This is a genomic window from Enterobacter mori LMG 25706 (assembly GCF_000211415.1).
Lineage (GTDB): Bacteria > Pseudomonadota > Gammaproteobacteria > Enterobacterales > Enterobacteriaceae > Enterobacter > Enterobacter mori.
In genome coordinates this window covers 170,186-216,119 of record NZ_GL890780.1, presented here as the reverse complement: position 1 = coordinate 216,119, position 45,934 = coordinate 170,186, and the positions used below count along the sequence as shown (strand labels likewise).

The following is a 45,934-nucleotide window of genomic DNA, read 5'->3' as shown; positions in this document are numbered from 1 at the left end:
GGCTTTCCCGGCTTTCGCCAGCTCCTTCACCAGCGGCAGCATCACCTTCACCACATCACGGCTGCGGTGCTCAATTCGTTGAGGCAGCGCGCGGTCAATGTGCTGCTGATTGTCCAGCATCACGTTATGCCAGCTTGTCCCCTCCGGGAACGCTTTCGTTTTCGCCCGCTGTTGATACCCATCTTTCTTGCCCAGACCCCAGTTCGTCGCCTCAACGTACAACACCGGAATGCCCGCTTTATCAAACACTTCGCCGTCGTTACAACAGCCCGTTCCTTTCGGATAATCCGGGTTGCCGCCGGGATTGGTGGTGGCATACACACCGTGGCTACGAGCGATGGCTAATGCCCGGTCGCGCGTTAATTTACGCACGCTGCTGGGGGTGCTCTGCCCACTATTAAAATAGAGCTTATCGCCGACGATCAAATTATCGAGATTGATCACCAGCAGCGTATTTTTTTTCTCCTCATTGCTCATGCGTTTAAGGAGATTCTCAGCGCCAAGCTTTCCTTCTTCTTCTCCGCTGGTGGCAATAAAGCGAATCCCGTATTTCGTTGGGATATTTTTCATTCGCTCGGCCAGTTCAAGCATGACGCCCAGACCCGCCGCGTTGTCGTCCAACCCCTGCAACGTCAAACCGCCGAGGTTATTGTCGGTGTCGGCGTCGCTCATCGGGGCGAAGGTATCGAGATGCGCCATGATAATGATCTGCTCAGCCGCTTTCCCTTCGTGTGCGGCAATGACCGTACTGCCCGTCACGTTGTGCCAGTTTTTTGTTTTATTACGTGAGGTATAGATGTAGCGGCTGTGGAACGAGCGGATATCGCTCTGGTAGCCCATATCGGCAAACTGCTGACGAATATAGTCTGCGGAGAGCATCTCGGCCGGTGTGCCGGTCATGCGTCCAGGGAAGACCGTGGCAATATGCCGCGCCTGCATATTGGCGATTTCACCATAAGGTTGGTTTTTTGCCTGAACCGGAAGGATGAAGCAAACGCCGAGCGCCAGGGCAGCAATACGGTGGCGCGTTGCGGAAAACATAGTGAGTCCTTAAAAACAGAGCAAATTTTTAACCCGCTTAGTATGAAACTGTGATCGTGCATACACAATTTGAATTGCTCTTAAATGCCCGAAATTTCGCGTGTTAAGCACTTTTTGATATTTGCTTTTCCAGGGCGTTATTCCATTGAGTAACTACTCATTCCAATTCGTAATTTCATTCGGTCTAAGTCGCCCCCTATAGTCCCACTATTCCTGTTGTTAGTGAGTTGTTGCCTGTGGACTATCTGCCCTTATTTGCCGCAATTAAAGAGAGACCGGTGCTGGTTGTTGGTACGGGTGACATTGCCGATCGCAAAATCGCGTTCCTGCAACGGGCAGGCGCGCAGGTACGGGTAGTCGAAGAGGCGGATTTCGAGGAGTCGCAAATCGACAGCGTGGTGCTGGTGATTGCGGCCACCGAAAATCGTGAACTCAATCGTCGAATTTCTGACGCGGCGCAAGCCCGTTACCGCCTGGTGAACGTGGTGGACGACCAGCCTTTGTGCTCGTTTATCTTCCCGTCGATTGTTGACCGCTCGCCGCTGCTGGTGGCGATCTCCTCCGGCGGCACCGCTCCGGTGCTGGCGCGCGTGCTGCGGGAAAAAATCGAAGCGCTGCTGCCGACCAGTCTCGGGCGCATGGCGGAAAAAGCCAGCTTCTGGCGTAACCACCTGAAAACCCGCCTGACCAGCGTGGCGGAACGTCGTCGCTTCTGGGAGCGCGTGTTTCGCGGCCGCTTTGCCAGCCTGATGCATACCGGTAATGAGACGGCGGCGCAGAAAATCCTCGAGGACGAACTGGATAACCCTGGCAGCACGAGCGGGGAGATCATTCTTGTGGGGGCTGGGCCGGGTGATGCCGGTCTGCTGACGCTGCGTGGCCTGCAGGTGCTGCAGGACGCGGACGTGGTGTTCTACGACCATCTGGTCACCGACGGCGTGCGCGAGCTGATCCGTCGCGACGCGGAGCAAATCTGCGTCGGCAAACGGGCTGGCGAGCATTCGGTGCCGCAGCACGACACTAACCAGATGCTGGTTGACGCCGCCAAAGCGGGTAAAACCGTGGTGCGCCTGAAAGGGGGCGATCCGTTTATTTTCGGTCGCGGCGGCGAAGAGCTGCAGGCGGCAGCCGAAGCGGGCGTACCGTTCCAGGTGGTGCCCGGCATCACGGCGGCCTCTGCGGTGACGGCCTACGCCGGTATCCCGCTAACCCATCGCGATTACGCCCAGAGCGTGACCTTTGTGACCGGACACTACAAGGCCGACAGCACGCCGTTTGACTGGTCTCATCTCGCCCAGAGCCGCCAGACGCTGGCGATCTACATGGGCACGATGAAAGCGGCAGACATCAGCGAACAACTTATTCAGCACGGTCGCGAGGCGACGACGCCCGTTGCCGTGATTTCTCGCGGCACGCGCGTCGATCAGCACGTTGCGACGGGCACCCTGGAACATCTTGCAACCCTGGCGAAAGACGCCCCGATGCCCGCCCTGATCGTGGTGGGGGAAGTGGTGCAGTTGCACAGCACGCTCGCCTGGTTTCAGAACACAACCGATACAGAAGGCTTTGGTTCTTCTGTCGTAAATTTGGCTTAAGGAACGGTTATGGACCAAAAACGTCTTACACACCTGCGGCAGCTTGAAGCGGAGAGTATCCATATTATCCGCGAAGTGGCCGCCGAGTTTTCTAACCCGGTGATGATGTACTCCATCGGTAAAGATTCCAGCGTCATGCTGCATCTGGCGCGTAAAGCGTTTTATCCGGGTACGCTGCCGTTCCCGCTGCTGCACGTTGATACCGGCTGGAAATTCCGCGAAATGTACGAGTTCCGCGACCGTACCGCGAAAGCCTACGGCTGCGAGCTACTGGTGCATAAAAACCCGGAAGGGGTGGCGATGGGCATTAACCCGTTCGTGCACGGTAGCGCCAAACATACCGACATTATGAAAACCGAAGGGCTGAAGCAGGCGCTGAACAAATACGGTTTTGACGCGGCCTTCGGCGGCGCGCGCCGCGACGAGGAGAAATCCCGCGCCAAAGAGCGTATCTACTCCTTCCGCGACCGCTTCCACCGCTGGGACCCAAAAAACCAGCGCCCGGAGCTGTGGCACAACTATAACGGTCAGATCAACAAAGGCGAAAGTATTCGCGTCTTCCCGCTCTCCAACTGGACCGAGCTGGATATCTGGCAGTACATCTACCTGGAAAACATCGAAATCGTTCCGCTGTATCTGGCCGCTGAGCGCCCGGTGCTGGAGCGCGACGGCATGCTGATGATGATCGACGACGATCGCATAGACCTGCAGCCGGGCGAGGTAATCAAACAACAGATGGTGCGTTTCCGTACCCTCGGCTGCTGGCCGCTGACCGGCGCGGTGGAATCCAGCGCGCAGACGCTGCCGGAGATCATCGAAGAGATGCTGGTGTCCACCACCAGCGAGCGACAGGGGCGCGTGATTGACCGCGACCAGGCAGGCTCCATGGAGCTGAAGAAACGTCAGGGTTATTTCTAAGGAGCCGCCATGAATACCACTATTGCTCAACAAATTGCCAACGAAGGCGGCGTGGAAGCGTATCTGCACGCGCAACAACACAAAAGCCTGCTGCGTTTTCTGACCTGCGGCAGCGTGGATGACGGGAAAAGTACCCTGATTGGTCGCCTGCTGCACGATACGCGCCAGATTTACGAAGATCAGCTCTCTTCCCTGCATAACGACAGTAAGCGTCACGGCACCCAGGGCGAAAAACTCGACCTGGCCCTGCTGGTGGACGGCCTGCAGGCGGAGCGCGAGCAGGGCATCACCATTGACGTGGCCTACCGCTACTTCTCCACCGAGAAGCGCAAATTTATTATTGCCGACACCCCGGGGCACGAGCAGTACACCCGTAACATGGCGACCGGAGCGTCTACCTGCAACCTGGCAATCCTGCTGATGGACGCCCGTAAAGGCGTGCTGGATCAGACCCGTCGTCACAGCTTTATCTCGACGCTGCTGGGGATCAAACACCTGGTGGTGGCGGTCAACAAGATGGATCTGGTGAACTTCAGCGAAGAGAAGTTCGAGGAGATCCGCCAGAGCTACCTGACCTTTGCCGAACAGCTGCCGGGCAACCTGGATATTCGCTTTGTACCGCTTTCGGCGCTGGAAGGGGATAACGTCGCCTCCCAAAGCGCGAACATGCCATGGTACAGCGGCCCGACGCTGCTGGAAGTGCTGGAAACCGTTGAAATTCAGCGCGTGGTCGACACCCAGCCGATGCGCTTCCCGGTACAGTACGTGAACCGTCCTAACCTCGATTTCCGCGGCTTCTCCGGCACCCTCGCGTCAGGCTTCGTGAAGGTTGGCCAGCGCGTTAAGGTGCTGCCATCCGGCGTGGAATCCACCATCGCCCGCATTGTCACCTTCGACGGTGACCTGCAGGAAGCGGGCGCCGGTGAAGCAGTAACGCTGGTGCTGAAAGACGAAATTGATATCAGCCGGGGCGATCTGCTGGTGGATGCCCACGAAACGCTGGCGGCAGTGCAGGGCGCGTCCGTGGATGTGGTGTGGATGGCCGAACAGCCGCTGACCGCAGGCCAAAGCTATGACATCAAAATTGCCGGTAAGAAAACCCGCGCCCGCGTGGACGGTATTCAGTTCCAGGTGGATATCAACAACCTGACCCATCGTGACGTCACCGAACTGCCGCTGAACGGCATTGGTCTGGTCGATTTGACCTTTGACGAACCGCTGGTGCTGGATCCGTATCAGCAGAATCCGGTTACGGGCGGGCTGATCTTTATCGACAGGCTGACCAACGTGACCGTCGGAGCCGGTATGGTGCGCGAGCCTAAAGAACAGGCTGCCGTGGCGTCTGAATTCAGCGCCTTCGAGCTGGAATTGAACGCGCTGGTGCGTAAGCACTTCCCGCACTGGGGCGCACGCGATCTGCTGGGAGGCAAGTAATGGCCGCCCATGATGAGAACGTCGTCTGGCATCCTCATCCGGTCACCGTCGCCCAGCGCGAACAGCTCCACGGCCACCGTGGCGTTGTACTGTGGTTTACCGGGCTGTCCGGCTCGGGTAAATCCACGGTGGCGGGCGCGCTGGAAGAGGCGTTGCATCAGCAGGGCGTAAGCACGTACCTGTTGGACGGCGACAACGTGCGCCACGGGCTGTGCAGCGATTTGGGGTTTAGCGACGATGACCGCAAAGAGAACATCCGCCGGGTGGGCGAAGTCGCCAGCCTGATGGCGGATGCCGGGCTGGTGGTGCTGACCGCGTTTATCTCACCGCACCGCGCCGAGCGCCAGATGGTGCGCGAACGCGTGGGTCAGGATCGCTTTATTGAGGTGTTTGTCGATACGCCGCTGGAGATTTGCGAAGCGCGCGACCCGAAAGGGCTGTACAAAAAAGCCCGTGCCGGAGAACTGCGTAACTTCACCGGCATTGACGCGGTCTACGAAGCGCCTGAATCGCCAGAGATTCACCTGGAAGGTCAACAATTGGTAACAAATTTAGTAAGCCAATTATTAGACCTGCTCAGACGGGACGATATTATCAGATCCTGAGACGGTATCGTTCGGGAGCTGTCTTCCCGAACGATGAGTCATGGTCACAGGATCAGCTATGCGCAACAGTGAAAACTACATTATCACCACCGGGTCGGAGCCGTTAACGACCGACGACGAGACGACCTGGTCCTTCCCTGGGGCCATTGTCGGCTTTATCTCGTGGTTACTGGCGCTGGGCATCCCGTTTCTCATTTACGGCGGTAACACGCTGTTCTTCTTCCTCTATACCTGGCCTTTCTTCCTGGCGCTGATGCCCGTGGCGGTCGTGGTGGGTATTGCGCTGCACTCCCTCTTCAATGGCCGACTCCTGTATAGTGCGGTTATCACGATTGTGACCGTTGTGGTGATGTTTGGCCTGCTGTTTTTATGGCTGATGGGCTAACTTGCGACATAATTAAAACCCCGGAGTAGAGTCGAACGGAAAGTTATGGGATGATGATGCCGTTTTTTCAGGGGGCAGGATGGGTAAACTAACGCTGCTGTTGCTGGCTTTGCTGGTCTGGCTGCAATATTCGTTGTGGTTCGGTAAGAACGGACTGCACGACTATAGCCGGGTAAGTGATGACGTCGCGGCTCAGCAGGCAACAAACGCCAAACTCAAGGCGCGAAACGATCAACTCTTTGCTGAAATTGATGACCTCAATGGCGGGCAAGAGGCGATTGAGGAACGCGCACGCAATGAACTCAGTATGACTAAGCCGGGCGAAACTTTTTATCGTCTGGTTCCGGATGCGTCTAAACGCAATCAGGGCTCAGCACAAAACAATCGATAATCAAGCCCAGGATTACGACATGGCAGCAACTTTTTCGGACGTCTGGGCCGTGGTGCCGGCCGCAGGGTTTGGCCGGCGCATGCAGACAGAATGTCCCAAGCAGTACCTTTCAATTGGCGATAAAACGATCCTTGAGCACGCCGTGGCGGCGTTGCTGGCGCACCCGAGGGTGACGCACGTGGTCATCGCCATCAGCCCAGGCGATGCGCGCTTCGCGCAGCTCCCGCTGGCAAACCACCCACAGATTACCGTCGTTGACGGTGGCGCCGAGCGCGCCGATTCCGTGCTGGCGGGCATTCAGGCTGCCGGAAACGCCTCGTGGGTGCTGGTACATGACGCGGCGCGTCCGTGTCTGCATCAGGACGATCTTGCGCGTCTGCTGGCCCTGAGCGAAACAAGCAAGGTCGGCGGGATTCTGGCTGCCCCCGTGCGTGACACCATGAAACGCGCCGAGCCGGGCAAACAGGCTATCGCCCATACCGTTGAGCGCGTTGATTTATGGCATGCGCTGACGCCACAATTTTTCCCCCGCGAACTGCTCCACGACTGCCTGACGCGTGCGCTTGAAGACGGTGCGACCATCACGGACGAAGCCTCAGCGCTGGAGTATTGCGGTTTTCACCCTGAGCTTGTTGAAGGGCGCGCTGATAATATAAAAGTGACGCGCCCGGAAGATTTGCAGCTCGCGGAATTTTATCTTACCCGTTCGACCCATCAGGAGAAGGCATAATGCGAATTGGACACGGTTTTGATGTACACGCCTTTGGCGGAGAAGGCCCAATTATCATTGGCGGCGTGCGTATTCCTTACGAAAAAGGACTGCTGGCGCATTCTGATGGCGACGTGGCGCTGCATGCGCTAACCGACGCACTGCTGGGCGCTGCCGCGCTGGGGGATATCGGCAAGCTGTTCCCGGACACCGACCCGGCATTTAAAGGGGCAGACAGCCGCGAACTGCTGCGCGAAGCGTGGCGCCGCATTCAGGCGAAAGGCTACACCCTGGGTAACGTCGATGTGACCATCATCGCTCAGGCACCTAAAATGCTGCCGCACATTCCGCAGATGCGTGTGTTTATCGCGGAAGATCTGGGCTGCCATATGGACGATGTTAACGTCAAAGCGACCACCACCGAGAAGCTGGGCTTCACGGGCCGTGGTGAAGGCATTGCCTGTGAAGCCGTGGCGCTGCTGGTGAAGGCGAGCAAATGACAGACTTTGACAACCTGACATACCTGCACGGTAAACCGCAGGGGAACGGGGTGCTGAAAGCCAGCCCGGAAGATTTCCTCGTGGTGGAAGATCTGGGCTTTGAGCCGGATGGCGAAGGCGAGCACATTCTGGTGCGCATTCTGAAAAACGGCTGCAACACACGGTTTGTGGCCGACGCGCTGGCAAAATTCCTGAAAATTCATGCCCGCGAAGTGAGCTTTGCCGGACAGAAAGATAAACATGCGGTCACTGAACAGTGGATCTGCGCGCGCGTGCCGGGCAATACGATGCCGGATTTAAGCCAGTTTGAGCTTGAAGGCTGTAAGGTGCTGGAGTACGCCCGTCACAAGCGCAAACTGCGCTTGGGCGCGTTGAAGGGCAACGCCTTTACGCTGGTGCTGCGTGAAGTGACTGACCGCGAAGACGTTGAAAAACGCCTACAGGCGATAAACGAACGCGGCGTACCGAACTACTTTGGCGCACAGCGTTTTGGTATCGGTGGCAGCAACCTGCAGGGCGCACTGCGCTGGGCGCAAAGCGATGCACCGGTACGCGACAGGAATAAACGCAGTTTTTGGTTGTCTGCGGCCCGCAGTGCGTTGTTTAATCAGATTGTGAGCGAACGTCTGAAAAAATCGGACGCTAATCAAGTTGTTGTCGGCGATGCGCTACAATTAGCGGGACGCGGAAGCTGGTTTGTGGCAACGGTCGATGAAATGGCCGATGTCCAGTCTCGTGTGGACGCCAAAGCGCTGATGATTACGGCCGCGCTGCCCGGAACGGGCGACTGGGGCACGCAGGGCGACGCGCTCGCTGCCGAGCAGTCAGCCGTCGCGGACGCGCCAGAATTACAATCACTGCTGGTGCGGGAAAAAGTCGAAGCAGCACGCCGCGCGATGTTGCTCTACCCGCAGCAGTTAAGCTGGAAGTGGTGGGATGACGTGACCGTTGAGTTACGCTTCTGGCTACCTGCAGGTAGCTTTGCCACCAGTGTTGTCAGGGAACTTATCAACACCTCGGGTGATTATGCGAATATTGCTGAGTAACGATGACGGGATCCACGCGCCAGGTATACAGACCCTGGCGAAACACCTTCGCGAATTTGCGGATGTGCAGGTTGTGGCTCCCGATCGTAACCGCAGTGGAGCGTCTAACTCACTGACGCTGGAGTCGTCGCTTCGCACCTTTACCTTTGAAAATGGCGATATCGCCGTACAGATGGGCACGCCGACCGACTGCGTTTTCCTCGGCGTGAATGCGCTGATGCGCCCGCGCCCGGACATTGTGGTGTCAGGTATCAATGCCGGACCCAATCTCGGCGATGACGTGATCTACTCCGGTACCGTGGCGGCAGCGATGGAAGGCCGTCATCTGGGCTTCCCGGCGCTGGCGGTTTCGCTTAACGGCCATACGCATTACGACACGGCGGCGTCGGTCACCTGTTCGATTCTTCGCGCGCTGGGGCGTGAACCCCTGCGTACGGGCCGTATCCTGAATATCAACGTACCCGACCTCCCGCTCAATGAGATCAAGGGGATCCGCGTGACGCGCTGTGGCAGCCGTCATCCTGCTGACCAGGTTATTCCGCAGCAGGATCCGCGCGGCAATACCCTCTACTGGATTGGGCCTCCGGGCGAAAAATGCGATGCCGGTCCAGATACGGACTTCGCTGCTGTAGATGAAGGGTATGTTTCCGTTACGCCACTGCACGTAGATTTAACCGCGTATAGCGCGCATGATGTGGTGTCGGACTGGTTAGATCGGGTCGGGGTGAACGTGCAATGGTAAGCAAACGTGTACAAACTCTTCTGGAACAACTTCGCGCTCAGGGGATCACCAACGAGCATGTGCTGGATGCGCTTGCCCAGGTTCCGCGCGAGAAGTTTGTAGACGAGGCGTTTGAGCACAAAGCGTGGGAAAACGTGGCGCTGCCTATTGGGCAAGGCCAGACCATTTCTCAGCCCTACATGGTGGCGCGCATGACGGAACTGCTGGAGTTAACACCGGAGTCCCGCGTGCTGGAGATTGGCACCGGGTCGGGGTATCAAACCGCGATCCTCGCGCATCTTGTTCGCCATGTTTGTTCCGTCGAACGCATCAAAGGTTTACAGTGGCAGGCGCGTCGTCGCCTGAAACAACTTGATTTACATAATGTTTCAACACGTCACGGTGATGGATGGCAGGGTTGGCAGGCTCGCGCCCCGTTTGATGCCATTATCGTCACGGCCGCACCGCTGGAGATCCCGGCAGCACTCTTGTCGCAGCTGGATGAAGGCGGCATTCTCGTCTTGCCCGTGGGCGATGAACACCAGCTTCTGAAGCGTGTTCGTCGGCGTGGCGGCGAGTTTATTATCGATACCGTAGAAGCCGTACGCTTTGTGCCTCTGGTTAAGGGAGAGCTGGCCTGAGACTCGGATTTATCCAGGGTTATTAAGGCAAATTCAGCGTATTGTGTGGCGCAAAAGGTTCGTGCCATCACGGTTATTTTTAAGTCACTGGTAGTTAACACATTCCTGGGGGATAAATGAGCGCGGGAAGCCCAAAATTCACCATCAGCCGTGTTGCGGCATTATCACTGGTTTCGCTCTGGCTGGCAGGCTGTACAAGTTCGAATAACGCACCTGCGCCTGTAAGCTCCGTCGGCGGGAACAGCGGCTCGGGTAACACGTCCAGCGGAATGTTGATCACTCCTCCGCCGAAAATGGGCACCTCTACGGCGCAGCAAACTCCGCAGATCCAGCCGGTTCAGCGTCCAACCACGCAGCCAACACAGATTCAGCCAGTTGAACAACCTGTTCAGACGGAAAATGGCCGCATAGTATACAACCGCAAGTATGGGAACATTCCGAAAGGGAGCTATACCGGCGGCAGCACCTACACCGTGAAGCGCGGCGACACGCTGTTCTATATCGCCTGGATCACCGGGAACGATTTCCGTGACCTGGCACAACGCAATAACGTGCAGGCCCCGTATGGACTGGAAGTCGGCCAAACGCTTCAGGTGGGCAACGCGACGGGTACGCCACTCACGCCGGGGAACACAGTTTCTGCGGCGGATGTGACCGCGCAAAATAACAGCGTTATGCCTGCACAAAAATCCACCACGGTGGTTGCTTCACAACCTGTAATTACGTATTCTGAGGATTCAGGTGATCAGAGTGCTAACAAAATGTTGCCGAATAATAAAGGGACTGCGACTGCTGTCACAGCACCGGTTACGGCACCTGTGGTTAGCTCTACTGAACCGACTGCCAGCAGTACCTCCACCAGTTCGCCTATCTCTGCATGGCGCTGGCCGACTGATGGCAAGGTTATCGAAAACTTCTCTTCCTCCGAGGGAGGAAATAAAGGGATCGATATCGCAGGGAGTAAGGGACAGGCTATCATCGCGACCTCAGACGGACGCGTTGTCTATGCCGGTAACGCTCTGCGCGGTTACGGTAATCTTATTATCATCAAACATAACGATGATTACCTGAGTGCCTACGCCCATAACGACACAATGCTGGTCCGGGAACAACAAGAAGTTAAGGCGGGGCAAAAAATCGCTACCATGGGTAGCACCGGAACCAGTTCTACACGCTTGCATTTTGAAATTCGTTACAAGGGGAAATCCGTAAACCCGCTGCAGTATCTGCCGCAGCGATAATTTGACGGGGCATGCCAGCCAGGGTGTCTCGTTCAGGGATCACGGGTAGGAGCCACCTTATGAGTCAGAATACGCTGAAAGTTCATGATTTAAATGAAGATGCGGAATTTGATGAGAACGGAGCAGAGGCTTTTGACGAAAAAGCCTTAGTAGAAGAGGAACCCAGTGATAACGATTTGGCTGAAGAAGAGCTGTTATCGCAGGGCGCCACACAGCGTGTACTGGACGCGACTCAGCTTTACCTTGGGGAGATTGGTTACTCCCCACTGTTAACGGCCGAAGAAGAAGTCTATTTCGCACGTCGTGCTTTGCGTGGTGATGTTGCCTCGCGCCGTCGCATGATTGAAAGTAACCTGCGACTGGTCGTGAAAATTGCTCGCCGTTACGGCAATCGTGGTCTGGCTCTGCTGGACCTGATTGAAGAGGGCAACTTAGGGCTCATCCGCGCAGTTGAGAAATTTGACCCGGAACGCGGGTTCCGCTTCTCAACCTACGCGACCTGGTGGATTCGTCAGACCATCGAACGGGCAATTATGAACCAAACCCGTACGATTCGACTGCCGATCCACATCGTCAAAGAGCTGAACGTCTATCTGCGTACCGCGCGTGAGTTGTCCCATAAACTGGACCACGAACCGAGCGCGGAAGAGATTGCCGAACAGCTTGATAAACCGGTTGATGACGTAAGCCGTATGCTGCGTCTCAACGAGCGCATTACCTCGGTTGACACCCCGCTGGGTGGCGACTCCGAAAAAGCGCTGCTGGACATCCTGGCCGACGAAAAAGACAACGGCCCGGAAGACACCACGCAGGACGATGACATGAAACAGAGCATCGTCAAATGGCTGTTCGAACTGAACGCCAAACAGCGTGAAGTGCTGGCACGTCGTTTCGGTTTACTGGGGTATGAAGCTGCGACACTGGAAGACGTCGGCGGCGCAAATTGGCCTGACCCGCGAGCGTGTTCGTCAGATTCAGGTTGAAGGTCTGCGTCGCCTGCGTGAAATCCTGCAGGGGCAAGGTCTGAATATCGAAGCGCTGTTCCGCGAATAAGCAACCTTTCGTCAAAAAATGGCTCGTCGTAAGACGGGCCATTTTTCTTTGGTGCTACGGCTGTGCCGTTTCGTGCAGCAGACGCCACGTCATTCTGTCGCCTTCCTGATTCAGCACCGCCGTCGACCAGCGCACGTTTACCGGCATATCGGGGCGGGTTTGTGTCTCGCGATAGTGAAGTACTGCGCCGTTATCCCAGGCTTCTATCGTGGCGAGTTCATCAATGACGATTTTCAGGCCGGGTCGGCTTCCGCGCTGGGTGTCGAGAAAATGGGCAAGGGCGCGATAGTCAAGATGGGCGCCGCCCGGTGGTATCATCAGAAAATCCGGTCGAAAGCGGGTGAGCAAGGTTTCAGCCTCACCTTCACCTTTGCCTAACCAGTTTTCAAGCGCAATGTGGAGGTCGATAATGTCGTGTTCAAAAAGCGTCATGAATTCTCCTGTCGCAGCTGGCTGAGCACCTGCATTGTGTTAAGACGAGAAACGTACAATACAGGCACTAAAGTGATGCCTGCGGCAAAAATAAACATCCCGTGCCAGGCGACGAGCGGCGCAAGATAAACCTGCGCAATGCTCAGCGCCTGCGCCAGTAGCAGGGTTCCCGCAAAAAAGCTTAGCTGACGATTAAGATTCCACAGGGCGCTGGCGTCAGGCATATCGTCCCGGGCTGTCGTCAGAAACGCGCTACTCTGCGCCGTACTGCTGCAAAGACTGCCTCCGGCCCCCATCAATACAAAGGCCGCGACAGATAACAGCGCTGGCGATGCCGAACTGACGTTCAGTAAAAGTAGAATGCCCGTCGCCTGCAAAAGGCACCCGATCACCACCAGAGGCCGGGGTCCGACGCGGTTAAAATAGCGTCCTGTTACCATAATGGCCATAAACGATGCCGCGGACCATGGCAGCATAAGCATGCCCGTTGCGGCGGGTGTCATGCTGGCTTCGCTCTGAAGATAATACATGCCCGTTACGTTTACCCCGATAAAGATGCCGGGCACGCACACGTAGACAAGCATGGAAAAACGCAAAAGTGGATCGGTCAGCAAGGAGAGATTTAACAGCCTGGCTGTTTTCTTCGGCGGCATTTCAGCGTTAAGCCATACGCAGGCTAAAACAAAGGTGACGATGGCGACGGGTAACGTAGCAAAAAAGATCCAGCGCCAGCTTAGCGTCTGCACCAGCAGTCCCCCGATAGCAGGGGAGCAGGCAGGGGCAAGCAGCGCGACCAGCATCACCGCCGAGGAGAGCCTGGCGCGTTCGTGAGGCTTAAACTGTTGCCAGGTCAGCGCCTGTCCCACCGGGATCAGCAAGCCACCGCCAATCCCTTGCAGTGCACGCCAGGCAATCAGGCTTTCCAGCGAGGAAGACAGTCCCGCAGCAGCGGAGGTCGCGCTAAAGAGAGCCAGAGAGAGGAGGATGACGCGCTTTGGCCCGATGCGGCTCGTCAGCGCGCTGCCGAAAGGGATCGCTAGCGTCAGACCGGCAATGTACCCGTTACTGACCCAGGCAAGTGCTGAGGGTGTAGTGTTGAACGCGCGCGCCATGGCCGGAAAGGCGACGCTGGCAATAAACATATTTATCAAATCAAGGAAAAAGCCGAGCAGATAGACAACGGCGACTTTGCTGCGATACGTCATGGTGGATCCTCCGGTGAGGTGGCGTATCGTATCGGCCCGCAAGCTACGGATAAACGCGACAAACAGCGATATACTGTCAAAATATTTTTGACAGTGATAAAGGTTAACGATGTTTACTCTACAGCGTACGGCAATGTTTATCGCAGTCGCGGAGGCGGGCAGCTTCACCGCCGCGGCAGAGGCAATGGGGCTGACAAAAGCCGTGGTGAGTTTCAACATTCGCCAGCTTGAAGACGAGCTGGGCGTTACGCTGCTGCTGCGGTCAACCCGCCGTCTGACGTTAACCGAGGCGGGCGCTCTTTTTCATCAGCGAAGCGTCGCGCTTCTGAAGGAGGCAGAACAGCTGCAGGACGATGTCCGCGCGAGTCATGCGGGACTCGCCGGAGAATTGCGGATAACCACCACGCCTGAGTACGGCTCGCAGGTTGTGGTGCCTTTGCTGGCGGAATTTAGTCAGCAGCACCCGGAACTTCGCGTGCGCCACGTTTCGTCCTCTTTGCATGCCGACCTTATCTCTGAGCGCTTTGACGTCGCCATCCGGCTGGGAACGCTCGCCGATTCACGCTACCACGCCGCGATGATTACCTCTTTCGCCATATTGCCGGTGGCAGCGCCGGACTGGCTGGCTAACCATCCGGTAGAGACCCTTGAACAGCTGGCGAAAGCCGACTGGATCATTCACGAGCGTTTGCCCTCTCCACTGCGCTGGCAGGTGAAAGCGAGCAGCGGAGAGCTTGTCTCGTTTGAAATCACGAAAGCCCCGCGTCTGTATGCTGACAGTGCTCAGGCGCTGATGGCTTTCGCACGTGCCGGAAGCGGCGTGGCGTTACTGCCTGAATGGCTGGTGCGAAATGCGCTGGATGCCGGGCAACTGGCGTCGGTATTACCGGGCTACACCTTTGCACAGCAGGGCATCTATGCGGTTTATCCCGATGCCCAACACGTGCCCGCGAAAGTCCGAAAGTTTATCGATTTTATGCGTGCGAGGGTGAATTAGTCGTGCATCATCTTTTTGATGAGCGCAGAAAATTGCTCGCGTTCGGCCTTGCTCAGGCGTCCTAAAAACGCCTCATCCACGTCATTGCCGACCGGTCTACAGCCTGCAAGCAGGGCTTCACCTTCTGGCGTCAGGAAGACAAACCGGCGGCGCTTATCTGCGGGATCGTGCTCGCGTTTTACCAACCCACGCGCCTCCATGCGGCTGAGCATCTCTGCCAGCGTCGCTTTCGTGCTGACTGCCACTTCGGTCAATGCCACCTGTTCGATACCCGGATGTTCGGCAATTGAGCGCAGAACTGCATATTGCGGCTTGGTCAGCTCCGGCGAAGCATGCTGCCATTGCGCAGTATGTTGTTGAAAAAGCTGGCGCAACAGGTGGAACGCTTCTTGTCTTAGTTCCATGAACACTCCGACGAAAAAAATCACTCTCTATGATAGCCGCTAACGCCCTGGATTATAACGCGGGAGTTTTTAGCATTTAGTGTGATCGTATGCGAACGATCTTGTCATGAACAGGTTCCAGAAGTAGGTTATTCAATATGTTCGTATGCGAACAAAATGATTGAGGTACTGCATGAGATTGATAGTAGGAATGACGGGAGCAACGGGCGCGCCGCTGGGTGTGGCTTTATTGCAGGCACTGCGAGACATGCCGGAGGTGGAAACCCATCTGGTGATGTCGAAGTGGGCAAAAACCACCATTGAGCTGGAAACGCCTTACACCGCGCAGGACGTTGCCGCACTGGCTGACGTTGTCCACAGCCCGGCTGACCAGGCTGCCACCATCTCCTCCGGCTCCTTTCGCACCGACGGCATGATCGTCATTCCCTGCAGCATGAAAACGCTGGCGGGCATCCGCGCGGGCTACGCCGAGGGGCTGGTGGGGCGTGCGGCGGATGTGGTGCTGAAAGAGGGGCGGAAGCTGGTGCTGGTCCCCCGTGAAACGCCGCTCAGCACTATTCATCTGGAGAACATGCTTGCACTTTCCCGCATGGGCGTGGCGATGGTGCCGCCCATGCCTGCCTATTACAACCACCCGCAAACCGCTGATGACATCACCCAGCATATTGTGACCCGCGTGCTCGACCAGTTCGGTCTGGAGCATAAAAAGGCGCGCCGCTGGAACGGATTGCGCGAGGCGAAACATTTTTCACAGGAGACTAAAGATGGCATTTGATGATTTGAGAAGCTTCCTGCAGGCGCTCGATGAGCAAGGGCAACTGCTGAAAATTGAGGAAGAGGTGAACGCCGAGCCGGACCTGGCGGCGGCCGCTAACGCGACCGGCCGCATTGGCGACGGCGCGCCCGCGCTGTGGTTCGACAACATTCGCGGCTTTACCGATGCCCGCGTGGTGATGAACACCATCGGCTCCTGGCAGAACCACGCCATTTCGATGGGGTTGCCTGCGAACACCCCGGTAAAAAAACAGATCGACGAGTTTATTCGCCGCTGGGATAAATTCCCCGTTACGCCAGAGCGCCGCGCTAACCCCGCCTGGGCGCAGAATACGGTGGATGGTGAAGAGATCAACCTGTTCGACATTCTGCCGCTATTTCGCCTGAACGACGGTGACGGCGGTTTTTATCTCGATAAAGCGTGCGTTGTCTCGCGCGATCCGCTCGACCCGGACCACTTCGGCAAGCAGAACGTCGGCATCTACCGCATGGAAGTGAAGGGCAAGCGCAAGCTCGGCCTGCAGCCGGTTCCGATGCACGATATCGCTCTGCATCTGCATAAAGCGGAAGAGCGCGGTGAAGATCTGCCGATTGCGATTACCCTCGGCAACGATCCGATCATCACGCTGATGGGCGCAACGCCGCTGAAATACGATCAGTCCGAGTATGAAATGGCGGGCGCACTGCGTGAAAGCCCGTACCCGATTGCCACTGCGCCGCTGACCGGCTTCGACGTGCCCTGGGGTTCTGAAGTGATCCTTGAAGGGGTCATCGAAGGCCGCAAGCGTGAAATCGAAGGGCCGTTCGGCGAGTTTACCGGACACTATTCCGGTGGACGTAACATGACGGTTGTACGTATCGACAAAGTCTCTTACCGCACCAAACCGATTTTTGAGTCGCTCTACCTCGGCATGCCGTGGACCGAAATTGATTATCTGATGGGCCCGGCCACCTGCGTGCCGCTTTACCAGCAGCTAAAAGCAGAATTCCCGGAAGTGCAGGCGGTGAACGCGATGTACACCCACGGCCTGCTGGCGATTATCTCCACTAAAAAACGTTACGGTGGTTTTGCCCGCGCGGTCGGTTTACGTGCCATGACCACGCCGCACGGTCTGGGCTACGTGAAGATGGTAATCATGGTGGATGAAGATGTCGATCCGTTCAACCTTCCGCAGGTGATGTGGGCGCTGTCGTCGAAAGTGAACCCGGCAGGGGATCTGGTACAGCTGCCGAACATGTCGGTCCTTGAACTTGACCCAGGTTCCAGCCCGGCGGGCATTACCGACAAGCTGATTATTGATGCCACCACGCCAGTTGCACCGGACACCCGTGGCCACTACAGCCAGCCGGTACAGGATCTGCCTGAAACCAAAGCCTGGGCTGAAAAATTGACCGCGATGCTGGCAGCACGCCAATAAGGAGGAAAAGATGATTTGTCCACGTTGTGCCGATGAGCATATTGAAGTGATGGCGACGTCACCGGTGAAAGGGGTCTGGACCGTTTACCAGTGCCAGCATTGTTTGTATACCTGGCGCGATACCGAACCGCTGCGCCGTACCAGCCGCGAGCACTACCCTGAAGCGTTTCGCATGACGCAGAAGGATATTGACGAGGCACCGCAGGTGCCGACGATCCCACCGTTGCTGTAAAAAAAAGCCCGGTGGCGCTGCGCTTACCGGGCCTACGGGTTTTGTAGGTCGGGTAAGGCGAAGCCGCCACCCGACAAAACAGACCGCAGAGAACTAAACCAGACTCTTCAGCCGATAAATCCACTCCAGCGCCTGACGCGGCGTCAGTGAATCCGGGTCGAGATTCTCCAGCGCTTCCACGGCTGGCGACGTCTCTTCCGCAGGCACCAGCAGCGACATCTGCGTACCATCTATCTGCGTCGCCGCCGCGTTCGGCGACAGGCTTTCCAGTTCGCGCAGTTTCTGACGCGCGCGCTTGATCACCTCTTTCGGTACACCTGCCAGCGCCGCTACGGCCAGCCCATAGCTCTTGCTTGCCGCGCCATCCTGCACCGTGTGCATAAAGGCGATGGTGTCGCCGTGCTCCAGTGCATCAAGATGCACGTTCGCCACTCCTTCCATTTTCTCCGGCAACTGCGTCAGTTCGAAGTAATGGGTCGCAAACAGTGTCATAGCCTTGATTTTATTCGCGAGGCTTTCCGCGCATGCCCACGCCAGGGACAAACCATCATAGGTTGACGTTCCGCGCCCGACTTCGTCCATCAGCACCAGGCTGTGCTCGGTGGCGTTATGCAGAATGTTGGCCGTTTCGGTCATCTCGACCATGAAGGTTGAACGACCGCTCGCCAGATCGTCCGCAGCCCCGACGCGGGTAAAGATGCGGTCGATTGGGCCAATCTCCACGTTTTGCGCCGGGACGTAGCTGCCGATATACGCGAGCAGCGCAATCAGCGCCGTCTGACGCATATATGTACTCTTACCGCCCATGTTCGGTCCGGTAATGATCAGCATACGTCTCTGCGGCGACAGGCTGAGCGGGTTAGCGATGAACGGTTCGTTCAGTACGCGTTCCACCACCGGATGACGCCCTTCGGTAATGCGAATGCCGGGCTTGTCGGTAAAGGTCGGGCAGGTATAGTTCAGCGTTTCAGCGCGTTCAGCAAGGTTGACCAGCACGTCCAGTTCGGCCAACGCGGCGGCGCTTAGCTGCAGATCGGCCAGGTGCGGCATCAGCATGTCGAACAGCTCGTCATACAGCTGCTTTTCCAGCGCCAGCGCTTTTCCTTTCGAGGTGAGGACTTTGTCCTCGTACTCTTTCAGCTCGGGAATAATGTAGCGCTCAGCGTTTTTCAGCGTCTGGCGGCGCACGTAGTGAATCGGGGCCAGGTGACTCTGCCCGCGGCTGATCTGAATGTAGTAGCCGTGGACCGCGTTATAGCCCACTTTCAGGGTATCAAGACCCAGACGCTCGCGTTCACGGATCTCCAGCTTATCAAGGTAGTCCGTTGCACCGTCTGCCAGCGCGCGCCACTCGTCCAGCTCTTCGTTATATCCGGGGGCAATCACGCCGCCATCGCGCACCAGTACTGGAGGCGCATCGATGATGGCGCGCTCAAGCAGTTCGCGGAGCTCGGTGAACTCGCCCATCGTTTCGCGCAATTTTTGCACCGGTGCGCTGTCGACGTTGCCCAACTGAGCGCGCAGTTCCGGCAACTGCTGGAAGGCATGGCGCATACGTGCGAGGTCGCGCGGGCGTGCCGTACGCAGAGCCAGGCGGGCGAGGATACGCTCCAGATCGCCTACCTGACGCAGTACCGGCTGTAATTCGGTGTAACTGTCCTGCAATGCGGCGATGGTTTGCTGGCGGCCGATAAGCGTATTGGTGTCGCGAATCGGCATATGCAGCCAGCGCTTAAGCATGCGGCTGCCCATCGGCGTAACGGTACTGTCGAGGACGGAAGCCACGGTATTTTCAACGCCGCCTGCCAGATTCTGGGTTATCTCCAGGTTACGGCGCGTGGCGGCGTCCATGATGATGCTGTCCTGCTGACGCTCCATGGTGATAGAGCGGATATGCGGCAGGGCAGTACGCTGGGTATCTTTTACATATTGCAGCAGACAGCCTGCCGCACACAGTCCGCGCGGGGCGTTTTCCACGCCAAAGCCAATCAGGTCGCGCGTGCCAAATTGCAGGTTGAGCTGCTGGCGCGCAGTATCAATTTCGAATTCCCACAGCGGACGACGACGCAGACCACGACGACCTTCAATCAGCGCCATTTCAGCGAAATCTTCGGCGTAGAGCAGCTCTGCCGGGTTAGTACGCTGCAATTCGGCAGCCATCGTCTCACGGTCAGCCGGTTCACTCAGGCGAAAACGCCCGGAGCTGATATCCAGCGTCGCATAGCCAAATCCTTTACCATCCTGCCAGAGTGCGGCCAGCAGGTTATCCTGGCGTTCTTGCAGCAGCGCTTCGTCGCTGATGGTGCCGGGCGTGACGATGCGCACGACTTTGCGCTCAACCGGGCCTTTTGACGTGGCGGGGGCGCCAATCTGCTCGCAAATGGCGACGGATTCCCCCTGATTCACCAGTTTCGCCAGATAGTTTTCCACCGCATGATGCGGGATACCGGCCATAGGGATGGGCTCACCTGCCGATGCGCCGCGTTTGGTCAGGGAGATGTCGAGCAACTGCGACGCACGTTTAGCATCGTCATAAAAGAGCTCGTAAAAGTCGCCCATACGGTAAAACAGCAGAATTTCCGGATGCTGTGCTTTCAGCTTCAGGTACTGCTGCATCATGGGGGTATGTGCGTCGAAATTCTCTAGTGTACTCATTAGCGTATCGTGTCCATTTTATTAACTTTCAATGAGTTGGCTTTTGTTTTTATTGTCAGGTGTCTTCCTGTCTCATTGGAACTCATGAAATCCTGAGCGTCTTATCATGCAATGTTTGGTGACCATGATAACGGAGTCTGTATGGCAGGAAAACAGAAGGAGAAGGCTCTTTCGACTAAAGTGCGTACCGGATTCCATCTATGCGAAAACGGGGCTTTTTGCACGTACCTTCCGCATAAGAGCACTCGTTATATTATTCATTCATTCAGGAACGCATTTTTTCGCTCACTTATACCGTAACTTCTTGCTTTGACAAGAAATAGCTGCAGCGTATAATTATCATTCATATCAATAGTTTCCCGATTCTGTTTGCTGTCGAGCGAGTAGCGTATGTTTTGGATAATTAACGATAATATTAAATTTTGTCCTGACAAAAACGTCCTTGTCTCGTTGAATAAACCTGAATTAAGCGTAATTCTGACAACGCCTGCAAGTCGTTGTCTCGCGCTTTTACTGGAATCCTCGCCAGAGGTGGTGAACCAGAAAGAATTCTTCGATAAAGTGTGGGGCGAGGACGGGATGATCGTCCCGGCAAATACGCTTTATCAGAATATCTCTATTATCCGGCGCGGTTTGCGTTCGGCTGGAGAAACGAGCGACACGCTGGTTGCGACGGTGCCGAGAAAAGGTTTCCAGATTCATAAAAGCGTAAAGGTCACTCGCGTTGAAACGGATGGGGTGGATTCAGAAGAACCTGCAGAGATTTCGTTGCCCGAAGCGCCTCTGACGGTGCCTGTCGAACAACCGGCAGTGAATACGTCTCAGGTGCTGGTCGAAAAAAAATCGCCGCGTAAATTACGTCGCCTGTTTTTTCCTGTGCTCTTAATGATTATCTCCTTTGCACTGGGCTATTTCATGCTGCATCACATATTCCGAGATAATCCGGATAAAGATTTTTTCCAGAATTACACCATTAACCGAACTGAAAACGGTTGCCACTATTTCTCGCAAAGTGATGATATTAAAAGTATTGGTAATTTCTCGCGCTTTATTAAAATTATCATGAAAACCGGGCTTGATTGTAAAAAGTATCCGTGGATTTATTTCTCTTCTTCCAGCAATGCGCCTGCCCTGTCCGTGCTCGCCTGCAGAAAGCCTTATGAAGCAGAACCCAATGCAGAATGCACGGCATTGTATTTCAGGGGGTATAGGCAATGAAGAAACGGACGATAGTGTTACTGTGCCTGATGTTTTTTGCCGCGGGCGCGCTGATTTCCTGGCTGTATCATTTACGTCTGGAAAAACGGGAAAACACAGAGGCCTGCTCAGCGTCAATCGTGGTTTATCACGAGGATGCCCGCGCTCACATTACGCTCGACTTCATGTACACGATGAAGACGCAAACCGGCATCGTTGCGGTAAGCGGTACGTATTATAAGAACGATAAAGTGATAGGGGTTATCCGCAGGGATGTCTCCTACGTCTGGACGGAAAATAAGGACTCCTTCCACTTTACGTCGCTCAATATTCATCATGTGAATGATGATGAATCACTGCCCAATGACGTTATCAGCGATGTTCTGCCCGACTTCTTTGTTTATCCGAATAAAAAAATGAATTATTCAATTACAAAACAAGGGCCTAAGGGGTTTATGTTCTCTGTAGGTAAGCGCCCAATATTCTTCTGCGCGCGCTGACTGGCCGGGAATAGCTGATGTCGCCGCCTGCACGGCGGCATGGTCATTTCCCGTCTTCTTCCACCAGCTCAATGATGATTTTCCCCTGTTCGACGCCCACTCTGACCCGCGAATGGGTTGTAAAGCCCGCTTTCTCTAGCCAATCACCTTTCAGGCTCAGGGCGGCATGCATGCTATAGCGGCGCGGGATCTTGGTTTTACGATCTTCATGGCGCTTTCTAAAATAGCCGACTTTTAAATGACGGTACGTTTTTGTAGCGGTAATCGCTTGCATAGGCACTCCTCTTGGCTGGCTAACAGGGGAACGTATTGGCTGTATAAAATACCAGTAACCCTGGCTTCGCGCTGGCTTAATAGCGGAAGGCGTCTTCAGAAAGCGGAATGCAACGACTGAAAATCACTGTGTAAAGGAGTATCATGAATGCAATTTATGAGAGGGTGATCTCCCATGTCCGGTAAACGCATCGCAAGAGAAAAAGTGACGATCGCCAAAATGATCGCCTTATATGAGAAAAAATGTCCTCAGGCTTCAACAGAGGAGGGGCATTATCAGGCGCTTAGGGCCTATGCCGATAAGCGTCTCGATAAATGTGCGTTTGGGGAAGAAAAGCCGGCTTGTAAACAGTGTCCCATTCACTGCTACCAGCCCGCGAAGCGAGAAGAGATGAAGCAGGTGATGCGCTGGGCGGGGCCGAGAATGCTGTGGCGTCATCCGATTCTGACTCTTCGTCATCTGATTGACGATCGTCGTCCAGTACCGGCGTTGCCGCAAAAGTATCGTCCGAAAACGTAACGTATTTATTACCGAAGCGGTCGACAGATAATATTCAAGGCGACAGCGCTGCCGAGTGGGAAAATGGCCAGCAGCAGCCAGGGATAAACGGCCTCCAGCGAGGGCACCAGCGCGCGATCCAGCAGGCTGCCAAACAGCAGGTTTCCTGCCAGTACCGCAATGCCCCCGGCGGTTGAGAGTGCGCCATAGTGGGCCCCAAGCGTCGATTCCTCGGCGAAGCGGGGGATGAGATCTTTTGCAGACGGCACCAGCAGCATCTGCCCCAGCGTTAACAGCGTGACCATGCTCGCAGAGGGCAACAGCCGCAGCCAGCCTTCCGGCGGCTCCTTTGCGGCAAACAGCGCCACGCTGGCAAAGGCCGCGGAGAGCAGCAAAAAGCCCACGGGCAAAATTCTGACCGCGCCGATCCGCCTTGCAACACGCGCAAGGGGGAGCTGAAACGCGACGATCAGCACCGAGGCCAGCATAAACAGTGGGCCCAGATCTTTCTCGCTGCCTCCGGAGCGCTGGATCTCCACCGGTAGCGCCAGGTAGAGCTGGTTATAGCTCAACAGCCACGAGCTGTAGGCGATGATAAAGGCGACGAATCGCGTCTGGCGAAATGTTGTCCACCAGGGCTGAATAGCGAGCGGACGCTGGCTATGGCGGGCAGCCGGCAGGCAGAAGAAGAGCACCGCGAGCGCGACGACAAACACGCCGGCGCCAGCCAGCGCAACCTGACGAAAGCCAAGCCCCGTCAGCAGGGCACCCGCAATCGGGCCCAGCACCGCGCCCAGTTCCCCGCAAACGGCAAAGAGCGCAAACCACTCTGCGCGGCTCCGTTTACCTTTTGCCTCACTTTGTGTTCCCGCTTTCGCCAGCAGCGCTTCAATGGCGGGCGAGAAGAGCGCGCCGCCGATGCCGGTCAGACACGCCCCGAGAATAATAGGCCACAGCGATTGCCCGAAGGCCAGCAGCAGATAACCCGCTACGCGGATGACGCAGCCGCTCAGGATAACGATTTTCGCGCCGTAGCGGTCCGACAGCGCGCCGCCAACGATAAACATCCCCTGCTGCGAAAACGTGCGCAGACCAAGCACCAGCCCGATCAGCCCGCCGGAGAGCAGCAGGTCATCGCGCAGGAATATCGCCAGGAAGGGCACAACGGCATAAAAGCCAATGTTGAAAACAAATTGGCTGCCCAGCAGAACGGGCGGCCAGAGGGTGGCGGCAGGGCGCAATGGCATGCTGTTTACTCGGCTCTACACAATAAAGTGAATGTGCTTTTTACCATGGTACGGCGAGATCTCAATTTTGGTTTTCACTCTGAAAACGTCCCATAGCAGCTCCTCCGACAGGATCGCCTGCGGGGTGCCGGTTGCGACGATCTGCCCTTTTTGCATAACGATCAGCGAATCGCAGAACATCGATGCGTGGTTAAGATCGTGGATGGCGACGATGCTGGTCACCGGCAGCTCGCTGATGAGATGCATCAGCTGCATCTGATGGTGAATGTCCAGGTGGTTGGTGGGTTCATCCAGCAGGATTTCGGTTGGCGTTTGCGCCAGCGCGCGGGCGATATGCACCCGCTGCCGTTCTCCGCCGGACAGGCTCATCCAGCCCTGCTCGCTGCGGTCCAGCATATCGACACGCTGCAAGGCGGCAGTGACGGTTTCGTCATCCTGCGCGCTCCAGTTCGAAAAAGGGGAGTGGTGCGGAATGCGCCCGAGCTTCACCACATCGCGCACGCGCATGTTGGCATCGGTCATGCCGTGCTGCTCAACGAACGCCACGCGGCGCGCCAGCTGCTTTTTGGCGATGCGGGAGATGTCCTGACCGTCCAGGGTAACGCTGCCGCTGTCCGGGCGACGCAGGCCTGCAAGAATGCGCAAAAGCGACGATTTTCCGCAGCCGTTAGGGCCGAGCAGTCCAACCGTTTCGCCGCGTGAAACCTTCAGCGAGACGCCGTTGACGATGACCTTTTTGCCTACCTTCCAGGTAATATTTTCAGCGCAGATACTCATCACTTATTCCTTGAACGGTAGATAATTACGGCAAAGAACGGCACGCCCACCAGCGCGGTGACTACGCCGACGGGCAGGCTCTGTGGGGCAATCAGCATGCGCGAGGCGATATCGGCCAGCACCATCAGGATCGCGCCCGCCAGGGCGCTGGCAATCAGCAGCGTGCGGTGCAGCGGCCCGAACAGGAAGCGCATGACGTGCGGCACCACCAGACCCACAAAGCCGATTGAGCCCGCCATGCTGACGATGGTCGCGGTAATCAGTGCGGTGGTGGTGAACAAGGCAAGACGCACCCAGGGTACGGCAATGCCTAAAGAGGCGGCGGCATCGTCACCGAAGGTGAACGCATCCAGCGCCCGGGAATAGTAAAGACAGACGGCCAGGCCCGCCAGCACGACCACCAGCGCCAGCTGGAATTCCGGCCAGCGTACGCCGCTGAAGCTGCCCAGCAGCCAAAACATCACGTCGCGCGCCTGCTGCGCGCTGGCGGAGGTGCTGATGGTATAGGCGGTAATGGCGTTGAACAGCTGTGAGGCGGCTACGCCCGCCAGAATAGTGCGTTCATTGCCGCCGCGCGCGCCGTTCGTCAGGAAGGCGACAAACGCAAAGGCGGCAAACGCCCCGGCAAACGCGCCCGCAGAGAGCGACACCGCGCCGGTACCCATTCCTAATACGACGACCGACACCGCACCGGTTGACGCACCCGCCGACACGCCGAGCACGTAAGGTTCCGCCAGCGCGTTCTTCAGCAGGCTTTGCAGCACGGCGCCGCAGATGGCTAGCCCCGCGCCGCAGCAGGCCGCCACCAGCGCGCGGCTCAGGCGAAAGTCCCAGATCACGCTCTCATAGATGCGGTTGAGCGGAACGTCGGTCAGCCCCAGCTTATTACCAATAGCGTAAAAGACGTTGGACAGCGGAATCGACAGCTCGCCGACGCTGACACCGAGGGCGATCACCAGCAACAGCAGGACGACGGCAAGCAGAGCAGAGGTGGTCAGGAACAGGCCCTGTCGGGCCTGAAGTACGGCTGCCGTCATCAGTTCAGCCCCAGCTTTCTGAGCTGCTCGCCCACCTGTTCAGCGCCGTAAATCGTGCGGATTGTCGGGTTCATGGCCTGGCCGTCCATCACCACGATATTGCCTTTCTTCACCGCGTCCAGCTGGCTGACGGCGGGATCGCTTTTCAGGAATTTGATTTTGTCTTCCGCGTTATCCAGCGCCCAGCGGTTACGATCCAGGCTGGAGACAACAATCACGTCCGGGTTCGCGGCGATAATGCTTTCCCAGCCGACGGTTGGCCATTCGGTCTCTGCGGTAATGGCGTTATGGCCGCCCAGCACGTTAGCAATAAAACCGGAGGCGCTGTTTTTCCCGCCGACATAGGCATCCGCCGAAGGCGAGGCGCTTGAGAACCAAAAGACAAACGAGAGATCTTTTTTGTTTTTACCAAATTCCTGACGCAGCTCGGCCTCGCGTTTTTTGAAATCGGCAATGACGGCCTGGCCGCGCGCTTCAACGTTGAAAATCTTCGCGAAATCTTCAATCTCTTTATAAAGGTACGTCATATCCCACAGCGTCTGGCGGCTGCCGTACATATCGCCTGCGGCCTTTTTGGTGGCGCACATGCCTGGTGATAAATAGCTGTTCACGCCGACGGTGGCCAGATCTTCACGTTTTGCGACCTTACTTTCCGGCCCGAGCAGCAGAGGAAGCTGGGCTGGAACAAAATCGGGATTTTGCGAAAGGATGGATTCCAGCGTCGGGATTTCTACCGTCAGGGTTTTGATTTTTGCATTCTTTTCAGCCAGCTGCGGCAGCACTTTGGTCGGCCAGAAGGCGCTGGCTTTAACCTTATCTTCCAGGCCCAGCAGGAGCAAAATTTCGACGGTGTTCTGACCCAGGGCCACGACGCGTTCCGGCGCTTTGGTGAACGTCTCTTTATATCCGCAGTTTTCAATCGTCAGGGGATATGTGGTTGCCAGAGCAGAACCGACCGACGCAATCGCCAGGCCTAACGCGCAGATGACCTTTTTCATTAAACGCTACCCTTCATTAATATTATTGTTGTTGCAAATGAAACTCATTATTAAGGCGGAATTTTATACAGAGGAAACGATTTGGTGTCAATGAGGGACAATTGCGCAGGGTAACGAAAGGCGGTGTCAGAAAACACCGCCGGAATGCGGACTTAAACCAGGCTCTCTTTATCAATCCCAAGCCGCTTCATGCGCGACAGCAGGGTAGTGCGTTTTAACCCCAGGCGCTGGGCGGCACCTTTAGGCCCGGCCACCACGCCGTTGGTCTCTTTCAGCACGCGCATAATCAGCTGATACTCATCTTCGCCGTTCTGCGCCACTTCTGCCGCAACGAGGGTTTCGTCCGGCAGGGAGATTTCGGGCAGAGAAAGCTGCAGCACGTTCCCGCGCGTCAGCAGCACCGCGCGCTCGATAACGTTTTCCAGTTCGCGCACGTTACCCGGCCACTCCATTGACGAGAGGGTGCGTAACGTCTCGGCTGGGATGCTGTCGATATTTCTCCCCATCCGCCGCGCAATCTTTGCGGTAAACGCTTTGACCAGCAGCGGGATATCTTCCGGGCGTTCACGCAGCGGCGGCAGGCAGATCGGGAAGACGTTCAGGCGGTAATAGAGATCGCTTCGAAATTCGCGATCGGCGACCATTTTTTTCAGGTCACGGTTGGTGGCGGCAATCAGCCGCACGTCGGTCTGAATCAGCTTGTTGCTGCCAAGCCGCTCAAACTCTTGCTCCTGCAGGACGCGCAACAGCTTCGGCTGCAGCTCCAGCGGCATATCGCCCACTTCATCGAGGAACAGCGAGCTTTTGTCCGCCAGCTCAAAACGGCCGAGCCGCTGGCTGCTGGCCCCGGTAAAGGCCCCGCGTTCGTGGCCGAACAGATCGCTTTCCAGCAGTCCCGCAGGCATCGCGGCGCAGTTCATCTTCACCATCCGGCGGCTGTTGCGGTTGCTCAGGTTATGGATAGCGCGGGCAATCAGCTCTTTACCCGTACCGGTTTCGCCGAGGATCAGCACCGTGCTGTCGCTCTGCGCCACCATCTCAACCTGCTTGAGCACGCTGTACATGGCATCGCTGCGCCCGATGATTTCGCCAAACTCGCTGTCCACGTTATTGAGCTGTTCGGTCAGGGCGAGGTTTTCGTCCACCAGCCGCTCTTTCAGGCGGTGGATCTCCTGGTAGGCGAGGGCGGTATCCAGCGCGATGGAGATACGCTCGGCAATCTGGCGCAGCAGCTTCAGGTTGGCGGTGGTGAATACGCCTTCCTCACACTGCGCCAGCTTCAGCACGCCCAGCATGGTGTTGCCGGACATCAGCGGCAGCAAGCACAGAGTCTGAATTTTGTTGCCCCAGGTGTTGAACAGCGTTCGCTCGTAAGGGGCCACCGGATCCTGTTCGTTCAGGTTGAGCAGCAGGATCTCTTTGCTTTTAAACACCCGCTCGGAGAGCGTACCGGCCTCATCGACCTCGCTCTGCTCGTGTGCCGGATTGGCCTCATCAAGATAGTGAGTGGAGTAGATGTTCAGCTTGCCCTTGCGATGGCCGCGAAGCGCAATGCTGATGGCATCGATTTTGAAATAGTGGTGGATTTCTTTCGAGACTTCGCTGACCAGCTCATCCATGTCGAGGCGCGACAGCACGGCGTTAGTGATGGCGACCAGAATGCGGAAGTTGTCGCGCTCGCGGCTCAGCAGGTCGTAATCTACGTTGTTGGTGACGCGGCTCTGGATCTGCTCAGCCACCACGGCCACTATCTGGGTAAAGGTGTGCAGGCGCTCGTATTCCGCCTCGCTCCAGGGCTGGTCGGTCGTGCGGATAAACTCGCAGCCGCCAAAAATCTGGCCCTCTGCCGCCAGCGGCAACATGCAGTAATGCCCGAAAGGCTGATAGAGATTGCTCTCCGCCAGCCTTGGCCAAGCCATCCTGAACTCCGCAAAATTGCAATGCAGCACTTCAGGCCGGGAGAGTATACGGCGCACCGGGCCATGCGCGAGGTACGTTTCGTCCTCATACTCAAACGCTTTGCCGTTATCACGCGTTGAGTAGTAGCTCGCGCGATGCGTTCCGCTATGCCACAGCACAATCGCGGCGCTGTCCGCCAGCGCAGATTGCCTGACCAGCCGGGTCAGGGCATCGCTCAGCGCGCCGAGATCGGGCTGCTGTAAAAGTGTGCGCGTGATGTCAAACAGGCCCTGCTGTCCAAGATCGCTCATCGGTGTATACGGCATATTGCTTTCCAATAGAAACTGGCAAAAAAAAGAGATTCAGTGCTGACCGCTTATGGCGCGGTTCTAGCAAATTCGAGGTAAGGGTTCCGCGTGCGGCAGATCCAGCGTGCGTTTAACGCCATATAGCCCGGCCAGGCGCACCCCTTTGCGCTCAACGACTTCGCCAATGATAGCGGCGTTTTTTCCTGAGGGATGGGCGCGAAGCTGTTCCAGCACCGCTTCTGCAGCGGTACGTTCCACGCCGATCACCAGTTTACCTTCGTTAGCAAAGTTAAGCGGATCAAGTCCCAGCAGTTCGCACAGCCCGCGCACGGCAGGCTTGACGGGCAAATCGCGCTCGGTCAGCTCAACGCCGCATCCGCAGCTTGCCGCAAACTCGTGCACGACGGCATTCACGCCGCCTCGGGTGGCGTCCCGCAGGGCTTTTACGCCCGGAAGGGTACGCAGGGTTTGAATCAGCGGTGTGAGTACCGCGCAGTCGCTGCGCAGTTCGCCATCCAGACCTAAGCCTTCGCGCAGGTTAAGAATGGTTGCCCCGTGGCAGCCCAGCGTTCCGGTCACGATCAGCACGTCGCCTGCGCCAAGCTGCTGCGCGCCCCAGTGAATATCGGCCGGTATTGCCCCCATTCCTGCAGTATTGATGAAAAGTTTATCCGCCGCGCCGCGCTGGACCACTTTGGTATCACCGGTGACGATAGCAATGCCCGCTTCGCGTGCGGTCTGCGCCATGCTGCTGACCACCGCGTTAAGCGTTGCCATCGGTAAACCCTCTTCGAGAATAAACCCGCAGGAGAGGTAGCGCGGAACCGCGCCGCTGACGGCGATATCATTGGCCGTACCGCAAATGGCGAGCTTGCCGATATCACCGCCGGGAAAGAACAGCGGGGCGATGACGTAGCTGTCGGTCGAGAACGCCAGTCTGTCACCGTGAGCGGTGAGCGTTGACAGGTCAATGCGCGCCTGGTCTTCCTGTTCGGCCAGCCAGGGGTTGTTGAATGCTTCCATAAACAGCTGATTAATGAGCTGCTGCATCGCCTGACCACCGCTGCCGTGCGCCATTTCAACCGTGTTCATGCTTCACACTCCTGATTGCGGAACTGATACCACGCGGCGCAGGCTCCCTCGGAGGAGACCATCAGCGCGCCAAACGCGGTTTGCGGGTTACAGGTTTTGCCATATAACGGGCAATGATGAGGTTTGCATTTGCCGGTGAGTACCTCACCGCAGCGCGCGCGCGGATCGTCACACACCTGCTGCGGCTGCGGGCGAAAATGCGCCTCTGCGTCGAAGGATTGATACGCGGGCGTCAGGCGCACGCCGGATTCGGCAATCACCCCCAGACCGCGCCATTCGCTGTCGCCCTCAACGCTAAACACGTCGGCTATCGCCTGCTGCGCTCGTTCATTACCCGTATCGGGCACCACGCGGCGATACTGATTTTCCACCGCGCTCAGGGCCGCTATTTTCTGCTCAACCAGCATGGTTACGCCTTGCAGTAGATCAAGCGGTTCGAAACCAGCCACCACTAACGGACGATTGTACTGTTCAGCGATAAAACCATAGGCGTCTGTGCCAATCACCATGCTGACGTGGCCCGGTGCCAGAAAGGCGTCAATGCCGTTTTCCGGCTCCTCCAGCAGGCTGCGCAGCGTGGGTATGAGCGTGATGTGCTGGCAGAAAAAGAAAAAGTTATCGACGCTGCGCGCTTTAGCCTGCTGCAGCGTGATGGCGGTGGCGGGCATGGTGGTTTCAAACCCCAGGCCAAAAAACACGACCTTGCGCGCGGGGTTATCCGCTGCCAGCGTCAGGGCATCCATCGGCGAATAAACGATCCGGATGTCGGCCCCGCGCGCTTTCGCCTGCAGCAGCGAGCCATTTTTCCCCGGCACGCGCATCGCGTCGCCAAAGGTGCAGAAAATGACGTCGGGCTGGCTGGCAATGTCGATGCAGCTGTCGATACGCCCCATCGGCAAAACGCAGACCGGGCAGCCGGGGCCGTGGATAAACTCGATGTTGTCCGGCAGCAGCTGGTCGAGGCCAAATTTGAAGATGGCGTGCGTGTGTCCGCCGCACACCTCCATGATCCGCAGCGGTCTTTCTTTGGTGTAGTCCAGCAGCGCCGAGCGCGTTTTCAGGTGCCCGATAAGCTGCATCACCTGTTCCGGCGCGCGGTATTCATCAACGTAACGCATGTGCTATCGCTCCTCGCCGTACAGGAGCGCGCCCACGTCAGGCTCCACGTCGAACATGTTTTGCAGGGCGTCGAGCGTGTCGCGGGCTTCCGCTTCGTTAATCACGCTCATGGCAAACCCAACGTGGACCAGCACCCACTGGCCGAGACGCGATGCGCCCGTTTCATCGCTGCTGCCCACCAGCGTGAGATCGACATCGCGCAGGATACCGCAGACTTCAACTTTGGCCTGGTTACCGTCGATGGTGTGAATTTGTCCGGGGACGCCTATGCACATCGTTCGCTCTCCAGCCAGTTCAGCCATGCATCCATCCCGTCGCCGCGCGTGGCGGAGACCAGTAGGATCGTAATGTCCGGGTTCACTTCCCGGGCGCAGGACAGGCATTTATCCACGTCGAAATTCAGGTACGGCAGCAGATCAACTTTGTTCAGCAGCATGATGGACGCGGCGGCAAACATATGCGGGTACTTCAGCGGCTTGTCTTCCCCTTCGGTGACGGAGAGCACCGCGACTTTATGCCGTTCGCCAAGGTCAAAGCTCGCCGGACAGACCAGGTTGCCGACGTTTTCAATGAACAGGATGCCGTTATCCGTCAGCGGCAGACGCGGCGTGGCGTCGGCAATCATCTGCGCATCCAGATGGCAGCCTTTGCCGGTGTTGACCTGAATTGCCGGCGTGCCGGTTTCGCGAATGCGCGCCGCGTCGTTAACGGTTTGCTGGTCGCCTTCAATGACGGCGCAGGAAACGCGTTCGTTCAGGCGTTTGAGGGTTTGAGTCAGCAGCGTGGTTTTGCCGGAGCCGGGGCTGGACACCAGGTTCAGCACCAGCTGTTGACGGGCGGCAAAGCGGGCGCGGTTGCGGGCGGCAATCTGGTTATTTTTGTCCAGCACGTTGATTTCCACCTCCAGCATCTGGCGCTGGCTGATGCCCGGCGCGTGGGTACCCGCTTCGCCGTGGCCGTAGTGCAGATCGCCCGCAGGGGATTGCTGCGGCGCAAAGGTGATACCCGTCAGCGTCGCCGCAGGACGCGGGGCCGGTGAAAAGGGCGCGGAGCGAAACGCGGAATGAGGACGATGTTCATCCCCTTCGATATACAGGTTGCCTTCGGCGCAACCGCAGGTGCTACACATACATTACTCCTTCTCAATTTCGAGGCGTTGGATCTGCATACCGTCATCCGCCACGATACGCAGCCCGGTATTCTGGCACTGCGGGCAGCGCTGAACCTTTGATGACAGCAGGGTCACGTACTGCTGACACTGCTCACACCAGCACTCCGCCTGCTGCTCTTCAATATGAAGCTCGCAGCCTTCTGCCAGCGTGCCGCGACACACCAGCTCAAAACAGAAGGTCAGGGCGCTGGTCTCGACGCAGGAAAATGCCCCGATCTTCAGCCAGACGCCGGTGACGCGCTTCGCGTGGTTTTGCACTGCCTGCTGTTCGATAAGCTCCAGAGCCCGCTGGCAGAGGGTTATTTCGTGCATGACGCCTCCTCAATGAATTGCGCCATTGAATGCAATAACGGTGCCAGCTTGATTTTTGTCAGGGCGTGACGGTGTCAACACTGTCGAAATGACACGTCGACACCGCGCGGTTGACAGTGCGATAAGATTTAAAAATCATATAAATCATAAGCTTAAAAATTGGCATGGAATCTGCTTAACAGCCGCTATCTCCATTAACCGGATACCTTTTATGACTATTTGGGAAATCAGCGAAAAAGCGGATTACATCGCGCAGCGTCATCAGCAGCTCCAGGATCAGTGGCACCTCTACTGCAACTCTCTGGTTCAGGGGATCACCCTGTCAAAGGCCCGTCTACATCATGCGATGAGCTGCGCGGCGCAGGGCGATATGCGCTTTGTCCTTTTTGGCCACTTCACGGTCTTTGTCACCCTGGCGGACAGCTTTAACAGCCACACCATTGAGTACTTTGTTGAGAACAAAGAGGGTGAAAAACAATGTATTGCGCAAGCGCAGTTGATGGCTGACGGCATGGTCGATGGCTACGTCAGCAACCGCGATCGCCAGCAGGTGCTCGAGCACTATCTGGAGAAAATCGCGCCCGTTTATAACGGGCTTTATACCGCGGTTGAGCACGACCTGCCGGTCGATCTGAAACAGCTGACGGCGGGAAATGCCTCCGCAAACGTTGCCTGATAACCAAGTGTCGAAAGTGTCGATAAGACAGTTTTTCTTCGTCAAAAATGACCATCACCTGAGGATTGCCCGGTGAACCGTTTTGTAATTGCTGACTCGACGGTCTGTATTGGCTGTCGAACCTGTGAGGCGGCGTGTTCGGAAACCCACCGCCTGCACGGGCTGCAGTCCATGCCGCGTCTGCGCGTCATGCGTAATGAAAAAGAGTCTGCTCCGCAGCTCTGCCACCACTGTGAAGATGCCCCCTGCGCGGGTGTCTGCCCAGTGAATGCCATCACCCGCGTTGATGGCACTGTCCAGCTCAACGAAAGCCTGTGCGTCAGCTGCAAGCTGTGCGGCATTGCCTGCCCGTTCGGCGCGATTGAATTTTCCGGCAGCCGCCCGCTGCATATTCCGGCGAACGCAAATACCCCGAAAGCGCCGCCCGCACCACCCGCTCCGGCGAAGGTGAGCACGCTATTGGACTGGGTGCCCGGCATCCGCGCCGTCGCGGTGAAATGCGATCTGTGCAGCTTTGACGAACAGGGCCCGGCCTGCGTGCGCACCTGCCCGACCAGGGCGCTGATTCTGGTCAACATTCGCGACATCGCCCGCACCAGCAAGCGCAAGCGCGAGCTGACCATCAACAGCGATTTTGGCGATCTTTCGCTTTTGCAGGCGCTTAACGAGGGGCGAAATGAACGCGATATTCATGATTAACAGCGCCGTGGCGTGCTTCACTGCCGCCGCCGTGCTGGCGCTAGTGTTCTCTTTCCATAAAACCCTGAGCGGCGGGATTGCCGGGATCGGCGGGGCGGTCGGTAGCGTGATGACGCTGGCAGCAGGTACGGCAGTGTTACTCAGCGGCCAGACCGCCGAAGCAATGATTCCGATCGTCCGACATACCGTTCAGCTCACGCCGCTGAACGCCATCTGGCTGGTGACCTTTGGCCTGTGCGGGGTGTTTATCAGCCTGTTCAATATTGAATGGCACCGCCATCAGCACACCCGCGCGAATGGTCTGCTGGTTAACTTGCTGATGGCGTCGGCGGTCTGCACCGTCATTGCCAGCAACCTCGGCGCGCTGGTGGTGATGGCGGAGATCATGGCGCTGTGCGGCGTGTTCCTGACGGGATGTAGCGCCTCCGGCAAGCTGTGGTTTGCGCTCGGTCGCCTCGGCACGCTGCTGCTGGCGCTGGCCTGCTGGCGGGTGTGGCAACGTTTCGGCACGCTCGACTTCGCAGCGCTTAACGGTCAGCCACTGGGAAGCGACGTCTGGCTGCTGGGCGTGGTGGGCTTTGGCCTGCTGGCCGGGATCATCCCTCTGCACGGCTGGGTGCCGCAGGCGCATGCAAATGCCTCTGCACCTGCCGCTGCATTGTTTTCCACCGTCGTCATGAAGGTAGGACTGTTCGGTATTCTGAGCATCACGCTGGCTGGCGGCCAGCCGCCGCTGTGGTGGGGCGTCGTGCTGCTGATTGCCGGTATGATCACCGCGTTCGTCGGCGGGCTGTACGCGCTGATGGAGCACAACATCCAGCGCCTGCTGGCGTACCACACGCTGGAAAACATCGGCATCATCCTGCTCGGAATGGGCGCGGGCGTGACCGGGCTGGCACTCAATCATCCTGCGCTGATCGCGGCCGGGTTTATCGGCGGTCTTTATCACCTCGTCAACCACAGCCTGTTTAAAAGCACCCTGTTCCTCGGCGCGGGAAGCGTCTGGTTCCGCACCGGCCATCGGGATATTGAAAAGCTCGGTGGGATTGGCAAAAAGATGCCGGTGATTTCACTGGCGATGCTGGTCGGGCTGATGGCAATGGCCGCGCTGCCGCCGCTGAACGGCTTTGCCGGGGAGTGGGTGATCTATCAGTCCTTCTTCGCGCTCGGGCAGAGCGATGTCTTTATCGCACGCCTGCTCGGCCCGCTGCTGGCGGTCGGGCTGGCGATTACCGGGGCGCTGGCGGTGATGTGTATGGCGAAAGTCTACGGCGTGACCTTCCTCGGCGCGCCGCGCACCCGCGAAGCGGAAAACGCCTGCTGCGCTCCGGTACTGATGGGCGTAAGCGTGGTCGCGCTGGCGCTGTGCTGCATCGCGGGCGGGGTCGCCGCGCCGTGGCTGCTGCCGCTGCTGGGTAACGCTATTCCACTGCCGCTCGCGACGGCGCATACCGTCGTATCCCAGCCGATGATGGCGCTGTTGCTGATTGCCGCGCCGCTGCTGCCGTTCGTGCTGATGCTGTTCTTCAGGCGCGACCGCCTTGCCTCCCGCTCTCGCGGGGCGGCGTGGGCCTGCGGCTACGAACACGAACAGTCGATGGTTATCACCGCCCACGGTTTCGCCATGCCGGTGAAGGAGAACTTCGCCGTCGTGCTGAAGCTGCGCCACTGGCTGAACCCGAAGGGTTGGGTGCCGGGCTGGCAGAGCGCCGCCGCGCCCGCGCTGTTCCGTCGTCTGGCGCTGATCGAACTGGCGGTGCTGGTGATCATTGTAATTTCACGAGGAGCCTGACATGAGTTTGTTACTGGCCATTCTTCAGGCGCTGGTGCTGTTCGCCGCTGCGCCGCTGCTGTCGGGCATCACGCGCGTGGCACGCGCTAGAATGCATAACCGTCGCGGGCCCGGGGTGCTCCAGGAGTATCGCGATCTCTTCAAACTGCTTTCTCGTCAGAGCGTGGCCCCGGATGCCGCAGGCTGGGTCTTCCGCCTGACGCCGTTCGTGATGGTGGGCGTTATGCTGACCATCGCCACCGCGCTGCCGGTGGTCACGGTGGCGTCGCCGCTGCCCGTGCTTGGCGATCTGATTACGCTCATCTACCTCTTCGCCATTGCCCGCTTCTTCTTTGCGATTGCGGGCCTGGACACCGGGAGCCCATTTACCGGCATCGGTGCCAGCCGCGAGGCGATGCTGGGCGTGCTGGTTGAGCCGATCCTGCTGCTGGGGCTGTGGGTTGCCGCGCAGGTCGCGGGTTCAACCCATATCAGTTTTATCACCGACACCGTTTATCACTGGCCTGTGGCGCGCTCGATCCCACTGGTGCTGGCGCTCTGCGCCTGCGCGTTCGCCACCTTTATCGAGATGGGCAAACTGCCGTTCGATCTGGCGGAAGCCGAGCAGGAGCTGCAGGAAGGGCCGCTCACCGAATACAGCGGCTACGGCTTTGCGGTGCTGAAGTGGGGCATCAGCCTCAAACAGCTGGTGGTGCTGCAGATGTTTGTCGGCGTCTTCTTCCCGTGGGGGCAGATGACGCACTTCTCCGTGGGCGGTCTGGTGCTGGCCGTCGTGATTGCCGCCCTCAAGCTGCTGGTCGGCGTGCTGGTGATTGCCCTGTTTGAAAACAGCATGGCGCGCCTGCGTTTTGTCGAAACGTCGCGCATCACCTGGGCCGGTTTTGGTTTTGCATTTTTAGCGTTCGTCTCCTTGCTGGTGGCGTGATTAAAGAGAGTTTTTATGTCTGAAGAAAAGAAAGGTCAGCAGTATCTCGCCGCGTTGCATCAGGCCTTCCCCGGCGTAGTGCTGGAGGAGTCCTGGCAAACCAAAGACCAGATAACCGTCACCATTAAGGTGAACTACCTGCCGGAAGTGGTGGAGTTCCTCTATTACCAGCAGGGCGGCTGGCTGTCGGTGCTGTTCGGCAACGACGAGCGTCAGCTGTGCGGCAATTACGCCGTGTACTACGTGATGTCGATGGAGCAGGGCGAAAAGTGCTGGCTCACTGTGCGCGTCGAAGTTGACCCAAATAAGCCGGAATATCCGTCCGTCACGCCGCGCGTGCCTGCCGCCGTCTGGGGCGAGCGCGAAGTGCGCGACATGTACGGCCTGGTGCCGGTCGGCCTGCCGGACGAGCGCCGCCTGGTGCTGCCGGACGACTGGCCGGACGAACTCTACCCGCTGCGCAAAGACAGCATGGACTACCGCCAGCGTCCGGCGCCGACCACCGACAGCGAAACCTACGAGTTCATCAACGAGCTGGGCAGCAAGAAGAACAACGTGGTGCCGATTGGCCCGCTGCACGTCACCTCCGACGAACCGGGCCACTTCCGCCTGTTCGTCGATGGCGAAAACATTATCGACGCCGACTACCGCCTGTTCTACGTCCATCGCGGCATGGAAAAGCTGGCGGAAACCCGCATGGGCTACAACGAAGTGACGTTTCTTTCTGACCGCGTGTGCGGCATCTGCGGCTTCGCCCACAGCACCGCCTACACCACCTCGGTGGAGAACGGCATGGGGATCGTGGTGCCCGAACGCGCGCAGATGATCCGCGCCATTCTGCTGGAGGTGGAGCGCCTGCACTCGCACCTGTTGAACCTCGGCCTGGCCTGCCACTTCGTCGGTTTTGACTCCGGTTTTATGCAGTTCTTCCGCGTGCGCGAGGCGTCGATGAAGATGGCGGAGATCCTCACCGGGGCGCGTAAAACCTACGGTCTGAACCTGATTGGCGGGATCCGCCGCGACCTGCTGAAGGACGACATGATCCAGACCCGTCTACTGGCGCAGCAGATGCGCCGCGACGTGCAGGAGCTGGTGGACATGCTGCTCAGCACGCCAAACATCGAGCAGCGCACCGTCGGCATCGGCCGTCTTGACCCTGAAATCGCCCGCGACTTCAGCAACGTCGGCCCGATGGTGCGCGCCAGCGGCCACGCCCGCGATACCCGCGCCGATCACCCGTTTGTCGGCTACGGCCTGCTGCCGATGACCGTGCACAGCGAGCAGGGCTGCGACGTTATTTCGCGCCTCAAGGTGCGTATCAACGAGGTATTCACCGCCCTGAATATGATCGACTTCGGCCTCGATAATCTGCCGGGTGGCCCGCTGATCGTGGAGGGCTTTACCTACATCCCGAACCGCTTTGCCCTCGGCTTTGCCGAAGCGCCGCGCGGGGACGACATTCACTGGAGCATGACCGGCGACAACCAGAAGCTCTACCGCTGGCGCTGCCGCGCGGCCACCTACGCCAACTGGCCAACCCTGCGCTACATGCTGCGCGGCAACACGGTTTCCGATGCGCCGCTGATCATCGGCAGCCTCGACCCGTGCTACTCCTGCACCGACCGCATGACCGTCGTGGACGTGCGCAAGAAGAAAAGCCAGGTGGTGCCGTACAAAGAGCTTGAGCGCTACAGCATTGAGCGTAAAAACTCGCCGCTGAAATAAGGACTCGTCATGTTTACCTTTATCAAAAAAGTGATCAAAACCGGCACGCAGACCAGCCGTTATCCGCTGGAGCCGATGCCGGTGGATAAAAACTTTCGCGGCAAGCCGGAGCACAATCCGCAGCAGTGCATCGGCTGCGCGGCCTGCGTCAACGCCTGTCCGTCGAATGCCCTGACGGTGGAAACGGATCTCAAAACCGGCGAGTTGGCCTGGCAGTTTAACCTCGGGCGCTGCATCTTCTGCGGCCGCTGCGAGGAGGTCTGCCCGACGGTGGCCATTCGCCTGTCGCAGGAATTCGAGCTGGCGGTGTGGAAGAAAGAGGATTTCCTCCAGCAGTCGCGCTTTGATCTGTGCAGCTGCCGCGTCTGTAGACGCCCGTTCGCCGTGCAGAAAGAGATCGACTACGCCATCGCGCTGTTGCAGCACAACGGCGATGCCCGCGCGGAGCATCATCGTGAAAGCTTTGAAACCTGCCCGGAGTGCAAGCGTCAGAAGTGCCTGCTGCCGTCCGACCGCATTGATATCACCCGCCATATGAGAGAGGCCAGCTGATGGACAATTTACTCGGCCCGCGCGACGCAAACGGCATTCCGGTGCCGATGACGGTGGACGAATCCATCGCCAGCATGAAGGCGTCGCTGCTAAAAAAAATCAAACGCTCGGCCTACGTCTACCGCGTGGATTGCGGCGGCTGCAACGGCTGCGAGATTGAGATCTTCGCCACCCTGTCACCGCTGTTTGACGCCGAGCGCTTCGGCATCAAAGTGGTGCCGTCTCCGCGTCATGCGGACATTCTGCTGTTTACCGGGGCCGTCACCCGCGCCATGCGCTCCCCCGCGCTGCGCGCCTGGCAGTCCGCGCCGGACCCGAAAATCTGCATATCCTACGGGGCCTGCGGCAACAGCGGCGGCATCTTCCACGACCTTTACTGCGTCTGGGGCGGCACCGACAAAATCGTGCCGGTTGACGTCTACATTCCGGGCTGTCCGCCAACGCCCGCCGCGACGCTGTACGGATTTGCCATGGCGCTCGGCCTGCTGGAGCAAAAAATCCACGCCCGTGAGCCGGGCGAGCTGGACAACCAACCTGCGGCCATCCTGCACCCGGACATGGTGCAGCCGCTGCGGGTGAAAGTGGACCGCACGGCGCGCAGGCTGGCTGGCTACCGTTACGGGCGTCAGATTGCCGACGATTATCTGCGCCTGCTGAGCCAGGGCGACCATCAGGTGGCGCGCTGGCTGGAGGCGGAAAACGATCCGCGCCTCAACGAGATTGTGGCGAACCTGAACAGCGTTGTGGATGAGGCGCGTATCCGATGAGTGAAACGGTGGTGTTCAGCCAGCTGAGCCGTAAGTTTATTGATGAGAACGATGCCACCCCGGATGCGGCGCAGCAGGTGGTCTATTACAGCCTGGCGATTGGGCACCACCTCGGGGTGATCGACTGCCTGGAGGCGGCGTTAAGCTGCCCGTGGCCCGAGTACCTGGCGTGGATCGCCACGCTGGAGGAGGGCAGCACGGCGCGGCGCAAAATGGAGGGCGTGCCGAAGTACGGCGAGATCGTCATCGACGCCCACCACATTGCGATGCTCGCCAACGCCTTTGACGCGGCGCTGAGCAGGCAAACCCCCGAGCAGCAGGCGTGGAGCAAAACGCTGCTTAGCATGCTGCACGATATTCATCAGGAGAGCGCCATCTACCTGATGGTGAGGAGATTACGTGACTGACGTTTTACTGTGTGTTGGCAATAGCATGATGGGCGACGACGGCGCGGGTCCACTGCTGGCAGAGATGTGCGCCGCGAAACCGCAGGGCGGCTGGGTAGTGATTGACGGCGGCAGCGCGCCGGAAAACGATGTGGTCGCCATTCGCGAACTGCGTCCTGACAGGCTGTTAATCGTCGATGCCACCGATATGGGGCTCAACCCCGGCGAGATCCGCCTGATTGACCCGGACGACATCGCCGAGATGTTTATGATGACGACGCACAATATGCCGCTGAACTACCTGGTCGATCAGATTAAAGACGACGTGGGCGAGGTGCTGTTTTTGGGCATTCAGCCAGACATCGTCGGGTTTTATTACCCGATGACGCCGCCGGTGAAAGAGGCGGTGGACGTGGTCTATTCACGGCTTGCGGAGTGGGTTGGGGACGGTGGGTTTGAACCCCTCACCCCGGCCCTCTCCCCATAGGGGAGAGAGTGTATTTTGTCCCCTCTCCCCTGTGGGGAGAGGGTTAGGGTGAGGGGTAAGCACAGGCTACTCCAGATCCGCCCCGTTACTCGCAATCACCTTCTTGTACCATCCGAACGATTTCTTGCGCTTGCGGTCCAGCGTGCCGTTTCCGGCGTCGTCCCGGTCAACGTACACAAATCCGTAGCGCTTGCTCATCTCGCCCGTTGAGGCGGCCACCAGGTCGATGGAGCCCCAGGTGGTGTAGCCCATCAGCGGCACGCCGTCCTCAATCGCGTCGCCCATCGCGCGGATATGCTCGCGCAGGTAGCTGATGCGGTAGTCGTCGTTAATCTCGCCATTCGCGTCGATCTCGTCCTTCGCCCCGAGCCCGTTTTCCACCAGGAACAGCGGCTTCTGGTAACGGTCGTACATCATGTTCATGGTGATGCGCAGGCCGAGCGGGTCAATGCCCCAGCCCCATTCGCTCACCTGAATATGCGGGTTACGCAGGGACTTCACGATGTTCGCCGCGCTGGTGTTGCCCGCGTTCATGTCCGCCGACGCGCAGCGCGAGGCGTAGTAGCTGAACGAAACGAAATCGACGGTGTTTTTCAGCAGTTCGTCATCGCCCGGGTCTTTCACAATCACCACGCCTTTTTCGCGGAACACGCGGGCGGAGTAGGCCGGGTAACTGCCGCGCGCCTGCACGTCGATAAAGAACAGGTTCTCGCGGTCTTTCTCCAGCGCCATCCACACGTCTTCCGGCTTGCAAGAGTACGGGTAGAAATTGCCGCCCGCCAGCATGCAGCCGACCTGGTTTTCCGGGTTCACCTCGTGGGCGATTTTGGTCGCCAGCGCGCTCGCCACCAGCTCGTGGTGCGCGGCCTGGTACTTCACCTGGTCCTCGTTTTCACCTTCCTCAAACACCAGCCCCGCGCCGGAGAACGGGCTGTGCAGCATGATGTTGATTTCGTTGAAGGTCAGCCAGTATTTCACCAGCCCGTTAAATTCTTCAAAGCAGGTGCGGGCGTAGCGGGCGAAGAAATCGACCATCTTGCGGTTGCGCCAGGAGCCGTACTCCGTTACCAGGTGCATCGGCACGTCGAAGTGGCACAGGGTCACCAGCGGCTCAATATTGTACTTTTTGCACTCCTCGAACACCGCGCGGTAGAAGGCAATACCCTCTTTGTTCGGCAGCGGCTCGTCGCCGTTCGGGTAGAGGCGGCTCCAGGCAATCGAGGTGCGGAACACCGTAAAGCCCATCTCCGCCATCAGGGCGATGTCTTCTTTATAGCGATGGTAAAAATCAATCGCCTCGTGGCTCGGGTAGAACTCGTCGTCACGCAGCGAGAAACGCTTTTCCTTACCGACCTTCACCGCCAGGCGATTCGCACCGTGCGGGATCATATCGACCGTGGTTAGCCCTTTGCCGCCTTCGCGGTAAGCACCTTCACTCTGGTTGGCGGCAAGCGCGCCGCCCCATAAAAATCCTTGTGGAAAAACAGACATTCTTACCTCGCTTTCAATTTATGCTTCTGCTGCTTTGTTCTGAACCGGTGCGGTCTGCAGGGCGCGCGCTTTTTCAGCCTCGTCTTCGACCGGGATATCCTCAAAGCCGAGTATCAGGGTCAGAACAAACGACAGCACCACTGCCAGCCCCATCACGCCAAACACCCATACGATGGTCATCGGGTTGGCCGGGTCGAAGAACTGCACGCTGGTGAACAGCCCCGGTGCCGCCATCGAATGGCTGGCAAGACCGGCCATGCCCGCCACCGCACCGCAGATAAAGCCGCTGATCAGGCTCGCAATCAGCGGACGTTTCAGACGTACCGCCACGCCGTATAGCGCCGGTTCAGAGATCCCCGCCATGATGGCGGAGGCCGCCGCCGCTAGCGCAGTCTGGCGCAGCTCCGGGTTTTTCGTTTTCCACGCCACCGCCAGCGACGAGCCGCCGAGCGACAGGTTGGCGCCGATTTCCGACGGCATCACCATCCCTTCCTTGCCCGTCTCGGCAATGGTCTGAATGATGGTCGGCGTAAACACGCGGTGCATCCCGGTCATCACCAGCAGCGGCCACAGCGCGCCCATAATGGCGACGGAGAGCCAGCCCAGATAGCCGTGAATGGTGTAGACCAGTGCAGAGATGGCGCTACCGATCCAGATGCCCAGCGGGCCAATCAACACGATGGCGAGCGGGGCGGCAATCAGCACGATCAGCATCGGCTTGAGGAAGTTTTTGGTGACCGCCGGGGTAATGCGATCCACCCAGCGCTCGATGTATGACAGGCACCAGGTCATGACCAGAGCCGGGATGACGGTGTAAGTGTATTTCACCGCCGTCACCGGGATAAAGGCGAACTCAACGTGCTCGCCCTGCGCGGCTTTCGCCATCAGCTCGATAAAGCTCGGATGCACCAGCACGCCCGCAATGGCAATCGCCAGCGACATGTTAGTTTTGAACTTCACAGCCGCCGAGGCTGCCACCATCAGCGGCAGGAAGAAGAACGCGCCGTCGCCAATGACCGTCAGGATGGTCAGCGTGGGATCGCCCTTGCCCAGCACGCCGGTCATCTCGAGGATCATTGCCAGCAGCTTGACCATCGAGCCGCCAATGATCGCCGGGATCAGCGGGGACATGGTACCGATCAGCGCGTCGAGGATCCCGGCGCCGATGCGGCGTAATGTCAGTTTCTGCGGGCCTTCCGGTACGGCAGGCTGCAGGCTGCCTGGCAGCAGGCTCACCACTTCGCGGTACGCCTGAGAAACGGTGTTGCCAATAATGACCTGACACTGGTTGTCATTGCGTACCACGCCGAGCACGCCGCTGATGCTTTTCAGGCGCGCGGCATCGGTAAGGCTTTCGTCTTTCAGGACGAAGCGTAGACGCGTCATACAGTGAGTGACGGCGACAATGTTCTCTTTGCCGCCCAGCGCGCTGACAACGTCGTTCGCCAGCGCGGCGTAATTTTTGGCCATCGGATGTGATCCTGTTATCGTTGTGAGAAATGTAGGAAACCGGTTTCACATAATCATCATGAGTTTCTTTGAATGAAACAAGATCGCTTTTTGTACATTTTTCACATTCGTGATGACGATCACCTATCGTCAGTCAAAGCGTGATTTCGCCGCTGCGACAATTTTTTTGCAGTGCAGTACACTGCGCTCATCAGTTTCAAACGGAATAACAACATGACCACGATGCTGGAAGTGGCGAAGCGGGCAGGCGTTTCGAAAGCGACGGTCTCCCGGGTGCTGTCGGGAAATGGCTACGTTAGCCAGGAGACCAAAGACCGGGTGTTTCAGGCCATTGAAGAGAGCGGCTATCGTCCGAATTTGCTGGCGCGCAACCTGGCGACCAGGCGTACCCAGACGCTGGGGCTGGTGGTGACGAACACCCTTTACCACGGCGTTTACTTTAGCGAACTGCTGTTCCACGCCGCGCGCATGACGGAAGAAAAAGGGCGGCAGCTGATCCTCGCGGACGGTAAGCACAGTGCCGACGAGGAGCGCGAGGCAATTCAATATCTGCTCGACATGCGCTGCGACGCGGTGATCATCTATCCGCGTTTCCTGAGCGTCGAGGAGATGGACGAGATCGTCGAAAAGTGCGAGCAGCCGATTATGGTGCTCAACCGACGACTGCGGAAAAACAGCAGCCACAGCGTCTGGTCCGATCATAATGCCTCCTGCCAGGATGCGGTGTCGAAGCTGATTGCGAAAGGCCACCGGGATATTGCGTTTATCACCGGCTCACTCGATTCCCCGACCGGCGTTGAGCGTCTTTCCGGTTACCGGGCAGCACTGATGCAGCACGGCATTCCACTGCGCCAGGAGCTGATTGCGCAGGGGAAATGGAACCCGGCTAGCGGTGCGGCGGCAGTGGCGGAGCTGTTATCCCGGGGCGAACGCTTTACGGCGCTGGTGGCGAGTAATGACGATATGGCGATTGGTGCCATGAAGCAGCTGCACGACAGCGGTGTCGCCACGCCGGACGCGGTGTCGGTGATTGGTTTCGACGATGTGGCCATCGCGCCTTACATGGTGCCGTCGCTCTCCAGCGTGCGCATTCCGGTGACGGAGATGATCAAGGAGACCATCAGCCGCCTGATCTTCATGCTTGACGGCGGTGAGTTCAAATACCAGCAAACCTTCTCCGGTGAGCTTATCCTGCGCGACTCCGTGATCGACGGTCCGCATCGGTGACGTCGACAGCTGTTATCGTCATAAGTGACGATGACAGCACCACGCTCATTTTTAAAATCATTAAAAATCATAGTGTTAATAATTGGCACGGTTTATGAATATCTCCGCGCATAACTGTAATGCTGGAGAAGCAGATGAACCGTTTTATAATGGCCGATGCCAGTAAGTGCATAGGTTGCCGTACCTGTGAAGTGGCGTGCGTGGTTTCCCATCAGGCGGAGCAGGACTGCGCGTCACTGACTCCTGACACGTTCCTGCCGCGCATCCACGTCAGTAAAGGCGTGAATATTTCTACCGCCGCCATCTGTCGCCAGTGCGAAGACGCGCCGTGCGCGAACGTCTGTCCGAACGGGGCGATTAAACGCGAGAAAGGCTTTGTGCACGTGATGCAGGAGCGCTGTATTGGCTGCAAAACCTGCGTGGTCGCCTGCCCGTACGGCGCGATGGAGGTGGTTGTCCGTCCGGTCGTGCGCAACAGCGGTTTGGGGCTGAGTGTGCGGGCGGAGAAAGCCGAAGCCAACAAATGTGACCTGTGCTACCACCGCGATTCAGGCCCGGCCTGCATGGAAGCCTGCCCGACGCACGCGCTGGTCTGCGTGGATCGCGACAAGCTTGAGCAGATGAGCGCCGAAAAGCGCCGTCGTGCGGCGTTCGATACTTCAGCATCACTGCTGTTCTGATCCGCCATGAGCAGTAACGGTGTACAGCTGCGCGTGCGCGGCAAGGTGCAGGGCGTGGGGTTTCGGCCCTTCGTCTGGCAGCTTGCGCATCAGCTTCAGCTAACGGGCGATGTCTGCAACGACGGAGAGGGCGTGCTGGTGCGCCTCGCGGGTAATGGGGGGGCCTTTACCGCGAGGCTGCATCAGGACTGCCCACCGCTGGCACGCATTGACCACGTTGAAACGCAGCCG

General features: G+C 58.0%; 49 protein-coding genes and 1 pseudogene (1 of these 50 only partly in view). 32 read left to right on the top strand and 18 right to left on the bottom strand.

The genetic code is table 11. From position 1 onward, the window contains the following. Window positions 1–1,041 (bottom strand): aminopeptidase (locus ENTMO_RS0119220; RefSeq protein WP_010434555.1); only part of this gene is annotated, 1,041 nt, incomplete at its 3' end. 236 nt (window positions 1,042–1,277) lie between these two features. Between ENTMO_RS0119220 and cysG the strand changes: the two genes are divergently transcribed. From cysG to rpoS, 13 genes and pseudogenes are all read left to right on the top strand, one after another. Continuing rightward, a complete protein-coding gene (gene cysG, locus ENTMO_RS0119215) occupies window positions 1,278–2,636 on the top strand; it encodes a siroheme synthase CysG (RefSeq protein WP_010434552.1) in 1,359 nt (452 codons plus the stop codon). A gap of 9 nt (window positions 2,637–2,645) precedes the next feature. After that, window positions 2,646–3,554 (top strand): sulfate adenylyltransferase subunit CysD, encoded by a 909-nt coding sequence (gene cysD, locus ENTMO_RS0119210; RefSeq protein WP_010434549.1) that lies wholly within the window; start codon window positions 2,646–2,648, stop codon window positions 3,552–3,554. Window positions 3,555–3,563: 9 nt separating this feature from the next. After that, entirely contained in the window at window positions 3,564–4,988 is a 1,425-nt protein-coding gene (gene cysN / locus ENTMO_RS0119205) for a sulfate adenylyltransferase subunit CysN (protein WP_010434546.1), read from the top strand. Next, on the top strand, window positions 4,988–5,593 hold the full coding sequence (gene cysC / locus ENTMO_RS0119200; RefSeq protein ID WP_010434543.1) for an adenylyl-sulfate kinase: 606 nt from the start codon (window positions 4,988–4,990) through the stop codon (window positions 5,591–5,593). The genes cysN and cysC overlap by 1 nt, the downstream gene beginning before the upstream one ends. Window positions 5,594–5,651: 58 nt before the next feature. Further along, window positions 5,652–5,978: a DUF3561 family protein gene (locus ENTMO_RS0119195; protein ID WP_010434540.1), complete on the top strand. Its 327-nt coding sequence runs from the start codon at window positions 5,652–5,654 to the stop codon at window positions 5,976–5,978. A 79-nt stretch (window positions 5,979–6,057) separates the two neighbouring features. After that, entirely contained in the window at window positions 6,058–6,369 is a 312-nt protein-coding gene (ftsB, locus tag ENTMO_RS0119190; RefSeq protein WP_003862095.1) for a cell division protein FtsB, read from the top strand. 19 nt (window positions 6,370–6,388) lie between these two features. Further along, complete coding sequence (ispD, locus tag ENTMO_RS0119185) at window positions 6,389–7,099, top strand: 2-C-methyl-D-erythritol 4-phosphate cytidylyltransferase (RefSeq protein WP_010434536.1); 711 nt, start codon at window positions 6,389–6,391, stop codon at window positions 7,097–7,099. Beyond that, on the top strand, window positions 7,099–7,578 hold the full coding sequence (ispF, locus tag ENTMO_RS0119180; protein WP_008499607.1) for a 2-C-methyl-D-erythritol 2,4-cyclodiphosphate synthase: 480 nt from the start codon (window positions 7,099–7,101) through the stop codon (window positions 7,576–7,578). The genes ispD and ispF overlap by 1 nt, the downstream gene beginning before the upstream one ends. Then, a complete protein-coding gene (truD, locus tag ENTMO_RS0119175; RefSeq protein WP_010434535.1) occupies window positions 7,575–8,624 on the top strand; it encodes a tRNA pseudouridine(13) synthase TruD in 1,050 nt (349 codons plus the stop codon). The genes ispF and truD overlap by 4 nt, the downstream gene beginning before the upstream one ends. After that, the gene (gene surE / locus ENTMO_RS0119170) at window positions 8,605–9,366 is read left to right on the top strand and encodes a 5'/3'-nucleotidase SurE (RefSeq protein ID WP_010434534.1); all 762 of its coding nucleotides are present in this window, start codon (window positions 8,605–8,607) and stop codon (window positions 9,364–9,366) included. The genes truD and surE overlap by 20 nt, the downstream gene beginning before the upstream one ends. Next, window positions 9,360–9,986 (top strand): protein-L-isoaspartate(D-aspartate) O-methyltransferase, encoded by a 627-nt coding sequence (locus tag ENTMO_RS0119165; protein WP_010434533.1) that lies wholly within the window; start codon window positions 9,360–9,362, stop codon window positions 9,984–9,986. The genes surE and ENTMO_RS0119165 overlap by 7 nt, the downstream gene beginning before the upstream one ends. 116 nt (window positions 9,987–10,102) lie before the next feature. Further along, window positions 10,103–11,227, top strand: coding sequence for a murein hydrolase activator NlpD (gene nlpD / locus ENTMO_RS0119160; RefSeq protein ID WP_010434532.1), 1,125 nt, complete (start codon window positions 10,103–10,105; stop codon window positions 11,225–11,227). A gap of 59 nt (window positions 11,228–11,286) precedes the next feature. Further along, a pseudogene (gene rpoS, locus ENTMO_RS24345) lies at window positions 11,287–12,280 on the top strand (RNA polymerase sigma factor RpoS). A gap of 54 nt (window positions 12,281–12,334) precedes the next feature. Here the strand turns inward: rpoS and ENTMO_RS0119150 are convergent. Then, window positions 12,335–12,712 (bottom strand): DUF4440 domain-containing protein, encoded by a 378-nt coding sequence (locus ENTMO_RS0119150; RefSeq protein ID WP_010434529.1) that lies wholly within the window; start codon window positions 12,710–12,712, stop codon window positions 12,335–12,337. Then, window positions 12,709–13,917, bottom strand: coding sequence for an MFS transporter (locus tag ENTMO_RS0119145; protein WP_010434528.1), 1,209 nt, complete (start codon window positions 13,915–13,917; stop codon window positions 12,709–12,711). Before ENTMO_RS0119145 ends, ENTMO_RS0119150 begins: the two co-directional genes overlap by 4 nt. A gap of 109 nt (window positions 13,918–14,026) precedes the next feature. On the opposite strand from ENTMO_RS0119145, the gene ENTMO_RS0119140 reads away from it, so the two are divergent. Continuing rightward, on the top strand, window positions 14,027–14,914 hold the full coding sequence (locus tag ENTMO_RS0119140) for a LysR family transcriptional regulator (protein ID WP_010434527.1): 888 nt from the start codon (window positions 14,027–14,029) through the stop codon (window positions 14,912–14,914). On the opposite strand, the gene ENTMO_RS0119135 is transcribed toward ENTMO_RS0119140, so the two are convergent. Next, entirely contained in the window at window positions 14,911–15,318 is a 408-nt protein-coding gene (locus ENTMO_RS0119135) for a MarR family winged helix-turn-helix transcriptional regulator (RefSeq protein WP_010434525.1), read from the bottom strand. The genes ENTMO_RS0119140 and ENTMO_RS0119135 overlap by 4 nt on opposite strands. 172 nt (window positions 15,319–15,490) lie before the next feature. On the opposite strand from ENTMO_RS0119135, the gene ENTMO_RS0119130 reads away from it, so the two are divergent. From ENTMO_RS0119130 to ENTMO_RS0119120, 3 genes are read left to right on the top strand one after another with little or no spacing between them, the layout of a single operon-like run. Then, window positions 15,491–16,093 carry a non-oxidative hydroxyarylic acid decarboxylases subunit B gene (locus tag ENTMO_RS0119130; protein WP_010434522.1) on the top strand — a complete coding sequence of 201 codons (603 nt, stop codon included), beginning with the start codon at window positions 15,491–15,493 and terminating at the stop codon, window positions 16,091–16,093. Next, on the top strand, window positions 16,083–17,510 hold the full coding sequence (locus ENTMO_RS0119125) for a non-oxidative hydroxyarylic acid decarboxylases subunit C (RefSeq protein ID WP_010434519.1): 1,428 nt from the start codon (window positions 16,083–16,085) through the stop codon (window positions 17,508–17,510). Before ENTMO_RS0119130 ends, ENTMO_RS0119125 begins: the two co-directional genes overlap by 11 nt. Window positions 17,511–17,520: 10 nt before the next feature. Next, window positions 17,521–17,742, top strand: a complete 222-nt coding sequence (locus ENTMO_RS0119120) for a non-oxidative hydroxyarylic acid decarboxylases subunit D (protein WP_003862116.1) — start codon at window positions 17,521–17,523, stop codon at window positions 17,740–17,742. Between the two features lie 93 nt (window positions 17,743–17,835). Here the strand turns inward: ENTMO_RS0119120 and mutS are convergent, their stop codons facing one another. Further along, entirely contained in the window at window positions 17,836–20,397 is a 2,562-nt protein-coding gene (gene mutS, locus ENTMO_RS0119115) for a DNA mismatch repair protein MutS (RefSeq protein WP_010434517.1), read from the bottom strand. Window positions 20,398–20,787: 390 nt separating this feature from the next. Here mutS and ENTMO_RS0119110 point away from each other — a divergent pair, with 390 nt between their 5' ends. Beyond that, window positions 20,788–21,615 carry a winged helix-turn-helix domain-containing protein gene (locus ENTMO_RS0119110; protein WP_010434514.1) on the top strand — a complete coding sequence of 276 codons (828 nt, stop codon included), beginning with the start codon at window positions 20,788–20,790 and terminating at the stop codon, window positions 21,613–21,615. Continuing rightward, window positions 21,612–22,094 carry a hypothetical protein gene (locus tag ENTMO_RS0119105; protein WP_041951447.1) on the top strand — a complete coding sequence of 161 codons (483 nt, stop codon included), beginning with the start codon at window positions 21,612–21,614 and terminating at the stop codon, window positions 22,092–22,094. The genes ENTMO_RS0119110 and ENTMO_RS0119105 overlap by 4 nt, the downstream gene beginning before the upstream one ends. A 43-nt stretch (window positions 22,095–22,137) precedes the next feature. Here the strand turns inward: ENTMO_RS0119105 and ENTMO_RS0119100 are convergent, their stop codons facing one another. Continuing rightward, window positions 22,138–22,368 (bottom strand): SymE family type I addiction module toxin, encoded by a 231-nt coding sequence (locus tag ENTMO_RS0119100; protein WP_010434511.1) that lies wholly within the window; start codon window positions 22,366–22,368, stop codon window positions 22,138–22,140. 174 nt (window positions 22,369–22,542) lie between these two features. Here ENTMO_RS0119100 and ENTMO_RS0119095 point away from each other — a divergent pair, with 174 nt between their 5' ends. After that, window positions 22,543–22,887, top strand: coding sequence for a nitrous oxide-stimulated promoter family protein (locus ENTMO_RS0119095; protein ID WP_010434508.1), 345 nt, complete (start codon window positions 22,543–22,545; stop codon window positions 22,885–22,887). Between the two features lie 8 nt (window positions 22,888–22,895). Here ENTMO_RS0119095 and ENTMO_RS0119090 read toward each other — a convergent pair whose 3' ends face one another. The 10 genes from ENTMO_RS0119090 to hypA form a co-directional block, all read right to left on the bottom strand. Then, the gene (locus ENTMO_RS0119090; protein WP_010434505.1) at window positions 22,896–24,113 is read right to left on the bottom strand and encodes an MDR family MFS transporter; all 1,218 of its coding nucleotides are present in this window, start codon (window positions 24,111–24,113) and stop codon (window positions 22,896–22,898) included. Between the two features lie 15 nt (window positions 24,114–24,128). Further along, on the bottom strand, window positions 24,129–24,890 hold the full coding sequence (gene eitC / locus ENTMO_RS0119085; protein ID WP_010434502.1) for a siderophore ABC transporter ATP-binding protein EitC: 762 nt from the start codon (window positions 24,888–24,890) through the stop codon (window positions 24,129–24,131). Continuing rightward, complete coding sequence (locus ENTMO_RS0119080) at window positions 24,890–25,927, bottom strand: FecCD family ABC transporter permease (RefSeq protein ID WP_010434499.1); 1,038 nt, start codon at window positions 25,925–25,927, stop codon at window positions 24,890–24,892. The genes eitC and ENTMO_RS0119080 overlap by 1 nt, the downstream gene beginning before the upstream one ends. Further along, window positions 25,927–26,925 (bottom strand): siderophore ABC transporter substrate-binding protein EitA, encoded by a 999-nt coding sequence (eitA, locus tag ENTMO_RS0119075; protein ID WP_010434497.1) that lies wholly within the window; start codon window positions 26,923–26,925, stop codon window positions 25,927–25,929. The genes ENTMO_RS0119080 and eitA overlap by 1 nt, the downstream gene beginning before the upstream one ends. 152 nt (window positions 26,926–27,077) lie before the next feature. After that, the gene (gene flhA, locus ENTMO_RS0119070) at window positions 27,078–29,150 is read right to left on the bottom strand and encodes a formate hydrogenlyase transcriptional activator FlhA (RefSeq protein WP_010434495.1); all 2,073 of its coding nucleotides are present in this window, start codon (window positions 29,148–29,150) and stop codon (window positions 27,078–27,080) included. Window positions 29,151–29,213: 63 nt separating this feature from the next. Then, entirely contained in the window at window positions 29,214–30,224 is a 1,011-nt protein-coding gene (gene hypE / locus ENTMO_RS0119065) for a hydrogenase expression/formation protein HypE (protein WP_010434493.1), read from the bottom strand. Further along, window positions 30,221–31,342 (bottom strand): hydrogenase formation protein HypD, encoded by a 1,122-nt coding sequence (gene hypD / locus ENTMO_RS0119060; RefSeq protein WP_010434491.1) that lies wholly within the window; start codon window positions 31,340–31,342, stop codon window positions 30,221–30,223. The genes hypE and hypD overlap by 4 nt, the downstream gene beginning before the upstream one ends. Before the next feature lie 3 nt (window positions 31,343–31,345). Beyond that, window positions 31,346–31,618 (bottom strand): HypC/HybG/HupF family hydrogenase formation chaperone, encoded by a 273-nt coding sequence (locus tag ENTMO_RS0119055; RefSeq protein ID WP_010434489.1) that lies wholly within the window; start codon window positions 31,616–31,618, stop codon window positions 31,346–31,348. Next, window positions 31,609–32,472 (bottom strand): hydrogenase nickel incorporation protein HypB, encoded by an 864-nt coding sequence (hypB, locus tag ENTMO_RS0119050; protein WP_010434486.1) that lies wholly within the window; start codon window positions 32,470–32,472, stop codon window positions 31,609–31,611. The genes ENTMO_RS0119055 and hypB overlap by 10 nt, the downstream gene beginning before the upstream one ends. Before the next feature lie 3 nt (window positions 32,473–32,475). Then, the gene (gene hypA / locus ENTMO_RS0119045; RefSeq protein WP_010434483.1) at window positions 32,476–32,826 is read right to left on the bottom strand and encodes a hydrogenase maturation nickel metallochaperone HypA; all 351 of its coding nucleotides are present in this window, start codon (window positions 32,824–32,826) and stop codon (window positions 32,476–32,478) included. A 211-nt stretch (window positions 32,827–33,037) separates the two neighbouring features. Here hypA and hycA point away from each other — a divergent pair, with 211 nt between their 5' ends. The 9 genes from hycA (at window position 33,038) to hycI (ending at window position 40,835) form a co-directional block, all read left to right on the top strand. Then, window positions 33,038–33,502 carry a formate hydrogenlyase regulator HycA gene (gene hycA, locus ENTMO_RS0119040; protein ID WP_010434482.1) on the top strand — a complete coding sequence of 155 codons (465 nt, stop codon included), beginning with the start codon at window positions 33,038–33,040 and terminating at the stop codon, window positions 33,500–33,502. Window positions 33,503–33,574: 72 nt separating this feature from the next. After that, complete coding sequence (locus ENTMO_RS0119035) at window positions 33,575–34,201, top strand: 4Fe-4S dicluster domain-containing protein (protein WP_010434480.1); 627 nt, start codon at window positions 33,575–33,577, stop codon at window positions 34,199–34,201. Continuing rightward, complete coding sequence (gene hycC / locus ENTMO_RS0119030; protein WP_010434478.1) at window positions 34,179–35,993, top strand: formate hydrogenlyase subunit 3; 1,815 nt, start codon at window positions 34,179–34,181, stop codon at window positions 35,991–35,993. Before ENTMO_RS0119035 ends, hycC begins: the two co-directional genes overlap by 23 nt. A gap of 1 nt (window position 35,994) precedes the next feature. Beyond that, window positions 35,995–36,918, top strand: a complete 924-nt coding sequence (locus tag ENTMO_RS0119025) for a respiratory chain complex I subunit 1 family protein (protein ID WP_010434476.1) — start codon at window positions 35,995–35,997, stop codon at window positions 36,916–36,918. A gap of 15 nt (window positions 36,919–36,933) precedes the next feature. After that, on the top strand, window positions 36,934–38,643 hold the full coding sequence (locus ENTMO_RS0119020; RefSeq protein ID WP_010434474.1) for a hydrogenase large subunit: 1,710 nt from the start codon (window positions 36,934–36,936) through the stop codon (window positions 38,641–38,643). A 9-nt stretch (window positions 38,644–38,652) separates the two neighbouring features. Continuing rightward, window positions 38,653–39,195: a formate hydrogenlyase complex iron-sulfur subunit gene (locus tag ENTMO_RS0119015; protein ID WP_010434471.1), complete on the top strand. Its 543-nt coding sequence runs from the start codon at window positions 38,653–38,655 to the stop codon at window positions 39,193–39,195. After that, on the top strand, window positions 39,195–39,962 hold the full coding sequence (gene hycG / locus ENTMO_RS0119010; protein ID WP_010434470.1) for a formate hydrogenlyase subunit HycG: 768 nt from the start codon (window positions 39,195–39,197) through the stop codon (window positions 39,960–39,962). Before ENTMO_RS0119015 ends, hycG begins: the two co-directional genes overlap by 1 nt. Then, window positions 39,959–40,369 (top strand): formate hydrogenlyase maturation HycH family protein, encoded by a 411-nt coding sequence (locus tag ENTMO_RS0119005; protein WP_010434468.1) that lies wholly within the window; start codon window positions 39,959–39,961, stop codon window positions 40,367–40,369. Before hycG ends, ENTMO_RS0119005 begins: the two co-directional genes overlap by 4 nt. Then, window positions 40,362–40,835, top strand: a complete 474-nt coding sequence (gene hycI / locus ENTMO_RS0119000; RefSeq protein WP_010434465.1) for a hydrogenase maturation peptidase HycI — start codon at window positions 40,362–40,364, stop codon at window positions 40,833–40,835. The genes ENTMO_RS0119005 and hycI overlap by 8 nt, the downstream gene beginning before the upstream one ends. Window positions 40,836–40,901: 66 nt before the next feature. Here hycI and ENTMO_RS0118995 read toward each other — a convergent pair whose 3' ends face one another. Together ENTMO_RS0118995 and ascF are read right to left on the bottom strand one after the other, a co-directional pair. Continuing rightward, a complete protein-coding gene (locus ENTMO_RS0118995) occupies window positions 40,902–42,326 on the bottom strand; it encodes a 6-phospho-beta-glucosidase (protein WP_010434461.1) in 1,425 nt (474 codons plus the stop codon). Window positions 42,327–42,344: 18 nt separating this feature from the next. After that, entirely contained in the window at window positions 42,345–43,796 is a 1,452-nt protein-coding gene (gene ascF / locus ENTMO_RS0118990; RefSeq protein WP_010434458.1) for a PTS cellobiose/arbutin/salicin transporter subunit IIBC, read from the bottom strand. 213 nt (window positions 43,797–44,009) lie between these two features. Between ascF and ENTMO_RS0118985 the strand changes: the two genes are divergently transcribed. The 3 genes from ENTMO_RS0118985 to hypF all read left to right on the top strand — a co-directional run. After that, the gene (locus ENTMO_RS0118985; RefSeq protein WP_010434454.1) at window positions 44,010–45,023 is read left to right on the top strand and encodes a LacI family DNA-binding transcriptional regulator; all 1,014 of its coding nucleotides are present in this window, start codon (window positions 44,010–44,012) and stop codon (window positions 45,021–45,023) included. A 134-nt stretch (window positions 45,024–45,157) separates the two neighbouring features. Next, the gene (gene hydN / locus ENTMO_RS0118980; protein WP_010434451.1) at window positions 45,158–45,703 is read left to right on the top strand and encodes an electron transport protein HydN; all 546 of its coding nucleotides are present in this window, start codon (window positions 45,158–45,160) and stop codon (window positions 45,701–45,703) included. Window positions 45,704–45,709: 6 nt separating this feature from the next. Further along, window positions 45,710–45,934: the beginning of a carbamoyltransferase HypF gene (gene hypF / locus ENTMO_RS0118975; RefSeq protein ID WP_010434449.1), read on the top strand. Its footprint extends 1,992 nt past the window's final position; only the first 225 of its 2,217 coding nucleotides appear in the window; the start codon lies at window positions 45,710–45,712; the stop codon falls past the right edge of the window.

Bases quoted from the DNA above. Each gene is read 5' to 3' on its own strand.
- cysD (WP_010434549.1), top strand. From the start codon at position 2,646: ATGGACCAAAAACGTCTTACACACCTGCGGCAGCTTGAAGCGGAGAGT.
- cysN (WP_010434546.1), top strand. From the start codon at position 3,564: ATGAATACCACTATTGCTCAACAAATTGCCAACGAAGGCGGCGTGGAA.
- cysC (WP_010434543.1), top strand. From the start codon at position 4,988: ATGGCCGCCCATGATGAGAACGTCGTCTGGCATCCTCATCCGGTCACC.
- ENTMO_RS0119195 (WP_010434540.1), top strand. From the start codon at position 5,652: ATGCGCAACAGTGAAAACTACATTATCACCACCGGGTCGGAGCCGTTA.
- ftsB (WP_003862095.1), top strand. From the start codon at position 6,058: ATGGGTAAACTAACGCTGCTGTTGCTGGCTTTGCTGGTCTGGCTGCAA.
- ispD (WP_010434536.1), top strand. From the start codon at position 6,389: ATGGCAGCAACTTTTTCGGACGTCTGGGCCGTGGTGCCGGCCGCAGGG.
- ispF (WP_008499607.1), top strand. From the start codon at position 7,099: ATGCGAATTGGACACGGTTTTGATGTACACGCCTTTGGCGGAGAAGGC.
- truD (WP_010434535.1), top strand. From the start codon at position 7,575: ATGACAGACTTTGACAACCTGACATACCTGCACGGTAAACCGCAGGGG.
- surE (WP_010434534.1), top strand. From the start codon at position 8,605: ATGCGAATATTGCTGAGTAACGATGACGGGATCCACGCGCCAGGTATA.
- ENTMO_RS0119165 (WP_010434533.1), top strand. From the start codon at position 9,360: ATGGTAAGCAAACGTGTACAAACTCTTCTGGAACAACTTCGCGCTCAG.
- nlpD (WP_010434532.1), top strand. From the start codon at position 10,103: ATGAGCGCGGGAAGCCCAAAATTCACCATCAGCCGTGTTGCGGCATTA.
- ENTMO_RS0119150 (WP_010434529.1), bottom strand. From the start codon at position 12,712: ATGACGCTTTTTGAACACGACATTATCGACCTCCACATTGCGCTTGAA.
- ENTMO_RS0119145 (WP_010434528.1), bottom strand. From the start codon at position 13,917: ATGACGTATCGCAGCAAAGTCGCCGTTGTCTATCTGCTCGGCTTTTTC.
- ENTMO_RS0119140 (WP_010434527.1), top strand. From the start codon at position 14,027: ATGTTTACTCTACAGCGTACGGCAATGTTTATCGCAGTCGCGGAGGCG.
- ENTMO_RS0119135 (WP_010434525.1), bottom strand. From the start codon at position 15,318: ATGGAACTAAGACAAGAAGCGTTCCACCTGTTGCGCCAGCTTTTTCAA.
- ENTMO_RS0119130 (WP_010434522.1), top strand. From the start codon at position 15,491: ATGAGATTGATAGTAGGAATGACGGGAGCAACGGGCGCGCCGCTGGGT.
- ENTMO_RS0119125 (WP_010434519.1), top strand. From the start codon at position 16,083: ATGGCATTTGATGATTTGAGAAGCTTCCTGCAGGCGCTCGATGAGCAA.
- ENTMO_RS0119120 (WP_003862116.1), top strand. From the start codon at position 17,521: ATGATTTGTCCACGTTGTGCCGATGAGCATATTGAAGTGATGGCGACG.
- mutS (WP_010434517.1), bottom strand. From the start codon at position 20,397: ATGAGTACACTAGAGAATTTCGACGCACATACCCCCATGATGCAGCAG.
- ENTMO_RS0119110 (WP_010434514.1), top strand. From the start codon at position 20,788: ATGTTTTGGATAATTAACGATAATATTAAATTTTGTCCTGACAAAAAC.
- ENTMO_RS0119105 (WP_041951447.1), top strand. From the start codon at position 21,612: ATGAAGAAACGGACGATAGTGTTACTGTGCCTGATGTTTTTTGCCGCG.
- ENTMO_RS0119100 (WP_010434511.1), bottom strand. From the start codon at position 22,368: ATGCAAGCGATTACCGCTACAAAAACGTACCGTCATTTAAAAGTCGGC.
- ENTMO_RS0119095 (WP_010434508.1), top strand. From the start codon at position 22,543: ATGTCCGGTAAACGCATCGCAAGAGAAAAAGTGACGATCGCCAAAATG.
- ENTMO_RS0119090 (WP_010434505.1), bottom strand. From the start codon at position 24,113: ATGCCATTGCGCCCTGCCGCCACCCTCTGGCCGCCCGTTCTGCTGGGC.
- eitC (WP_010434502.1), bottom strand. From the start codon at position 24,890: ATGAGTATCTGCGCTGAAAATATTACCTGGAAGGTAGGCAAAAAGGTC.
- ENTMO_RS0119080 (WP_010434499.1), bottom strand. From the start codon at position 25,927: ATGACGGCAGCCGTACTTCAGGCCCGACAGGGCCTGTTCCTGACCACC.
- eitA (WP_010434497.1), bottom strand. From the start codon at position 26,925: ATGAAAAAGGTCATCTGCGCGTTAGGCCTGGCGATTGCGTCGGTCGGT.
- flhA (WP_010434495.1), bottom strand. From the start codon at position 29,150: ATGCCGTATACACCGATGAGCGATCTTGGACAGCAGGGCCTGTTTGAC.
- hypE (WP_010434493.1), bottom strand. From the start codon at position 30,224: ATGAACACGGTTGAAATGGCGCACGGCAGCGGTGGTCAGGCGATGCAG.
- hypD (WP_010434491.1), bottom strand. From the start codon at position 31,342: ATGCGTTACGTTGATGAATACCGCGCGCCGGAACAGGTGATGCAGCTT.
- ENTMO_RS0119055 (WP_010434489.1), bottom strand. From the start codon at position 31,618: ATGTGCATAGGCGTCCCCGGACAAATTCACACCATCGACGGTAACCAG.
- hypB (WP_010434486.1), bottom strand. From the start codon at position 32,472: ATGTGTAGCACCTGCGGTTGCGCCGAAGGCAACCTGTATATCGAAGGG.
- hypA (WP_010434483.1), bottom strand. From the start codon at position 32,826: ATGCACGAAATAACCCTCTGCCAGCGGGCTCTGGAGCTTATCGAACAG.
- hycA (WP_010434482.1), top strand. From the start codon at position 33,038: ATGACTATTTGGGAAATCAGCGAAAAAGCGGATTACATCGCGCAGCGT.
- hycC (WP_010434478.1), top strand. From the start codon at position 34,179: ATGAACGCGATATTCATGATTAACAGCGCCGTGGCGTGCTTCACTGCC.
- ENTMO_RS0119025 (WP_010434476.1), top strand. From the start codon at position 35,995: ATGAGTTTGTTACTGGCCATTCTTCAGGCGCTGGTGCTGTTCGCCGCT.
- ENTMO_RS0119020 (WP_010434474.1), top strand. From the start codon at position 36,934: ATGTCTGAAGAAAAGAAAGGTCAGCAGTATCTCGCCGCGTTGCATCAG.
- ENTMO_RS0119015 (WP_010434471.1), top strand. From the start codon at position 38,653: ATGTTTACCTTTATCAAAAAAGTGATCAAAACCGGCACGCAGACCAGC.
- hycG (WP_010434470.1), top strand. From the start codon at position 39,195: ATGGACAATTTACTCGGCCCGCGCGACGCAAACGGCATTCCGGTGCCG.
- ENTMO_RS0119005 (WP_010434468.1), top strand. From the start codon at position 39,959: ATGAGTGAAACGGTGGTGTTCAGCCAGCTGAGCCGTAAGTTTATTGAT.
- ENTMO_RS0118995 (WP_010434461.1), bottom strand. From the start codon at position 42,326: ATGTCTGTTTTTCCACAAGGATTTTTATGGGGCGGCGCGCTTGCCGCC.
- ascF (WP_010434458.1), bottom strand. From the start codon at position 43,796: ATGGCCAAAAATTACGCCGCGCTGGCGAACGACGTTGTCAGCGCGCTG.
- ENTMO_RS0118985 (WP_010434454.1), top strand. From the start codon at position 44,010: ATGACCACGATGCTGGAAGTGGCGAAGCGGGCAGGCGTTTCGAAAGCG.
- hydN (WP_010434451.1), top strand. From the start codon at position 45,158: ATGAACCGTTTTATAATGGCCGATGCCAGTAAGTGCATAGGTTGCCGT.